48 protein-coding genes and 1 tRNA gene (2 of these 49 only partly in view) are annotated in these 57,671 nt (G+C 35.0%); 17 read left to right on the forward strand and 32 right to left on the reverse strand.

Annotated elements, in window-relative coordinates:
- The 11 genes from tssA to tssB form a co-directional block, all read right to left on the reverse strand.
- On the reverse strand, positions 1-117 hold the 5' end (the start) of the coding sequence (tssA, locus tag ACKJXD_RS01240; RefSeq protein ID WP_220215412.1) for a type VI secretion system protein TssA. Its footprint begins 1,500 nt before the window's first position; only the first 117 of its 1,617 coding nucleotides appear in the window; the start codon lies at positions 115-117; its stop codon lies off the left edge, out of view.
- Between the two features lie 36 nt (positions 118-153).
- Positions 154-3,489 carry an ImcF-related family protein gene (locus ACKJXD_RS01245; RefSeq protein WP_294825797.1) on the reverse strand — a complete coding sequence of 1,112 codons (3,336 nt, stop codon included), beginning with the start codon at positions 3,487-3,489 and terminating at the stop codon, positions 154-156.
- A 15-nt stretch (positions 3,490-3,504) separates the two neighbouring features.
- The gene (locus ACKJXD_RS01250) at positions 3,505-4,626 is read right to left on the reverse strand and encodes a hypothetical protein (protein ID WP_220215414.1); all 1,122 of its coding nucleotides are present in this window, start codon (positions 4,624-4,626) and stop codon (positions 3,505-3,507) included.
- Between the two features lie 4 nt (positions 4,627-4,630).
- Positions 4,631-4,897: a PAAR domain-containing protein gene (locus ACKJXD_RS01255; protein WP_220215415.1), complete on the reverse strand. Its 267-nt coding sequence runs from the start codon at positions 4,895-4,897 to the stop codon at positions 4,631-4,633.
- Between the two features lie 77 nt (positions 4,898-4,974).
- Entirely contained in the window at positions 4,975-7,761 is a 2,787-nt protein-coding gene (gene tssH / locus ACKJXD_RS01260; RefSeq protein WP_430875306.1) for a type VI secretion system ATPase TssH, read from the reverse strand.
- 72 nt (positions 7,762-7,833) lie between these two features.
- Positions 7,834-8,322, reverse strand: coding sequence for a type VI secretion system tube protein TssD (gene tssD, locus ACKJXD_RS01265; RefSeq protein WP_220215417.1), 489 nt, complete (start codon positions 8,320-8,322; stop codon positions 7,834-7,836).
- Between the two features lie 48 nt (positions 8,323-8,370).
- Entirely contained in the window at positions 8,371-10,116 is a 1,746-nt protein-coding gene (locus tag ACKJXD_RS01270; protein WP_294825803.1) for an OmpA family protein, read from the reverse strand.
- A gap of 12 nt (positions 10,117-10,128) precedes the next feature.
- Complete coding sequence (tssL, locus tag ACKJXD_RS01275) at positions 10,129-10,794, reverse strand: type VI secretion system protein TssL, short form (RefSeq protein ID WP_294825805.1); 666 nt, start codon at positions 10,792-10,794, stop codon at positions 10,129-10,131.
- 8 nt (positions 10,795-10,802) lie between these two features.
- Complete coding sequence (gene tssK / locus ACKJXD_RS01280) at positions 10,803-12,155, reverse strand: type VI secretion system baseplate subunit TssK (protein ID WP_220215420.1); 1,353 nt, start codon at positions 12,153-12,155, stop codon at positions 10,803-10,805.
- 48 nt (positions 12,156-12,203) lie between these two features.
- The gene (gene tssC / locus ACKJXD_RS01285) at positions 12,204-13,733 is read right to left on the reverse strand and encodes a type VI secretion system contractile sheath large subunit (RefSeq protein WP_220215421.1); all 1,530 of its coding nucleotides are present in this window, start codon (positions 13,731-13,733) and stop codon (positions 12,204-12,206) included.
- Between the two features lie 64 nt (positions 13,734-13,797).
- Positions 13,798-14,298 (reverse strand): type VI secretion system contractile sheath small subunit, encoded by a 501-nt coding sequence (gene tssB / locus ACKJXD_RS01290; RefSeq protein ID WP_220215422.1) that lies wholly within the window; start codon positions 14,296-14,298, stop codon positions 13,798-13,800.
- A 627-nt stretch (positions 14,299-14,925) separates the two neighbouring features.
- On the opposite strand from tssB, the gene ACKJXD_RS01295 reads away from it, so the two are divergent.
- From ACKJXD_RS01295 to ACKJXD_RS01310, 4 genes are read left to right on the forward strand one after another with little or no spacing between them, the layout of a single operon-like run.
- On the forward strand, positions 14,926-15,804 hold the full coding sequence (locus tag ACKJXD_RS01295) for a metal ABC transporter substrate-binding protein (protein ID WP_430875390.1): 879 nt from the start codon (positions 14,926-14,928) through the stop codon (positions 15,802-15,804).
- Positions 15,801-16,712, forward strand: a complete 912-nt coding sequence (locus ACKJXD_RS01300; RefSeq protein ID WP_430875307.1) for a manganese/iron ABC transporter ATP-binding protein — start codon at positions 15,801-15,803, stop codon at positions 16,710-16,712. Before ACKJXD_RS01295 ends, ACKJXD_RS01300 begins: the two co-directional genes overlap by 4 nt.
- Positions 16,693-17,562 carry a metal ABC transporter permease gene (locus ACKJXD_RS01305; RefSeq protein ID WP_430875391.1) on the forward strand — a complete coding sequence of 290 codons (870 nt, stop codon included), beginning with the start codon at positions 16,693-16,695 and terminating at the stop codon, positions 17,560-17,562. Before ACKJXD_RS01300 ends, ACKJXD_RS01305 begins: the two co-directional genes overlap by 20 nt.
- Positions 17,559-18,410 carry a metal ABC transporter permease gene (locus tag ACKJXD_RS01310; protein WP_430875308.1) on the forward strand — a complete coding sequence of 284 codons (852 nt, stop codon included), beginning with the start codon at positions 17,559-17,561 and terminating at the stop codon, positions 18,408-18,410. Before ACKJXD_RS01305 ends, ACKJXD_RS01310 begins: the two co-directional genes overlap by 4 nt.
- Before the next feature lie 55 nt (positions 18,411-18,465).
- On the opposite strand, the gene dnaB is transcribed toward ACKJXD_RS01310, so the two are convergent.
- The 3 genes from dnaB to ACKJXD_RS01325 are packed head-to-tail and all read right to left on the reverse strand — an operon-like array spanning position 18,466 to position 21,717.
- Positions 18,466-19,875: a replicative DNA helicase gene (dnaB, locus tag ACKJXD_RS01315; RefSeq protein ID WP_430875392.1), complete on the reverse strand. Its 1,410-nt coding sequence runs from the start codon at positions 19,873-19,875 to the stop codon at positions 18,466-18,468.
- A 59-nt stretch (positions 19,876-19,934) separates the two neighbouring features.
- Positions 19,935-20,726 carry a tRNA pseudouridine(38-40) synthase TruA gene (gene truA, locus ACKJXD_RS01320; protein ID WP_220215428.1) on the reverse strand — a complete coding sequence of 264 codons (792 nt, stop codon included), beginning with the start codon at positions 20,724-20,726 and terminating at the stop codon, positions 19,935-19,937.
- On the reverse strand, positions 20,713-21,717 hold the full coding sequence (locus ACKJXD_RS01325) for an aspartate-semialdehyde dehydrogenase (RefSeq protein ID WP_220215429.1): 1,005 nt from the start codon (positions 21,715-21,717) through the stop codon (positions 20,713-20,715). Before ACKJXD_RS01325 ends, truA begins: the two co-directional genes overlap by 14 nt.
- 176 nt (positions 21,718-21,893) lie before the next feature.
- On the opposite strand from ACKJXD_RS01325, the gene ACKJXD_RS01330 reads away from it, so the two are divergent.
- Complete coding sequence (locus tag ACKJXD_RS01330) at positions 21,894-22,943, forward strand: LacI family DNA-binding transcriptional regulator (RefSeq protein ID WP_430875309.1); 1,050 nt, start codon at positions 21,894-21,896, stop codon at positions 22,941-22,943.
- Between the two features lie 69 nt (positions 22,944-23,012).
- Here ACKJXD_RS01330 and truB read toward each other — a convergent pair whose 3' ends face one another.
- The 11 genes from truB to ACKJXD_RS01385 form a co-directional block, all read right to left on the reverse strand.
- Complete coding sequence (gene truB, locus ACKJXD_RS01335; RefSeq protein WP_430875393.1) at positions 23,013-23,930, reverse strand: tRNA pseudouridine(55) synthase TruB; 918 nt, start codon at positions 23,928-23,930, stop codon at positions 23,013-23,015.
- 71 nt (positions 23,931-24,001) lie between these two features.
- Positions 24,002-24,379, reverse strand: a complete 378-nt coding sequence (gene rbfA, locus ACKJXD_RS01340) for a 30S ribosome-binding factor RbfA (protein ID WP_430875310.1) — start codon at positions 24,377-24,379, stop codon at positions 24,002-24,004.
- A 69-nt stretch (positions 24,380-24,448) separates the two neighbouring features.
- The gene (infB, locus tag ACKJXD_RS01345) at positions 24,449-27,154 is read right to left on the reverse strand and encodes a translation initiation factor IF-2 (protein ID WP_430875311.1); all 2,706 of its coding nucleotides are present in this window, start codon (positions 27,152-27,154) and stop codon (positions 24,449-24,451) included.
- 17 nt (positions 27,155-27,171) lie between these two features.
- Complete coding sequence (gene nusA / locus ACKJXD_RS01350) at positions 27,172-28,647, reverse strand: transcription termination factor NusA (protein ID WP_220215434.1); 1,476 nt, start codon at positions 28,645-28,647, stop codon at positions 27,172-27,174.
- Positions 28,648-28,663: 16 nt separating this feature from the next.
- A complete protein-coding gene (gene rimP / locus ACKJXD_RS01355; protein WP_220215435.1) occupies positions 28,664-29,125 on the reverse strand; it encodes a ribosome maturation factor RimP in 462 nt (153 codons plus the stop codon).
- A gap of 192 nt (positions 29,126-29,317) precedes the next feature.
- Positions 29,318-29,394: transfer RNA gene (locus ACKJXD_RS01360), tRNA-Met, on the reverse strand.
- A 242-nt stretch (positions 29,395-29,636) separates the two neighbouring features.
- Entirely contained in the window at positions 29,637-30,446 is an 810-nt protein-coding gene (trpA, locus tag ACKJXD_RS01365; RefSeq protein ID WP_294825824.1) for a tryptophan synthase subunit alpha, read from the reverse strand.
- Positions 30,443-31,636 carry a tryptophan synthase subunit beta gene (gene trpB / locus ACKJXD_RS01370; RefSeq protein WP_255556761.1) on the reverse strand — a complete coding sequence of 398 codons (1,194 nt, stop codon included), beginning with the start codon at positions 31,634-31,636 and terminating at the stop codon, positions 30,443-30,445. Before trpB ends, trpA begins: the two co-directional genes overlap by 4 nt.
- 22 nt (positions 31,637-31,658) lie before the next feature.
- Positions 31,659-33,041 carry a bifunctional indole-3-glycerol-phosphate synthase TrpC/phosphoribosylanthranilate isomerase TrpF gene (trpCF, locus tag ACKJXD_RS01375; RefSeq protein WP_430875312.1) on the reverse strand — a complete coding sequence of 461 codons (1,383 nt, stop codon included), beginning with the start codon at positions 33,039-33,041 and terminating at the stop codon, positions 31,659-31,661.
- Positions 33,042-33,055: 14 nt separating this feature from the next.
- The gene (gene trpD / locus ACKJXD_RS01380; RefSeq protein ID WP_430875313.1) at positions 33,056-34,687 is read right to left on the reverse strand and encodes a bifunctional anthranilate synthase glutamate amidotransferase component TrpG/anthranilate phosphoribosyltransferase TrpD; all 1,632 of its coding nucleotides are present in this window, start codon (positions 34,685-34,687) and stop codon (positions 33,056-33,058) included.
- Positions 34,687-36,249, reverse strand: coding sequence for an anthranilate synthase component 1 (locus ACKJXD_RS01385; protein WP_430875314.1), 1,563 nt, complete (start codon positions 36,247-36,249; stop codon positions 34,687-34,689). Before ACKJXD_RS01385 ends, trpD begins: the two co-directional genes overlap by 1 nt.
- A gap of 379 nt (positions 36,250-36,628) precedes the next feature.
- On the opposite strand from ACKJXD_RS01385, the gene ACKJXD_RS01390 reads away from it, so the two are divergent.
- Positions 36,629-37,549, forward strand: coding sequence for an SPFH domain-containing protein (locus ACKJXD_RS01390; RefSeq protein WP_220215441.1), 921 nt, complete (start codon positions 36,629-36,631; stop codon positions 37,547-37,549).
- A 93-nt stretch (positions 37,550-37,642) separates the two neighbouring features.
- On the forward strand, positions 37,643-38,107 hold the full coding sequence (locus tag ACKJXD_RS01395) for an NfeD family protein (protein WP_220215442.1): 465 nt from the start codon (positions 37,643-37,645) through the stop codon (positions 38,105-38,107).
- A gap of 449 nt (positions 38,108-38,556) precedes the next feature.
- Here ACKJXD_RS01395 and ACKJXD_RS01400 read toward each other — a convergent pair whose 3' ends face one another.
- The 6 genes from ACKJXD_RS01400 to dapD all read right to left on the reverse strand — a co-directional run bounded on the left by ACKJXD_RS01400 (position 38,557) and on the right by dapD (position 47,406).
- Entirely contained in the window at positions 38,557-40,707 is a 2,151-nt protein-coding gene (locus tag ACKJXD_RS01400) for a carbon starvation CstA family protein (RefSeq protein ID WP_430875315.1), read from the reverse strand.
- Positions 40,708-41,044: 337 nt separating this feature from the next.
- Entirely contained in the window at positions 41,045-41,755 is a 711-nt protein-coding gene (gene btsR / locus ACKJXD_RS01405) for a two-component system response regulator BtsR (protein WP_220215443.1), read from the reverse strand.
- Entirely contained in the window at positions 41,749-43,449 is a 1,701-nt protein-coding gene (locus ACKJXD_RS01410; protein ID WP_220215444.1) for a sensor histidine kinase, read from the reverse strand. Before ACKJXD_RS01410 ends, btsR begins: the two co-directional genes overlap by 7 nt.
- 58 nt (positions 43,450-43,507) lie before the next feature.
- Positions 43,508-45,778, reverse strand: a complete 2,271-nt coding sequence (gene bglX / locus ACKJXD_RS01415; RefSeq protein WP_430875316.1) for a beta-glucosidase BglX — start codon at positions 45,776-45,778, stop codon at positions 43,508-43,510.
- A gap of 221 nt (positions 45,779-45,999) precedes the next feature.
- A complete protein-coding gene (locus tag ACKJXD_RS01420) occupies positions 46,000-46,491 on the reverse strand; it encodes a YajQ family cyclic di-GMP-binding protein (protein ID WP_220215446.1) in 492 nt (163 codons plus the stop codon).
- A gap of 90 nt (positions 46,492-46,581) precedes the next feature.
- Positions 46,582-47,406, reverse strand: a complete 825-nt coding sequence (gene dapD / locus ACKJXD_RS01425) for a 2,3,4,5-tetrahydropyridine-2,6-dicarboxylate N-succinyltransferase (RefSeq protein ID WP_220215447.1) — start codon at positions 47,404-47,406, stop codon at positions 46,582-46,584.
- Positions 47,407-47,625: 219 nt separating this feature from the next.
- Between dapD and ACKJXD_RS01430 the strand changes: the two genes are divergently transcribed.
- Genes ACKJXD_RS01430 through ACKJXD_RS01445 form a run of 4 tightly spaced genes read left to right on the forward strand, consistent with a single transcriptional unit; the run spans position 47,626 to position 49,390 of the window.
- On the forward strand, positions 47,626-48,102 hold the full coding sequence (locus ACKJXD_RS01430) for a hypothetical protein (protein ID WP_220215448.1): 477 nt from the start codon (positions 47,626-47,628) through the stop codon (positions 48,100-48,102).
- Complete coding sequence (locus ACKJXD_RS01435) at positions 48,096-48,659, forward strand: prepilin peptidase-dependent protein (protein WP_294825841.1); 564 nt, start codon at positions 48,096-48,098, stop codon at positions 48,657-48,659. Before ACKJXD_RS01430 ends, ACKJXD_RS01435 begins: the two co-directional genes overlap by 7 nt.
- A complete protein-coding gene (locus ACKJXD_RS01440; protein ID WP_430875317.1) occupies positions 48,643-49,074 on the forward strand; it encodes a DUF2509 family protein in 432 nt (143 codons plus the stop codon). Before ACKJXD_RS01435 ends, ACKJXD_RS01440 begins: the two co-directional genes overlap by 17 nt.
- Complete coding sequence (locus ACKJXD_RS01445; RefSeq protein WP_430875318.1) at positions 49,034-49,390, forward strand: prepilin-type N-terminal cleavage/methylation domain-containing protein; 357 nt, start codon at positions 49,034-49,036, stop codon at positions 49,388-49,390. The genes ACKJXD_RS01440 and ACKJXD_RS01445 overlap by 41 nt, the downstream gene beginning before the upstream one ends.
- Positions 49,391-49,404: 14 nt before the next feature.
- On the opposite strand, the gene ACKJXD_RS01450 is transcribed toward ACKJXD_RS01445, so the two are convergent.
- Positions 49,405-50,157 carry an alpha/beta fold hydrolase gene (locus ACKJXD_RS01450; protein WP_430875319.1) on the reverse strand — a complete coding sequence of 251 codons (753 nt, stop codon included), beginning with the start codon at positions 50,155-50,157 and terminating at the stop codon, positions 49,405-49,407.
- A gap of 139 nt (positions 50,158-50,296) precedes the next feature.
- On the opposite strand from ACKJXD_RS01450, the gene ACKJXD_RS01455 reads away from it, so the two are divergent.
- The 6 genes from ACKJXD_RS01455 to epmA form a co-directional block, all read left to right on the forward strand.
- Positions 50,297-52,240: an exoribonuclease II gene (locus ACKJXD_RS01455; protein WP_430875320.1), complete on the forward strand. Its 1,944-nt coding sequence runs from the start codon at positions 50,297-50,299 to the stop codon at positions 52,238-52,240.
- A 190-nt stretch (positions 52,241-52,430) separates the two neighbouring features.
- Positions 52,431-52,667, forward strand: a complete 237-nt coding sequence (locus ACKJXD_RS01460; protein WP_220215454.1) for a YecH family metal-binding protein — start codon at positions 52,431-52,433, stop codon at positions 52,665-52,667.
- A gap of 148 nt (positions 52,668-52,815) precedes the next feature.
- Entirely contained in the window at positions 52,816-53,487 is a 672-nt protein-coding gene (locus tag ACKJXD_RS01465) for a hypothetical protein (protein ID WP_430875321.1), read from the forward strand.
- A 12-nt stretch (positions 53,488-53,499) separates the two neighbouring features.
- Entirely contained in the window at positions 53,500-55,062 is a 1,563-nt protein-coding gene (locus ACKJXD_RS01470) for a glucan biosynthesis protein G (RefSeq protein ID WP_220215456.1), read from the forward strand.
- 10 nt (positions 55,063-55,072) lie between these two features.
- On the forward strand, positions 55,073-57,433 hold the full coding sequence (gene mdoH, locus ACKJXD_RS01475) for a glucans biosynthesis glucosyltransferase MdoH (RefSeq protein WP_220215457.1): 2,361 nt from the start codon (positions 55,073-55,075) through the stop codon (positions 57,431-57,433).
- 61 nt (positions 57,434-57,494) lie between these two features.
- A protein-coding gene (gene epmA, locus ACKJXD_RS01480) for an elongation factor P--(R)-beta-lysine ligase (RefSeq protein WP_430875322.1) crosses the window boundary here: on the forward strand, positions 57,495-57,671 show its 5' portion. 798 nt of this gene lie beyond the right edge of the window; only the first 177 of its 975 coding nucleotides appear in the window; it begins with the start codon at positions 57,495-57,497; its stop codon lies beyond the right edge, outside the window.

Below are 57,671 nucleotides of genomic sequence, written 5' to 3' on the forward strand. Positions count from 1 at the left end.
AGGTGAATCTGAACTGATTGGCAATAACCAATCAGCCCATTTTTGATTTAACTCTTCTATCTTGGACTCACTTGATTCTTGCGAGCCTAATATACGATTTAACAATTGGCTAAACATTAAATTTTTCCATTATCCGATTTTATTTTTCATTATTTATAATTCAAATACCGTCTGTGGTAAGCTAAAATTTCGTAATTTCAACAATGTTAACGGTCCACCACCTAATTGCGTCCGTAATATAAATCTTAGTTTACTCCCATCGGTAGTACTCCAAATCACTTCATAGCGAGATGAATCTAATGGTTTAACCGACGCTGATTCAAAAAGTCTTACCATAGCCCAATCTCCATTAAAATATTTGTAGAGCTTCAAGCCGGTTTCATCACTGCTCCAACTAAGCTGAGAATAGGGAGAATAGCCGTCACCAGGCCAAATAAATCGTTTCCACGTTGGCGCTTGATTATAATATTCTAGTTTTTGCCTGTTAATGACCAATTCTGTACGAACGATTTTATTACCACTTCTAGGCATAATATCAAAAGATAAAGACATATCACCTGAAGCAATTACTTCAGAACTTACATCACTAAACAAATTTAATGCTTCAAGAAAATTTGGCGAAAATTTCAAGCCTTGGGCATTGACAGTATTGACGACCCATCTACCCCCTTTTTTCTCCAAAACACCATTTAACTCACTCAATATAAATTTATCTATAATGCCTGTATCACTTCGTAAAAAACGAGCTAACTCAGCTAAAGATGCTTCATTATCACTATTTTTAAAAGGATAACGACCAGCAAAAGATTTTTCCCATTGATTGACAATATAATTTTGCCAAACTTCATTAAAGCTATCTGTTGCAGGTGCTAAAACAACTTGCCAAGACTGTTCCAACGGTTTTTTAAATAAACTTCGACCAAACCCAGCTAATTCATTACCTAAATTAGCGGCTATTAAATTCCCATAATCACGTGTTTCAGTTAAATCTACAGAAGTCCCTTTAAATACACTTTTAGCTAAAACTTGCATCATAGATTGTGGATTTGCACTGTTTGTGATGTTTTGTAATTTTAAACGAACTTGAGTAACTTTCGCTAAATAAGCCTGTAACGAAAGCCCATTAATATTGTCATTTTTAAGCAAGCTCACAATTGGTGAAAATGTGGCACTCAATGGCCCTGTAGCTTCACCTTTCTTAGTAGTAGGCACATTAGGCTTTTTATTACCCATCAATTCTTGGGCAGTACGGAATAAATTATCAGAAATACCATCTTTACTATATTCAATTTCAGTTTCATACTTAATAACATTAATCAAGGAAACCAGCGGTGAAAATCGATTATCAGCAAGTAGTGTTAATTGCTCAACCACATCTGAAATGTTATCGGACTGCTGCCATTGAATATTATTTAAAAAATAAACCCATGCAGCACTATACTCATTGAAATACCGGTCTGTAAGTTGTTTAGCCAATATTTCAGGTGATATTGAAGCTGTAAGATTATTTTTGCTACCATTACCCAATACCCAGTCAATTTGATCTTTACGCGATTTAGCCGCAGCGACAATCTCGTCTCTGATACTGCCTTCCCAAGCTTTACGTGTAAAAATCCCTGGCACTTCAACGTCATTATAGAAAAGAAAATGATTATCGGCACCATCAAGTAATTGGCTTAAACTTTGATTTGTATATTGTTGACTCGCTCGCTGTATTATTTCTTGATATAGCGTGTTTAAAGCATTTTGGATACCTATCTTGTTGATCAAAACTTTTCGAGCACTTTTAACTAAAAGCTTATCCTCATTCAAAGCCCAATCATGATGTGTATTAAGCATTTGCCCCCAAAAACGCACTAAATCAGGCATTAATCTTTGCCAATCACCTTCACTAATACCTTCTGGTGTCCGCCATTTTTTTGCTGCGAACTCACTCAGATATAATCCATCACTTTTATCTGGTTCACTAATCATCAAATATGCTTTTAGTACATCATAAGCAGAATCAACTAATTTAACTCGTTCTGGTGAATCATTTGGTAATTCAGTTAATAAAGTTAAATAATCTGTCATAAGATTATGAAATGGTGTGGCAATATTACGCGAATTAGTCGTTCTATAACTTAGCAATAATTTATTTAATAATGACTCATTATGATTTAAGCCAAATCGATAAAGTATCGGCGTTCCATGTTCTGTTCGATATAAAAGTTGCTCTATACGTTGTTGTAGCTCAGATTGAATTTCTAATCTTTCCGTATAACTCAATCTGATTGAATTATCTGCTTTTTTTGCCAGCTCAATACTTTCGTTTATCAGTGATGCGTTATTGAAATAGGAGGTTACTAATCCAACACCCATCATAGCTATTAAACCTATACTGGCTATACCCGATATTAATCCCCATTGAACGCCTATACTTCGACCAGATTGTTGGTTAGCATCGTCACTAATCGAAATCCAAGTTGGCGTCATTACAAGGTAGTTATTAAAAAACTCTTGTTCATCACTTGATGACTGCTGTGGAATAAAAAAAAGCCCTCGCACTTGAGGTGAATAAGGAAGTGCAATCAATGTGCTGATATAACGAACAATATCATCAATATTTCCATTAATTAAGTTTTGACTTAACTGAAGCAAAAAGTTATATAGGGAATTATTTTTTACTTGCTGAACACCACGTATACAGCACTCCTGAGAAAGTTGTTTGAGTGATAAAGCAACGGAATCCATTGATTGATTTTTCAATTCAGAAAAAAACACTCCCACACTTTGCTCTGTACGCCCTGTTTGAGACCATTCACTTTGTTGCGGAGCAACTAAATAAAGTGGTGCTGACCACTTTAATAATCTATCTCGTGATTTAAATTGTATTACAGCTTTATCAATAATCAATTGTTGTTGACGTGTGTTAGCCAAGTAATTTTCATTTACAACCCAGATAACAGCATCGAGCGGTTTTTGGGAAAAAGGGATAAACCGTGAAAATTGTTTTTTCAACATCAATAACCAGGAAGTATCGAGCTCTTCTTCAACATCTCCACCATAAATCATTAATGTTTTATCGTTTAATTGCCATTTTTCTTCTTGCAAACGTGGAAAAACTGATTCCACATCAGAGCGCGAACCTAAAACCAGGCATTTTCGAATTTTATAACGCCAAAAAGTATTGAAACGATTTTTACAATGTCTCTCAATATCAGAAAACTCACTAAAAACTTGTGGTGTTTTAGGTTTGTCTGATTCTTTAGGATTAAATGACTCTCGTTTAATGACATCTCTTATGGAACCTATCCGACTACTTCGAATAAGAGCAGGTGCTAATATTATACCGACAAGAATTAGCATTCCATAAAGCCATATTTCAAATTTTCTACCAGGGGTTTTGTAACCTAATCCTTCTCCAAAAAGGAATAAACCGATACCTAAGAATATGGCTCCAAATAATATAATGAAAATTAATCCTATCCGTTTCCATTTATTTGTCATTAAAACACCTTTTGCTTAAACTGCCGTTACTACAGAAAATAACCACTGATTTTGTTTTTTGGTAGCAATTAAGTTATTTTGGTTAGTTGTTTTAATCATTTCACAACCTATCGCCAATGCAAGCCAATATGAGAGATCAGCTTGATTCCCTGCAAATTTCTCTAATTTATATTGTTTTTCTGACGTGACATGTTGATTCACCAATTGCTTTGTTATCTCTGCTTCTTGTTCTACTTCTAAATTAACAAACCAAAGTTGATTAACCTGCTTTATCGCCGTTTGCATTTCGCTCATCTGTTTAATACCTACTGACAAATCCTCATCAATCATAGGCCTTAAAATTTTTGCTTCAGCATTTTTCATATCAATATTTTCAGATTCTGGGTGATTTAATAATAAAAATCCAGCTAAAAATGCTGTAGCTTTCGATTGAGTATTATTAATGATGATTAATTCTACCACAGATTCAGAATTATCTATCAAATCAGATATTAACTCTATATTAGACTTGTTTTCGGTAAAATGTGTTAATTTATAAGCATGAGAAATCCCAGAGTTTCGATAAGCTTTATCTAATACTTCATCGATATATTCATAGGATTCAAATGACGAATAAATAGTTATATTGATAGTAGTTTTACTTGATAATTTTGAAATTATCTCGCTCATGGATTTGAATATATCTTCGAGGTTATGGATTAATTCAAAATCACCATCAAATACTAAAGACTTATTTATTTGAGCCTCAAGATTTGATTCATTATTTAAAATCTCATGCGTTGTTATTTTATTGGGTAAAATATAAAAACTATTCATAACAACAGCGGATCGCATTGCCCAATTCTGCCAATTTTGCTCTACATTTTTATGTTCATGTTGCCAAATATCATATTTTTCTTGAGCTAGTCCATATAAATACAATCGAACACTTAATGCCCCACCACCTATTAAGGTAGGAAAAAATCCTACACCTAACCAATAGGTCCATTGAGTTGCATAATTATCATTTGGCCAAATTTTAGCAAGAAAAAAAGCAGTCACAATTGTGAATACTCCAAAAAAAATACTCCATCTTCCACGATTTAATTTTACTGGTGGATTTACAATATTGGTAATATTAGGTTTAGGCCAAGACATGATTTTATTCTATCTCCGCAGTTGTAATTGTCGCTATGACTTTACAGCCGCAAGCGCATAAACATTGATCCATAGCCATTAATCTTCCATCAGAAATACATTTTGATGCCGAGCCAATTATAGGATTTATGCCATGATACGGTACTGGACAACTAACCAAATCACCGACTAAAGCTACCGGTTTACCTTCTATAATTGTTGTAGATGACGCGGTTATAACCATACCACCATGTGTTGTTGGATCGCCTAGCCTTACCACATTTTTACCCATGATCTATTCCCCATTCCCTACTTATTATTATCGATTATTAAATGTAGGGTTAATTCATGATTAACCCTATTTTCGATTTACTCTTTGGATTTTTTAGATTCTTTTTTCTTGCTATTTTTTTCACTACCTTCCGGCTTACTTTTGGCTGTTTTCGCCTTTGATAATTTATTTTTGTTTTCTTCTGTTGCCCATTCCAACACAATACCCTCTGATTCGTCGAAATCAAGAATTAATGTTGGTATTTCACCATTGCTGACAGGATTTCTTTGCAATAACAGATTTGATACCACAGGTAAAATTTGTTGATTTAAAATACTGTCAATATTGCGGGCCCCGGTATCAGGTAATAAACAAGCTGAAACCAACGTATCATAAAGTTTTTCGCCCACATTAAACACAATTTTATAATGTTTTTGTAACCGTTTTGCAACTTTATTAAGCTTAATTTCAACAATTTTGCGTAATGCCTCACCACCAAGTGGTGTGTAAATGATAGTTTGAAAACGCGCAAGTAATGCAGGTTGAAAATGCTCACGAATAATAGGACGCAATAACTCTTGTTGAGTTACTACATCAGCATCTGGCATTTCTTCAAAAAGCGCCATCAATTCATCACTACCTAAATTAGAGGTCATTAAAATCAAGGTGTTACGGAAATCAATTTCACGACCTTCACCATCACGCATAAAACCACGGTCAAATACCTGATAAAATAGATTGATAACATCACGATGTGCTTTTTCAACTTCATCTAATAATACAACACTATATGGTCGTTTACGTACAGCTTCGGTTAATACCCCGCCTTGACCATAGCCAACATAACCCGGTGGAGATCCCTTTAACTGTGAAACGGTATGAGCTTCTTGATATTCTGACATGTTAATCGTCACAAGAGATTGCTCACCACCAAATAATGTATCCGCTAAAGCTAATGCGGTTTCTGTTTTACCCACACCTGATGTTCCGACTAGTAAAAATACAGCCATTGGTGCATCTTCTGAAGTCAATCCTGTTTTAGCTGCACGAATGCGTTTTGCAATTTCATGCAGGGCATTATCTTGACCAACGACTCGCTGACGTAGATCATCTTCTAAAGAAAGTAAATGACTTTGTTCATCTTTTAATAGACTTTCTAAAGGTACGCCTGTCCAGTCCGAAATAACAGAGGATACCGTGCGACTATCTACATCAAGTGAAAGTAATGGTGTATTACCTTGTAAATCTTTTAACTGTTGCTGAGTTTCATCCAATTCTTTAAGTAGTTTAGCATCAGCAGGTTCATCTACCTGTTTTTGGCGTAATTCAATCAAAGTTTCAATTAATGCTTTCTCTTTTTCAAACTGTGATTGTTTAATCGTTAATTGATTTTGTAATTGATTTAACTTTTCATCAATTTCTTTAATTCGATCGGTCGATAAATGCTTATCCAATACTAAATCTTCATCGATAGCTTTCTGCTCTATTTTCAATGCAGCTATGCTTGCTTCAAGTAAAGTTATCGATTCCGGAATTGTATCAAGTCCCATTCGCACGCGTGCCGATGCAGTATCCAATAAATCAACTGCTTTATCGGGTAATTGTCGACCACTAATATAGCGCCTTGACAGCGCAACAGCTGTTTTGACAGCTTCATCTAAAATGTGAACACCATGATGTTTTGAATAGCGAGATTTTAATCCTCGTAACATTAAACATGCTTTTTCATCATCGGGTTCATCAACTTTCACGATTTGAAAACGACGCTCTAAAGCGGCATCTTTTTCAAAATATTGTTTGTATTCTGACCATGTCGTTGCAGCAATTGTTCGTAATTCTCCTCGGGCTAATGCTGGTTTTAATAAATTCGCCGCATCTGCGCCTCCAGCAGAATTTCCTGCACCAATAATAGTATGTGCTTCATCAATAAAGAGGAGAATAGGTGTTGGTGATTGTTGGATGCCATCGATAACATTTTTTAAACGTTGTTCGAATTCTCCTTTTACACCTGCTCCAGCTTGAAGCAAGCCAAGATCCAATGATAATATACAAACATTTTCTAGGCTTTTTGGGACATTTCCTTCTGCGATACGAAGTGCTAATCCTTCAACCAAAGCTGTTTTTCCGACACCTGGTTCACCGACTAAGATTGGATTATTTTTTCTACGGCGAGATAAAATATCAATCATCTGTCTAATTTCAATATCACGACCAAAAACAGGATCTATTTTTCCAGCTTTAGCTTTTTCAGTAACGTTTTCTGTAAAACGATCCAATGCTGCCTGTAGGTGTTTTTGCGAAATTTTATTTTTATCAATCTTATTTTGTGAATCAGACTCGGATTCAGAACTGATATCTAAATGTTCGGATGCTCCCTCAGAATATTCCGAATTATAATTTGATTGGTTAGCAGGACTTTCATCTGATATTTCATCTAATTTTGCTCTCATTTTTTGTAATGAAATAGGAGAGACACTTAATAATTGCCAAGCATCCTGTGCTTTTAAACAATGCGGCATATCTTGTAATGCTTGCATAATATGTACGGAGCGTATCACATCTTCGTGATCTTCTAAGGACGCTTTTAACCAGGCTGATTGTAATACAGCAATCAACGCTGGCGATAAACTTGGTTTTGTATTCACAGTATGAGGCAATGCATCAAGATATTTAAGTAAACCAGTCCAGACTTTATCCATATCAAACTGATAATGTCTTGCAATAATAGTCATATCACCTGAACCTTGTTCTAGTAATTTTAATAACCAATGTTCAAGTGTAATCTCGGTATGTGCACGCGTTTGACATAACCCGGCAGCTGCCTCTAAGGATTTAGCACAAAACGAATTCAGTCTTCTTAATAAAACAGAGGGATCAGTAACCATCACTATTTCCTTTTATAAATTCCATCATAAATAAACACAACCCAAATTAATTGGGCTGTGTTTGCTTTCAAATTAACCTCTTGATTCTTCCCAACTATCAGTATGGGTATGGTTGCCATCAAGATAAGTCCAAGTAATTTTTTCGTAAGCAAGTTCAACACGTTCTAAATGATTGAATACTTCTTTTGAAGGATCTTTAATATTGTACATTTCACCTTGAACAGAAATAACTTTTACACCGAACAATTCAGTCTTAAAGTATGGTACTTCTTTACCATCATTACCAATTTTATACCAATCGATTTTGACAGTATTCAAAAGTTGACCTGAAGTAACGGCTCTATAAAGATAAGGTGATGAAACATCAACTTCTTTAACGATTTCTAGTGCATGGTGATTACGTGTACCTTTTAATTTACCTGTGTTACTGTCAGCAGGTATATGAATTTTATGATTAAATTCAAGCACTTCAATACTATCTTCACGCCCTTTAATGCTTACAGAACCCTTGATAGGTTTACCTTGCTCGTCGGTTAAATACAAATACGCTGGAATAGCCATTGTTTATCTCCTTTTTAGTTTAGTTTTGTTTTGTTTTGATTTGTTTTATTAATTTTCATTCACCAAAATACAATTTGATGTTTGAGGAACTAAATTTATTTCAACTCTCCGATTTTTTGCACGATTTTCGGGAGTACTGTTATCTACCAGAGGTTCTTTTGCCCCATGACCTTGTATAGCAAAACAAGCTTCAGGTATATCACTATTCTTCAAAATCCAGTCACGAACAGACATTGCACGATTAAACGATAAATGTAAATTTTTAGTATCGTCACCAACTGAATCAGTATGACCAGTTATAATAATTAGCCAGCCGGTTTGAGGGTTAGCCTTTATCTGTTTTCTAATTTCAATTAATGCATTAATTAACGTTTTTTCAGAACCCGCTTTCAGACTTGATTGTCCACTTTCAAATAATGCCATACTATCTAACCGAATTGGTGGAAGTGGTTTTGGTACAACAACTATAGGTTGTGGAGTAACAATTGGTTTAGAAACATAGTCTCGCATTGCATTATTTAATGGCTCGACTAGCTGTAAACCACGGTAAAGTCCCATACCAAGACGAATAGGCTCACCTTTAGTATAGTATTGGTTAAGCATTGTTTTATCATTTTGCAATATGTCTAACGCTATTTTTTTATTATCATAGTTATCCATTGGAATAGAATGATAATCATTAATATCATTCTGTATTTGCTCAATAAATTTAACATTATTCCAATAAGATGCCCCCATTCCCCCCATTACAAATAGCGATGTAATTATGATTAAACCCAATATCATCGTGATAATTGGAGAAAAAGGATAAGCAATCGGCATGAATTTAACTAGAGGATCGGGTGGCGTGATCCCTTCTTGTATATTATGTGTTTTTGGTAAAGATAAACTTGTCGCATCTTCCCATAGCTTTTGCACCAAATTGCCGTTTACCATAGTTTTATTAATAGGATAGATAGCAATTCCTGTTGGAATACATTTAGCAATTGGTTGCTTATTATCAGACAACGTTTTTAATATTACATCTTCAATCCACTCTTGGGTCTCTTGAAGGAAAGGACGAAGTCGTAATCTACGTTCTCTTTCATGATGAGGAATTTTGATATCATTAACCCAATTGTCTATAGGTGATAAAGAATGATCTAAAACATATAATTTGTGTTTTTCTGATTGAAACCAATGGACAGGCAATGGATTATTTTCATCATAAATTAGATCATTAAGTCCAACATGCGTTGAAACATAAACTGGCATTTGATATTTAGCTATTCGACAAGTATCTACCCAAGACTGGCGAAATGCTTGTAATTTAGCTATAAATAAACCTTTCTTTTCTTCAACTTCTGGATTTAAAGCAAGAAAAATCCCAACTCGTCCTAACATGTCCGGCCATTTTGCAACCAGTGAGTCATATACAATCGGCAAATGCGAAAACTCATCGACATATATCCATACTGCTTCAGAAGAAATAAGTATATTAGAGTCAGCAAGAGATAAATTTTCAGGGAAAAAATCTTTTGCAGCATTACCTGTGACTAACAAAATAGGCAAGCGATAACGTTGTCTTGCAGGTAATAACTCAAGTTTTTCGTCTAGAAATTGGACGTTTTTTGTTGATTTAACAACGACTTTTCTATAGCGTTGCATTTTCCACAGCAAACCAGTAGCTATAACTGTAGCTAATACAGCTCCTATTATTTTCCAACCAATTGTAATTTGTAAAAATACAAACAATAACAATAAGCTTAAAATGAGAGCATAAATAATTTGAATACGCTTAGGATAATCGCTCATGCTGAACCTTTTTTAACCAACAAGTTGTGTAACCAATTTATCGAGTTGATTATCTAAAACAAAATAAAGAATAAATATCGAAATAATTGATACTAAAGTACAAATTAACAAAATCGCCTTTCTGCCCCTAAAACGATTACTTTTTGTCTGTTGAATAATAGGGTAAGACTGTTCAGGTTCATATTCACGAAGGGCTTCACGTAATGCTAAAATAAGTTCTTCCCTCTCTTTTTGAGGCTTATCTAGATAATAACCTTGAAAACCTAATCCTAAAACTCTATCAAAACAGGCTAAAACAATTCCTTCTTTTCTATCAGCCTTTAAACGCGCTCGAATTTTTTCAAATAAATCGTATCCTGCATTGTGAGTATTAAAATAGATAACTTGCAATGGTGAACCTAGCCATTCGTCATAATCCTGATTTTTGGGATTATCACGATGACATAGCAATACAGCTTCATCCAACAAAGCACATAAAGCATAGCTAATATCATCAATAATGTCTTGGCTATACTGAGCGTTTAATAATTGTTCTCGTACATTTGAGACATGTTGTTTGCAAAGCTCATACAGTTTATGCCCAGAAGGTATATCTGCTTTTGCTTTTAATTGCACGACAACTAGAATTGGATCTCGTAATAATTCATCGATAATAATATTTTTCGATTCTAAACTCATAACTCGCCCTATGAACGCAATACAGCAAATAATTCTAATGTAATATCAGGCATTGCACGTGGTACATAAAATTCACAACACCGAGCAAGCAACATATTTTTTGCTGCACTATGAGAAAGATCGAGAGCAAAATATTGATTATCTAATCGCACAGGAACCGCTGCAGGCACATGACTTAATGCTTTAATCGGTATACCTGATAATGCTGAATGAATAATTTGTCTCACATCGTCAGGTGCACCAGCTTTACATAAGATTGGGAATCGTGATTGTAATTGATGACCAGGCATACTTGATTGTACCGAAAGATAAAAATCAGCATCTTCGGTAAGACGTGAATCATTCAATCGTCCTGTCCATAATGTATCTTTATCATGTACAAGATCTATTTTGATTACTCTTGATGGTAAGCTTTCTTCTAATAAATTACGAACTAATCCAAAAAGAGGAGGAAAAACATCATTGAGTTTTGTATGATCGTACGCAGGGATACCATCTACATCGTTGGTTAGCGAAAATGTCAATAAAGCACCGGTTAAAGATGTTAGTGTTTCATAAAGTCTTTCGGGATGAATTGAAGGATTATCACGAAGAAATTTAAGTTGCGGTTCAAATGTATTCAACGCATTTAAAAGCCAGAATAGAGAGACATCCGCGGTAGCAAATTCGGCTATTTGCTGATTACGTTCATGACGCATTCCAGTCAAATGCTGACGTTTAGCTTTCATTTGAAGGCATAGAAGCTCTAACTCTTTTACAAGGGTTCCACTTTGGGTAAATAAATTTACCATCGGTGGCAGATAATCAGGATCCAATACAAATCGCCCATTTAAATCGCGTTTCAAACGTGCAATAGGACAGGTTAAATAATCGCTATGATTCTCAAAATCAAATAAAAAAGTTAAAGCATAATATTCAACGGCCATTGTTTCAACATTTTTACCCAATAAATCAGGAACTTCTACCCATTCTTTTCTAAAACGTAATGGTCGTTCAATTGATTGATTGTCTTGTAAACAGTTTCCACCATTAGCTTGTAATAATGGTAAACCAACAAAGACCGTAACTTCATCAAGGTCCATAGGAATTTCATTATTGAGTATCCGTGCTTCAGGTAATCTATCTGCGACATTGGTATTAATTAAAACACCATCAGAAAACCGCATACTGATTGAATCGGCTTGTAGCCGATCAACCGTAAGAGCTTGAGTATCAATAACTAAGCTTTCAATTCCCCACGGATTAGCTATCGAAAAGGCAGCTAATTTTTGAGAAGAAAATTGATCCCATAACGCTTGTTGTTGAAACTGTTGAGGTGCCAAAAATACACCTTCGCTCCACAATGGACGAAAAATTTTCATCTGTTTAAACACTCCTATTTTTAGATATTAATCAACTAAAATTTAAGCTTATTCTTTAGCTTTAGGCATTTGTGATACCATTGATAAATTAATATCCATTCCCTCGATTTGGAAATGAGGAACTAAGAATGTTTTAACACGGAAAAAGCCTGGATTATCTTCAATATCTTCAACAATAATTTTTGCTTGTCTTAATGGATGAGACGCCTGAACCTGATCACTTGGATTCGTCATTTCAGTAACCAAATTTTTAACCCATTTATTAAGTTCAAGTTCTAACATTCGTCTATCTTTTGTTGCACCGATATTTTCGCGTTGAATCACTTTTAGATAATGAGCTATACGTGATAATAAGAAAATATAAGGTAAACGTGCATTAATACGGCTATTTGAAGTCGCCTCTTTAGTATCATAAAGAGCCGGTTTTTGTGCAGAATTTGCTGAGAAGAAGCAAGCATAATCCCGATTTTTATAGAACGAAAGAGGAATAAATCCTAAATTTGCAAATTCAAATTCACGTGTTTCCGGAATAAGGACTTCTGTTGGGATTTTCATTTGGTTACCGGTTCCTAAATCATAAAGATGAATAGGAAGGTCTTCAACAAGTCCTCCTGATTGAGGCCCACGAATTTGAACACACCAACCATTACGAACAAAACTTTGCGCCATATTAGCTGCAAAAGCATAAGAAGCATTAGCCCATAAATAATTGTTATGGTCTAATCCCTTCACATCTTCAATATAGTTGAAGCTGCGAACTGGGATTGTGTCAGGGCCATAAGGTAAACGAGCAAGCACTCTAGGTAAAGTTAATCCGATATAACGAGAATCCTCAGTTTCACGGAAGCTATTCCATTTAGTGAATTCAGCACGGTCAAAATAGTTGGCAATATCTTTAATTGCAGCCACTTCTTCCATTGTTTCTTTACCAAAGAATTTAGGGCCCACTGACGTAATGAAAGGCATATGAGCAGATGCAGCAACTTTAGATACATTTCTTAATAATGCAATATCTTGTGGGCTACGATCGAACTCGTAATTTGAAATAGTCACCCCAATTGGTTCACCACCCGGAGTATCATATTCTTGAATATAAGTATGACGATAAAAACCAGTTTGATTAATTTCTGGCGCATCTTCAAAATCTTGGCGAAGCTCTTCTTTTGAAACGTCTAGAAGATCAATCTTCACGTTACGACGAAAATCAGTACGATCTACAAGGAATTTTAATCCACGCCAAGTTGATTCTATCTCTTGGAACGTTTCATTGTGCATAATGGCATCAAGTTGACGGCTTATTTTTTGGTCAATTTGACTAATATGGTAATCTAATAAATGTTTATCTAATTTTTCGATTTTTTGTGATGAACCTTGAATCAATTGAAGTAAAATATTGATTGCCATAGTGACACGTTCATCTTGAGATGATTCAAATAGAACTTCATTGTCTTGGTATTTTTCAATTTCACTAGCTGTTTTGATAGGATTTAAATTTATTTTATCAAATAGCGATTCATAAACACTATTATTTTGTTCCAATACAGTTTTATTTTCATTGTTTTGTGATTGTACGTTCATTACTTTTTCTCTAAATTATTTTAATAACCTTATATCCATTTATAACGATATGATCTATTTGTTATTATTTATTGCTTTCAGAAACGATTGACTCTAATTCAGCGCGAAGTTCATCGGATAATTGCTCATCCTTCACAATTTTTTCAAGCTCACGGCGAAAAGTCGCATTATCTAACAAGTTCGATTTTAGATCTTTTAAAAGATTACGCATTGCAAGTAAAGAACGAAGTTCAGGTACTTTTTTTGCTACTTGCTCTGGTGTAAAATCGTTCATTGACTGAAAAGATAAATCTACACAGATTTCACTTCCATCATCAGCTAATTTGTTTGGCACTGTAATTTTTGCTTCTGGATTAAAGTTATTCAATACAGCATCAAAATTATTCTTATCAACCGATACTTTTTGCTTATCTGAAAGTGAACGCTTGTCTTTTCCTCGACCATAATCACCTACAGATAAAATTTTGAGTGGTAATTCAACCTTTTTACTAGCCCCGTTAGTGTGCAAATCTAAGCTAATATTTACACGTGCAGCAGGAACTTCTTTTTGATAACTGTTTGACATATTTTCTCCTATATTTCCTTTCAAGATTGAAATTCACTCAATCTTAAGTTGCTAATAAAGTACACGAATCAAGGATAAATTACAATCTTAAGTATTAAATTTATTTATTCAATTTTAATAATTTAGTTGAATAACCCAAATAGCAGAAAGTTTTTGACCGACTTTTGTAAATAATCACATGAGCATTTATTGAACAGCAATAATGGACTGTTATGTTATGCTTGAATAAATAAGAAAAAATTGAGTGCTAAAATGACCTATATAACAGCATCATCTATCGCTTAAATAGTTGTAAATTTATATAAATTAAATTGTTTTTTGATAAAATTTGTAAGCAAACTTAAGCAATAATCAGTATAAAATAGATATAAAAAAATTGACATCCCACTATTAAATGATAATAATTCTCATTAGCGTTAAAGTTTTACTCAACATTGTCTGATTGTTTTATCGCAGCACACTATATTTGAACTAATTTATAAAGATTTATGATGGAAAATTAGCTAAAAAAAGCAAATATCATAAAACCAATTTTCTTAATCAGATAGATACTGGTTATGCAATACACAAAAGGAGTCGTCAATGAAATTAAATGTTTTAAATAACCGCAAATCATTATTAAATTTAATATTAACATCTTTAATCATTTTTATTGGCATCACTGACTCAGCTATAGCATCAGAAAAAAAATTTAAAGTTGTGACAACATTTACTGTGATTCAAGATATTGCACAAAATGTAGCTGGAGATGCAGCAATTGTTGAATCAATAACTAAAGTGGGGGCGGAAATTCATGAGTACGATCCCACACCTAAAGATATTACTAGAGCACTTTCAGCTGATTTGATCTTATGGAATGGATTAAATTTAGAATTGTGGTTCAAAAGATTTTTTGAAGATATCAAAGATGTACCTGCGGTTGTGGTAACTGAGGGTATCGAACCGATGCCAATTCAAGAAGGAAGTTATAAAGGTAATCCGAATCCACACGCTTGGATGTCCCCAACACTTGCCTTGACTTATATTGAAAATATTCGTGCTGCTTTTGTCAAATATGATCCTAAAAATGCGGATATATATAATAAAAATGCAGCAAGCTATATAGCAAAAATTAAAGCCTTAGATGCTCCACTAAGAGAACGTTTAGCTAAAATTCCAGAATCACAACGTTGGTTAGTCACCAGTGAAGGGGCTTTTAGTTATTTGGCAAGAGATTATAATCTTAAAGAAGCGTATTTGTGGCCAATTAATGCTGAGCAACAAGGCACACCTAAACAAGTTAAAAATCTGATTGATACTGTGCGTAAAAATAACATTCCGGTTGTTTTTAGTGAAAGTACTATTTCGGATAAACCAGCTAAACAAGTAAGTAAAGAGACGGGCGCTAAGTATGGCGGTGTGTTATATGTGGACTCATTGTCAACTAAAGATGGCCCTGTTCCAAGCTATATCGATTTATTAAAAGTTACCGTTGAAACAATCGTTGAGGGGTTTGAAAAACCATGAGTCAAATTTGTTTAGACATTAATGATATAACCGTAACTTATAATAACGGTCATACAGCCATACATAATGCAAGCTTTATTTTAGGTGAAGGAACAATATGTGCGCTTGTTGGAGTCAACGGTAGTGGTAAATCTACCTTATTCAAAAGCATTATGGGAATGGTAAAACCTACCAAAGGTAAGGTTTTATTCAATAATATGCCTATCAAACAAGCATTGAAGAAAAATATTATTGCTTATGTACCACAAACAGAAGAAGTTGATTGGGATTTTCCTGTGTTAGTCTCTGATGTGGTGATGATGGGACGTTATGGGCATATGTCTTTTTTACGTATACCAAGTAAAGAGGATAAAAAACAAGTTGATATTGCGCTACAGCGTGTCGATATGCTTGAGTACAAAAATCGACAAATCGGTGAGCTTTCTGGAGGTCAAAAAAAGCGAGTATTTTTAGCCCGAGCTTTAGCACAACAAGGAAAAGTCCTTCTTTTAGACGAACCTTTTACTGGAGTCGATGTAAAAACAGAAAATGCAATTATTGATCTTCTTAAATCACTTCGTGAAGATGGGCATCTTATCTTGGTTTCAACACATAACTTAGGAAGTGTACCTGATTTTTGTGATCAAGTAGTGCTTATCAACCAAACTGTTTTAGCTTTTGGTCCTACAGAAACTACTTTTACGCCACAAAATCTAATGAAGACTTTTGGCGGAGCACTTCGATATTTGAGCTTATCGGGTGAACAACTGCATGAAGACGAGGACCCACGCAAAGTATCCATTTTAACCGATGATGAAAGAGCAGCTATATTTTACGGTGAGAGTGGTGATGATGCCCTTCATCAAAATTTACTGGTTGATCATCATACCTGTAACCAAAAGGACAGCAATAATGGAAATCTTACTTGAGCCCTTCGCTTACAACTTTATGTTTAAAGCTATTTGGGTTAGTAGCATTGTTGGTGCTGCATGTGCTTTTTTATCTGCTTTTTTGATGTTAAAAGGTTGGTCATTAATGGGGGATGCGCTATCACATTCTGTTGTACCTGGAGTGGCAGGTGCTTATGCTCTTGGGCTTCCCTACTCTATCGGCGCTTTTTTTACCGGTTTACTTGCTGCACTATCAATTACTTTAGTTCGTGCCATTACTCGATTAAAAGAAGATGCAATAATTGGTTTTATTTTTTCCACATTTTTTGCTATTGGATTATTAATCATTTCATTAAATCCAACATCAGTTAATGCTCAAACAATTATATTTGGTAATATACTGGGAATTGATGATAGTGATATGTGGCAAGTTCAAATAATTATATTAGTTTCTTTTACTTTACTCTTTTTTTTCTGGAAAGATTTATTGGTTGTTTTTTTTGATGAAACCCATGCCAGATCAATTGGCTTAAAACCACTTCAATTAAAAATCCTATTTTTTACTATTTTAAGCGCGTGTACTGTTGCTGCATTACAAACAGTAGGAGCCATTTTAGTTATTGCGATGGTTGTTACTCCGGGTGCAACCGCCTATTTATTAACAAATCGATTTTCTCATTTACTGATTATTGCTGTAATAATTGGTACATTAACTAGTGCTATTGGCGCTTGGTTTAGTTACTTTCTTAATGGCGAAACAGGTGGTGTGATAGTCACTTTGCAAACTTTAATTTTTATTATGGTTTTTCTGTTTGCTCCTCAGCAAGGCTTAGTTGCTAATCGTCTTAGAGTCAGAAAAAATCGATTAATAGGGAGAACACAATCATGATGGCTTTATGGGATTATATTTGCTACCCATTTACGTTACCTCATATGCAAAGAGCTATAATAGCTGCGCTGGCTACCGGTATTGTCTGTGCATTACTTTCTTGCTTTTTAGTATTAAAAGGTTGGTCATTAATGGGGGATGCAATTTCACATGCAGTTTTACCGGGTATTGTAATAGCTTTTTTGATGGGAATTCCTATTATCATTGGTGCATTCGTTTCGGGATTGCTTTGTTCAATTACAACAGGCTATATCAAAGAGAATAGTCGCATTAAAGAAGATACCGTAATGGGTATTGTATTTTCAGGAATGTTTGCTTTTGGTTTAGTTCTATTTTCCAAAGTTGATACATCACAACATTTAAATCATATATTATTCGGTAGTGTATTAGGTACCAGCTATAATGAATTAAAACAAATTTTATTAATCGCTATCATTGTTTCATTAATTCTAATAATTAAACGGCGGGATCTGATGTTATATTGTTTTGATCCTATACAAGCTAAAGTGGTGGGATTACCAGTCAAACTTTTACATTACGGATTGTTAAGTATTCTAGCATTAACTATCGTTGGATCACTTAAAGCTGCTGGTGTTATTTTAGTTATCGCTATGCTAATTGCACCGGGTATTACTGCTTTTTTATTATGCAAACGCTTTGAATGGATGTTAGTTATTGCTGTTATTGTTTCCGCTTTTTCTACGGTTTTAGGAACATTTATTAGTTATTATCTTGATGCTTCCACCAGTGCCTGCATCGTCATTTTACAAGCCATTATTTTTATATTAGCTCAAATTTATCGATTCACAGAAAACAGAATCGCAATGAAAATGAAATTATCGCAATAGTGTAATTGTCAAATTGAAACAATTACACTATAACTTTTTAAAATTAATAAACAGATTATTCATCATCCATATATTTACTGGAATCAGCATAATTATCGAAGCGTGAAAATTGACCTTGGAATTTTAATCTAACTTTACCTATTGGGCCATTACGCTGTTTACCTAAAATAATTTCAGCAATGCCTTTATGTTCAGACGCTTCGTTATATACTTCATCACGATATATAAACATAATTACGTCGGCATCTTGTTCAATGGAGCCAGATTCACGTAAATCCGAGTTAACCGGTCGTTTATCAGCTCGCTGTTCTAGACTACGATTAAGCTGTGATAGCGCAACAACGGGGATTTGTAATTCTTTAGCTAACGCCTTCAATGAACGTGAAATTTCAGCAATTTCTAAGGTTCTGTTTTCAGACATATTAGGGACACGCATCAACTGTAAATAATCGACCATAATCATGCTCAAACCTTTATGTTCACGATATATGCGTCGCGCTCTTGATCGCAACTCCATTGGCGTTAAGCCTGATGAATCATCAATATATATATTTTTCTTTTCAAGTAGTAACCCCATCGTACTTGAAATACGAGCCCAATCATCATCTTTTAATTGCCCTGTTCTAATCCGTGTTTGATCTACACGAGACAAAGAGGCAAGCATCCGCATCATAATTTGCTCTGAAGGCATCTCTAAGCTAAATATCAATACTGGCTTTTCTTGCATCATTGCGGCATTTTCACACAGGTTCATAGCGAAAGTTGTTTTTCCCATAGATGGACGTGCAGCAATAATGATAAGATCGGAGCGTTGTAATCCAGCCGTTTTTTTATCTAAATCAAGAAAACCGGTAGAAACACCTGTCACGCCATCATGTGGACGCTGGAAAAGCTCCTCAATTTTTGCAACGGTTGCTTCTAATACTTCAGTTATGCTTTTAGGGCCTTCTCCTTGTTTAGTTCGACTCTCCGCTATCTGAAATATTTTACTCTCAGCTAAATCTAAAATTTCAGTACTATCTCGCCCTTCTGTAGAATAACAGTTATCCGCAATTTCATTTGATGCGCTAATTAGTTCACGTAAAATCGCTTGCTGACGAATGATATCACTATATGCCACGACATTAATCGCACTTGGGGTGTTTTTGGATAATTCAGCTAAATAAGCAAATCCCCCTACGTCGGCAAGCAGATCTTTACTTTCTAAACTTTCTGAAAGTGTTATTAAATCTATAGGTGTTCCTTTACCGACTAAAATATGCATCTCAGCAAAAATGAGCTGATGATGGCGTGAATAAAAATCACGCTCAGTTATCATTTCAGCAACAACATCCCAACGCTGATTATCAAGCATTAAACTACCGAGCACTGCTTGCTCAGCCTCTATTGAATGGGGTGGTAACTTCAAACTATGTAGTTTGGAGTTTTTCACATTTTGATTATTACCTTCTTTATTGGTAATGATTTCATCAGTATTCATTAGATTCATCTTTGTTAATTTAATTCGTATTTAAACCTTTTTATTTAGCCTAAAAATAAGGGACCTAATCTAAGATTTGGTATTTGATATTCTACTGGATAATCCACTTGAACTAAATATAAACCATCAGGTTTTGCTGTTGCTGCCGCTTGCGTTCTATCTTTCATATGCAAAAGCTCATCAATCCATTCAGGTTTTTTATTACCACAACCAACTTCAATTAAACTTCCAACAATATTACGTACCATATGATGGACAAAAGCATTAGCTTTAATATCGACAATCACATATTCGCCTTGTCTGGTCACATTAATATGATGAATGTTTCGCCAAGGGGTTAATGATTGGCACTGTGCAGCCCGAAATGATGAAAAATCATTTTCACCTAATAAATATTGAGCTGCCTGATGCATTAAAGCTTCATCCAAGGGTAAATAATAATGTGATACCCCATTGGCTAAAATAGCAGGTCGATAACGATGATTATAAATAATATAACGATAACGTCGAGCTGTTGCACTAAATCTTGCATGAAAGCTTTCTGAAACAGATTGAGACCATCTTACTGCTATATTTGCAGGTAAATGAGAGTTAACGCCCATTGTCCAAGCACTCTGAGATCGCTCAACTTTAGTTTCGAAATGAATAACTTGCCCGGTTGCATGAACGCCGGCATCTGTTCGACCGGCACAGAAAATGGCTATCGGCTCATCTGCGATGATTGATAAGGCGTTCTCTAACCTTTCTTGGATCGAATCAACCGATGATTGACGTTGCCAGCCAAAATAGCCACTTCCATCATATTCAATTCCTAAAGCAACTTTAGAGATAGTCATTGATGAGGATCTCTAGTGTCTCTACTAACATTAATCCACCTAAATATCGGATATTATCAGCAACAGACCAGAATTGAATTTGTTCATAATGACCATAACTGTGTCTTAAATTAGATAGTTTAATTGTCAAATTAGTCTCTGATTCTGTATTAACTTCGGTAACTGGAGTGGGTAGATCATCTTCTTGAACTTCTACGCCAAACTCACTAAAACGCCCTACATCTAATTCAATAGGTAAACTGCTAGACACATTCACAGATTGAGCTAAGCCATAAAATACTGGAACAATTATCGATTCAGTAGAGATAGGTAATTGATAATTGTTTATAACCTTACGAATTTGATTTATCTGTGATTTTTCACCAAATGTCACATCATCAAGTTCATGCGATATGGGCAACAAATTAAACGCAAGTTGTTTATCGAATAATGCATTTTCAACAGGCATTCCATTTAATAAGCGTGCACTCTGACCGGCTAATTCATCCACTCCAGGCTTCCCATACAGAGAAGAAGGAATAAAACTCGTCATATGTAAATTAGTCAGTAACGCAATGTCTGTCAATGAAGCTACACAACGCAATAACTGTGCAACTGGGGCAGTTGCAACTGCAATAATATTCTCATTACGATATTCAGTTAATACATTATTATTTACTTGTGGAACGATGAGTGGAATATGATCCTGATCGGCAAAATAACCACTAGCATCAATCACTATACAACCAGACTGTGCAGCAAGTTGTGCATATTTTTCGCTAATTTTTGCACCTGCTACAAAAAAAGCAAAATGGCATTGACTCCAATCCATTTTTGAAGATTCAATTACAGTTAAATTTTTACCGGCAAAACGAACTATTTCACCTTCACTATTATCACTACCTACCAGATAAAGATGTTCAATTTCAATCGTTCGATGTTGCAATAAATCAACTAGTGCAGAACCAACCTGCCCAGTTGCACCCACAATGGCAATATTCCATGCTGACATATATAAACCCAATCAGATAAAAGTTAATGATGATTATATCACTTTATTAATAAAAGTAGCCGAAAAAGAGAGTGATTATTTTTGGAAGATAGATCGATAAATCTATTTTTGTTGAGTTACAAAATCATTGATAAGCATTAGAGTAATTCATAGATAACTTTTTTGACACTATTAACATGAAGAAAATAACATTAACGACCATTGCAAAACAAGCTAATGTATCAATTGCTACGGTTTCCAGAGTCTTAAATACACCAAATTTAACTTCTCCTGAAACTCAATCTCGTGTTTATCAAACTATTGAAAAATTGAACATTGATACTTCTACATATCTTAAACCCATTCATACAATCCCCGAAAATAAAAAAATATTAATTATCGATAATCAGTTTTTCTCTAGGAGTTTAATTAATTTAGGGGTAGAAAACAGGTTAAAACAAAATGGCTATAAATTTTTCTATTTACGTTTCCCTTATGATGATAAAAATGATATTCATCATTTAATCAGATATGTTACACAAAACCTTTTCGATGGCATTATTATCATCAATGATGCCGCTTATTTAAGTAAGCTTGTGCAGTATAAAACGACATTACCGCCAATGATATTAGTTAACCATTTTTCACTTGATTTTACATGTTTCTATTTCGATCATTTAACAATAGCCTTTAATATTACTCAATATTTAGTTCATCAGTCACATAAAAAAATCGCAGTTATTTTAAATGATAGCAATAAAATCAGTTCGTCACTCTTTTTACAAGGTTACCAGCAAGCTCTGCTAAGAGCTAATATTGAATTTGATCCTAATTATCTTATTCATCATTGCTTTAGTTACGAACAGGGTCGTTCAGCAATTAAAAAATTAATTGAAAGCAATAAACCACCTACCGCTATAATTTGTACTGATAATATTCATTTAAATTATACGGATGAACAATTTTATGAACTGAAAGATTTTCAACAACCTTTTGCTCCGGTTATGGGGATATTAGATCAAGTGAATGAAAGTAAAAAACAATTAACTACTCCTTTCACTATCACTTATATTAATCATTCCAAAGATCGTCTATATAATGAGTTGGATAAACTTAGTCGAATTTATAAACCTTTATATAAGATGGGACAGGAAGCAGCCAGTTTACTCTGTGACATTCTTAAACATAATTGTCCTTCATCATTGCAATATCATCTTGTAGAAACCGAATCCATTTTTATTAATTAATGCTAGTTGAAATATAATATTGAATAACTTTGATAATATTACAGCACCAATTTTTATGCCCGCTTAATTTTATAATGATATCAAACGCTTAGGAGATAATTTATTGTTTGTTTGAATGCCAGCTCCGATAAATCGTTGATCTTGATAAATTCTCACCAAATTTTCTTTAGTTGAAACATTAACCTCATTAATGGTTGAATCTATTTCAATCGTCCGACCTAACAAAATATTTTTGCCTTGTTGCTCAGAAAGTATTACTTTTGGATATTCATTCATTGGGCTATCAACTGGCATTAGTAACTCATCTTTATCGGCTAGGTTTTGTAAAGCATCTAATGTGACCATTTTTTTGATTGGATAATTAGAAACCTGCAATCGTCTTAAATATATGACATGTGCTCCACACCCCAGTAATTCTCCCAAATCATCAATAATCGTTCGAATATAAGTTCCTTTAGAGCAATGTATTTCCAATGTTAATTCATGATTAGTAACATCGAACTGAATGAATTGATTTTCATAAACGGTAATGGGTCTCGCTTCTCGTTCAATGACAATGCCTTGACGGGCATATTCATATAGTGGTTTACCTTGGTGCTTTAATGCCGAAAACATGGTTGGCACTTGTAAAATATCCCCACGAAAATGCGTTAATGCTTCATCAATTTGTGATTGAGTAATATTGACTGGTTTAGAACAGATGATTTGACCATCTGCATCTGAAGTATCTGTTCGCTCACCTAGCTTAGCAATGACTTGATAACGTTTATCTGAATCTAACAAATATTGAGAAAACTTGGTCGCTTCACCAAAACAAATAGGTAACATGCCGGTGGCTAAAGGATCAAGAGCGCCTGTGTGCCCCGCTTTTTTCGCATTAAAAAGCCGTTTAACTTTTTGTAATGCATCATTGGATGTCATGCCTTGTGGCTTATCTAACAATAAAACGCCGTGAAGATCACGGCGAGTTTTTTTTATATTCATGATGTCAACTTTGTACTAACGTGTAATGTAATTGTAACCAACTTCTTTTTTTGAAGTTTTATTGCCCAATAAAATTAATCTTTATGACGTTCGTTATCCTGTTTGATAACATCAGAGACCAAACTAGACATTTGCATCCCTTTAACCAATGATTCATCATAAAGGAACTTAATTTCTGGAATAATGCGTAATCGCATAGCTTTGCCAATTAAAGTACGAATGTATCCTTTCGCATCATTGAGTACGGTTAGACCCTGCTCAATAACTTGTGGATCATCGTCGTTTAAAAATGTCACAAATACTTTAGCGTAAGATAGATCACGTGAAATATCTACCCCCGAAACAGTAACCATGCCTAGACGTGGATCTTTGATTTCTCGTTGTAATATGATTGCAATTTCTTTTTGCAATTCATGTCCAACTCGAGATGAGCGATTAAATGCTTTTGCCATATCTATTTTCCTTAAAATATGAATAAGCAAGGTATAAACCTTGCTTATAATATGGTTGTATTATCAATCTTAGATTGTACGCTTGATTTCGATAGTTTCAAAGACTTCGATTGAATCCCCAACACGAACATCATTATAGTTACGTACACCAATACCACATTCCATTCCGTTACGAACTTCATTAACGTCATCTTTAAAGCGACGTAGTGATTCAAGTTCGCCTTCATAGATAACAACGTTATCACGTAAAACACGGATTGGATTATGACGTTTAACCACACCTTCTGTGACCATACAACCAGCGATTGCACCAAATTTAGGCGATTTAAAGACATCGCGAACTTCCGCAAGACCAATAATTTCTTGCTTATATTCTGGTGCTAACATACCACTCATGGCTTGTTTCACTTCATCTATTAGATCATAAATAACTGAGTAATAGCGAAGGTCTAAATTTTCTGATTCAATCACTTTTCGTGCAGAGGCATCGGCACGTACGTTAAAGCCTAAAATAATAGCATTCGATGCTGCCGCAAGGGATGCATCCGTTTCGGTAATTCCGCCAACACCCGAACCAATAATTTTAACTTTAACTTCATCGGTTGAAAGTTTAAGTAATGAGTCAGAAATCGCTTCAACCGAACCTTGAACGTCGGCTTTTAGCACGATATTAAGTTCAGATACATCACCTTCAGTCATGTTAGTAAACATGTTTTCAAGTTTCGCTTTTTGCTGACGAGCAAGTTTAACATCACGGAATTTGCCTTGACGATATAATGCCACTTCACGTGCTTTCTTTTCATCACGTACAACAGTTGCTTCATCACCAGCAGAAGGTACGCCCGATAGACCAAGTATCTCAACAGGAATTGATGGACCCGCTTCGGTCACTTCTTTACCTAATTCGTTGCGCATTGCACGAATACGACCATATTCAAATCCACATAAAACGATATCACCTTTGCGTAAGGTACCTGATTGAACAAGTACTGTTGCAACCGATCCACGACCTTTATCAAGGAATGATTCGATAACCACACCACTAGCCATACCGGTTTCATATGCGGTGAGTTCAAGCACTTCAGCTTGTAACAAAATGGCTTCAAGTAGTTGATCTATACCTGTTCCTGCTTTAGCTGACACATGAACAAATTGAGTGTCTCCGCCCCAATCTTCTGACATGACACCATATTGTGCAAGTTCACCTTTTACACGTTCTGGATCGGCTTCAGGTTTATCGATTTTGTTTACTGCAACAACCATGGGTACATTTGCAGCTTTAGCATGCTGGATTGCTTCGATAGTTTGAGGCATGACGCCATCATCTGCTGCCACGACAAGAACAACAATATCTGTCGCTCTTGCACCACGAGCACGCATTGAAGTAAATGCTGCATGTCCCGGTGTATCTAAGAAAGTGATCTCACCATTAGCCGTTTTAACATGATATGCACCGATATGCTGAGTAATACCACCAGCTTCGCCAGAAGCAACTTTTGCTTTACGAATATAGTCAAGCAATGAAGTTTTACCATGGTCTACATGTCCCATGATGGTCACAACTGGAGCACGTGATACTTTTTCAGCACCCGTATCGCGATCACTCATTAATGACTCTTCTAGTTCATTTTCACGGCGTAGAACAACTTTATGTCCCATCTCTTCAGCAACTAATTGTGCTGTTTCTTGGTCAATCACCTGATTAATGGTTGCCATAGCACCCATTTTCATCATCGTTTTGATAACTTCTGAACCTTTAACTGCCATTTTGTTAGCAAGTTCAGCAACGGTAATGGTTTCACCGATAACGACATCTCGGTTAACGGCTTGAACAGGTTTATTAAAACTTTGTTGTAAGGTACTTTTACCTTTCTTTTTATGGCTACTGCGCGTTACTGCTCGTGCTTCTTCGCGTTCTGCTTTACCTTCAGATAATTTACTGCTTTTTTTCTGCTTGGTTTGTTTAGCATTACGTCCGCGTCCTCGCCCACCTTCAACTTCACGATCAGTATCATCTTCAGCAGCTCTTGCATATTTAGATGTCGTAACATGATAATCTTCATCATCAGAGTTATCAGTGTCATCGACATCATTATATTGTTCAGCTAATTTTCGAGCTTCTTCCGCCATACGCTTAGCTTCGGCTTCCAGTTTTCGACGATTTTCTTCTTCAGCTTTTCGTTTTATTTCATTAGCTTCAGCTTCTAAACGTGCTTTTTCTTCTTGGGCTTTTTTCACTTTAGGATCTACAGTTGGCTCTTGCACCGCTTTGGTAACTGGTTTATTTTGTTCATCTTGTTTAGATTTTTCTTCTTGGGCGCGTTTTTTAGCTTCAGCTTCTGCAAGTTTCTTAGATTCTTGCTCTGCTTTCAATCTCTCTTTTTCTTGCGCTTCTTTTTGAGCTTTCAGTTCAGCTTCCTTCTGTGCTTTCTGCTCAGCTTCTTGTTTTGCCTTTAATTCAGCCTCAAGTCGCGCTTTCTCTAATTCAGCAGGATCTTGTTTAACAATAGTGCGTTTTTTTCGCACTTCTACTTTAATTTCTTTGCTTTTGCCACCACCACTCGATACATTCAAAGTAGAATGAGTTTTACGTTGTAATGTTAATTTTGTTGGCCCTTGCTGAGGATTCAAGTGAGCAAGCAAAGCTTCTTTTTCCTTTTGGGTCACAGTATCAGATGCACTTTTTTTAATTCCTGCATCGGCAAACTGTTGCAAAAGTGTTTGCACTGGAGTTTTTATCTCTTGAGCCAGTGTTTCGATTGATACTTTGGTCATGTGTTACTTTCCCTCAATTATTCATTTGCAAACCAACAAATATTACGTGCAGCCATAATAAAATCGCCAGCTTGATTACTTGTTAACCCTTCTATTCCCACAAGATCATCAGTACCTTGTTCAGCAAGATCTTCTAACGTTATTACGTCATGCTGAGCTAATTGATAGGCTAACTCTTGTGTCATACCTGGCAAATCTAAGAGATCTTGAGCAGGTCTTTTATCACCACTATTCGCTAATGCTATCGTGGTTAATGCATCTTTAGCTCGGTTTCTTAATGCTTCGACGAGTTCCTCATCAAGTTCTTCGATTTCTAGCAATTCATCAACCGGTACATAAGCAAGTTCTTCTAAAGAAGTAAAACCTTCTTCAACTAAAAGTTTTGCCAATTCTTCATCAATATCCAAATGTTTAATCAAATTATTGATTGCCGCAAATGATTCTGCATGATGTTTTTCTTGCAAATCTTCGGTACTCATCACATTTAACGTCCAGCCTGTAAGTTGTGATGCTAAACGAATATTTTGACCGTTACGACCAATAGCCTGTGGTAAGGTATCTGCATTGACAGCAACATCCATTGTATGTTTATCTTCATCAACGACAATGGAAACAACATCAGCAGGCGCCATGGCATTAATCACATATTGCGCAGGATTATCATCCCATAAAACGATATCGATACGTTCACCACCAAATTCATTGGATACAGCCTGAACACGAGCACCACGCATACCCACACAAGCACCAACTGGGTCTATACGCCGGTCATTGCTACTAACCGCTATTTTAGCTCGAGAACCTGGATCACGTGCAACCCCTTTGATATCAATCATTTCTTCACCGATTTCCGGTACCTCAATACGGAATAGCTCTTCCATCATTTGTGGATTTGAACGACTAATACAAAGTTGAGCTGGTTTATTATCTTGTTCAACTAGATACAAGATACCACGAACACGATCACCTATGCGGAAGTTTTCACGCGGTAGCATGTCATGACGTGTCATCATCGCATCAGCATTATTACCTAAATCAAGAATCACGCTTTCACGAGTTGTTTTTTTAACAATACCAGTAACAATATCACCAATTCGATTTCTGAACATGTCTATAATCATGGCACGTTCAGCTTCACGAACTTTTTGTACAATAACTTGTTTCGCGGTTTGTGTGGTAATACGATCGAAAGCAACCGATTCAATCTGTTCTTGAACATAGTCACCAACTTTTACAGAAGGATCTTCGTATTGTGCAGCTTCTAAAGTCATTTCTTTCGTTGGCTGAGTGACTTCGTTCACAACAAGCCAACGGCGGAAGGTGTCATAGTCACCTGTTTTGTGATCAATTTTTACAACAACATCAATATCAACTGTATGCTTCTTTTTAGTTGCTGTCGCTAATGCGGTCTCTAAAGCTTCAAAAATTTTGTCTCGCGTTAATGCTTTTTCGTTTGATACTGCTTCAACCACAGCTAAAATTTCTTTATTCATCCTTTACACCCGTACTCTATTTAAGGTTAAAATTAGGTACAATGTTTGCTTTTTGTATATTACTAAAAGCAAATACCTCATCATTATTATCGACTGTTAATGTAATCATCTCATTATTGATGGATTTTATATGTCCTTTCCATTTACGACGATTAGCAACAGGAATGCGTAAACTCATCGTGATTTCTTCACCAATAAAACGTTGATAATGTTCAAGCGTGAATAAAGGTCTGTCCATACCTGGTGATGAAACTTCAAGATTATAAGCATCTTTGATAGGATCTTCGACATCAAGTACTGCACTAATTTGTCGACTAACATCAGCACAATCATCAACAGTAATACCCTTTTCACTATCAATATAAACTCGTAACACTGGATACCGACCACGAATATATTCAATACCGACTAATTCAAAACCAAGCGCATTCACTGGCTCTTGAATAATTTCAGTCAATTGCTGTTCAATATTAGCCAAACAAACCTCCACTGCAGAAAATAAAAAAGGGCATAAAGCCCAACATTCCTTTTAAACTTACGCTTAAATTAATACACGAAAAAAAACCTCGACATGCGAGGCTACATTTAAAACTAACTATAATGAAGCCACTTGATTCGAACTTTCATGCAATAATAACAGGATAAATTGATTTATGAATGAAAATTTAAGTGGTTGCGGGGGCTGGATTTGAACCAACGACCTTCGGGTTATGAGCCCGACGAGCTACCAAGCTGCTCCACCCCGCGATAGATGGTTGATGAGTATACTTGATTTTGAATAAAATGCAACTGAAAATAATGCTTTTTTGACACTTTTACTTGAAGTTATTGAAATAACTCAGTTAGTCATTTTATCTTAGCTAATAATAATTTTTTCATTATTATATCGAAAAAAACATTATTTTATTTTCTGATGAAATCCAAAGGAATTCCGCTGAATTCTCAGCGGAAAAACTGTTTTTGTCATTTAATTTAACTCACTATTTTTATTAACTATGTTGAGTTGCATTTTTCATGTTTTTGACAAAAGTACTTAATTCACTCAACATGTTATTGGGATTATCTAGATTTTTCTCAATTATTTTTACTGTTGCTGATCCAGCAATAGCACCTGCTGCACCGAATTTAATAACTTCATTAACTTGACAAGGTTCAGAAATACCAAATCCTTGAATAGCAGGAGGCGCACCAAATTCAATAAGCTTTTTCAATAAATGGGTAAGGGGTTTATTGGCACGATTTTCCGTCCCTGTCACACCAGAGCGAGATACTAAATAAGTATACGCTTTACCATATTTAGCAATATTTTTAATCACTTCATCATCGGCATTTGGTGGACAAATAAATATTGGAGCAATGCCGTGTTTTTCCGCTGAGCCTATAAACTCTTGTGCATACTCAACAGGTAAATCTGCAATCAACACTGAATCTACGCCTGCTTTAGCGCACTTGGCATAGAAGTTATCAATACCATTTTTAAATACTAAGTTAGCATAGATGAGTAATCCAATAGGGATATTGGCATTATGATTTCTGATGTTGGTTAAAATATCGAAGCATTTATCTACGGTGATACCACCTTGAAATGCCCGAATATTGGCGTTTTGAATAGTTGGACCATCTGCCATGGGATCCGAAAATGGAATGCCTAGCTCCAATGCATCAGCACCCGCATCAATTAATGTTTGAATTATTTGTAATGAGAGCTCTGGATTGGGATCACCAACGGGAACAAAAGGAACAAATGCACCTCGTTTTTCTTGCTTTAACTTATCAAACAGTTTTTGATAACGGCTCATTCGACTTCTCCTTTTGCTTTTAAAATATCATAAACAGTAAAGATATCTTTATCCCCACGACCTGATAAATTGACGATTAATAACTGTTCTTTATTTGGGTTTTCCTTGATCATCTTGATAGCATAAGCTAAGGCATGCGATGACTCTAATGCTGGGATAATGCCTTCACTACGTGATAGAGCCTTAAAGGCGGCTAATGCTTCGTCATCAGTAATCGACACATAATCAGCCCGTCCGATACTGTCTAAATAAGCGTGTTGAGGCCCCACCGACGGAAAATCCAAACCCGCAGATATCGAGTAAGATTCTTCAATTTGTCCTTCATCGGTTTGCATCATTGGCGATTTCATCCCAAAATAAATGCCCAGTTTACCATGTTTTAATGATGCGCCATGCTCGCCACTTTCAATACCATGACCACCCGGTTCAACACCAATTAATCTAACCGATTTATCTTCAATAAAATTGGCAAACATCCCGATAGCATTTGACCCACCACCAACACAAGCAATGACAGCATCAGGCAAACGCCCTTCTTTTTCTAAAATTTGCTGTTTTGCTTCACGGCTGATCATTTGTTGAAACTCTCGGACAATGGTTGGAAAAGGATGCGGTCCAGCAGCAGTACCTAACATATAATGTGCTTTTTCATAACTACCAGACCAGTCTCGTAATGCTTCATTACAAGCATCTTTTAATGTTGCAGAGCCTGTTTCAACAGGAATAACTGTTGCACCCATTAAACGCATTCTAAAGACATTAGGTGCTTGGCGCTTAACATCTTTTGCCCCCATATAAATACGACATTTTAAGCCTAAAAGTGCACATGCTAAAGCCGATGCAACGCCATGCTGCCCTGCACCTGTTTCGGCAATGATTTCCGTTTTGCCCATTCTTTTGGCTAATAAAGCTTGCCCTAATACCTGATTTGTTTTGTGTGCCCCACCATGCACAAGATCTTCTCGTTTTAAATAAAGTTTAGTTTTCGTACCCGCCGTTAAATTTTTACATAATGTGAGTGCTGTAGGTCGACCTGCATAGTTGACTAACAAATCGTTAAACTCTTTTTGGAAACTGGGATCGTTGATCGCAGAGATGAAAGCATCCTCAAGTTGCTCAAGTACAGGCATTAATATTTGAGGGACGTATTGCCCGCCAAATTCACCAAAATAAGGATTTAATTTAGACATAACCATTCCTTTTTAAAATTAATTAAATTTGTTCAAATACGGCTTTAATTTTCTGTTTATCTTTAATACCTGCAGACATTTCCACGCCAGAATTAATATCTACGCCGATAACCTCAGTGGCTAATGCTGATTTGATATTTTGTGGATTAATACCACCCGCTAAAATCACATTATTTAAATTTTGCCCTTTTAATAATGACCAATCAAAATGTTGTCCAGTTCCCCCAGCTCCATGATCAAAAATATAGCGACTGATTAGCGGATGGTGATGTTCTGGGATGACATCGCTAATACTTAGCGCTTTCCAGATTTGACAGGATTGAGGCAGCTGTTGACGTAAGGTTTGTAAATAGTCTTCATCTTCATCGCCATGTAATTGAACGGCATAAAGTGATAATTGCTTGGCAATTTGACTCACTTGTTCGATATTTTCATTTTTAAAAACACCGACCCAATTAAGTGGAGCTACAGCAATAAGAGACCGCGCTTTTATTGGTGAAATATAGCGTGGTGATTGGGGAACAAAAATTAATCCCCCATAAACAGCGCCAGCCTGGTAAGCTGCAACAGCATCTTCTGTTCGCGTCAAACCACATACTTTATTTTCACCTAGCATAACTTTTCGAATCGCTAACGCTAAGTTAGATTCAGACATTAATGCACTTCCAATTAAAAAACCATTGGCAAATTGACTGAGTTCTTTCACCTGATTATGAGTGTATATACCTGATTCACTGATAATGATGCGATCAGTCGGAATTGTTTTAGACAAATTCTTGACCCGATTTAAATCGACACTCAAATCACGTAAATTACGATTATTAATACCGATGACTTTAGCACCAAGTTCAATGGCTCGTTCGACTTCTTTTTCAGTACTCGCTTCAGTTAGTACACCCATATTAAGTTGATGAGCAATCTGACTTAAATGACGATATTCATCATCGGTGACAACAGATAGCATTAATAAAATAGCATCTGCTTGATAATAACGCGCTAAATAGATTTGGTATTCGTCAATAATAAAATCTTTACAAAGAACGGGTTGTGTCACCTCGTTGCGAACAATTGGCAAAAATTCAAAACGACCTTGAAAGTATTTTTCATCAGTCAGTACAGAAATAGCCGAAGCATAATCTTTATAGACTTTAGCAATACTCGCTGGATCAAAATCGTTACGGATTAAGCCTTTTGAAGGCGATGCTTTTTTACACTCTAAAATAAACACCGTTTTAGGCTGATTTAAGGCCTGATAAAAATCACGATCACTTGGTTTAATTTCTGATTTAAATGTGTCTAGTGGTTTTTGTTTTTTTTGTTCGATTAGCCATTGCTTTTTATCATCAATGATCTGTTTTAAAACAGTCGCCATTTCAACATTTTCGGTTAATGTATTTATAACCATGTTACTCTCCATTTTTACCTTGCTGCTAATTGTTGTAACAACGTATATGCTTTGCCACTATGCATCATATCAATTGCTTGCTGCGCATTTTGTTTTAAATCTGACTGACCAAACAGGCTCATTAACATGGCGACATTAGCTGCAATGGCTGCTTCATGCGCCGGTTTACCATGCCCTTGTAAAATGGCAATTAACATATCACGATTCATCTCAGGTGTACCACCTTCAATATCTTTTAAGGTATACTGTTTTAACCCAAAATCTTGTGGCATCAAAGTAAAATAGCGAATTGCGCCATTTCGAACTTCAGCCACTTGGGTTTCACCATGAATAGCGACTTCATCCATTCCAGAGCCATGAACAACATAAGCATGAGTATAACCGAGCATTTTTAACGTTTCTGCAATCGGTTTAATTAAATCGGGATGATAAACCCCTAATAAAATACGTTTAGGTCTGGACGGGTTTATCAACGGCCCAAGCACATTGAAAATAGTCCTTGTTTTTAACTGCTGACGTACGGGCGCAGCATGACGAAAACCTGAATGATATTGTTGCGCAAATAAAAAACATACTCCCAGTTCATCTAATGCTTTACGAGATGCTTCCGCAGGCATATTTAATTTTATTCCTAGTGCCGATAATACATCGGACGATCCCGATTTACTTGATACACCACGATTACCATGCTTAGCCACTTTATAGCCTAGTGCTGCTGCAACAAAAGCACTTGCTGTGGAGATATTAATACTATTGGTACCATCGCCACCTGTTCCCACGATATCGGTAAATTCATAATCGGGAATATCAAAACTATCCGCATTTTCAAGCAAGGCTTGAGCAGCACCGGCAATTTCATCGGGTCTTTCACCCCTTACTTTCATGCTAATCACCGCAGTTGCTAAAACGGTTGGTTCAATTTTGCCTTGAATAATAAGATTAAATAGAATTTTACTCTCATCTTGGGTTAATGTTTGTCCTAAATACAATTTATTGATAATGGGTTGAATGTTGTATTCTTGTTTATCAATAATGGCCTCAGGTTTTGATTGTGACTTTGGTTGTGGTGGATTGAGTGCCCACTCAATCGTTTGTTCTAACAATTTTACACCTTGAGTAGTTAAAATCGATTCGGGGTGAAATTGAAAGCCATAAACCCGATCATGATCATTGCGCACTGCCATCACAATATTATTACAAAGAGCATTAATGGTGAGTGTATTTGGAATATTTTCGCCTTTTAATGAATGGTATCGAGCAACAGGTAGTGGATTGGGTAATCCTCTAAACATAGCTTGTTCATCGTGTTCAATAAGCGATGCTTTACCATGTAAAATATCACCTGCTGGTACAATGCTTCCCCCATAGGACTCGACAATCGCTTGATGACCAAGACAGATACCGATAATTGGCAATTGACCTTTCAAACGTTTAAGTAGTTCTGGCATGCATCCTGCTTCACTTGGCGTACCGGGGCCCGGTGATAACATTAAAATAGGGTTTTGCATTTGAGATAATTTTTCAATAATGACGTCGGCAGGAATCGTATTACGATAAACAGTGACACAATGTTTGCTATTGCGTAGCTGATCAACTAAGTTATAAGTAAATGAATCAACATTATCAATAAATAAAATATTAGCCATTAAAATACACCTTCTACATTATGTGCTGCCATAATCGCACGAACAACGGCACGAGCTTTATTACGTGACTCATCAGACTCAAATTGTGGTTCTGAATCTAACACTACACCCCCACCTGCTTGAACGGTTGCAATTCCTTCTTCCACGTAGGCACTACGAATGACTATGCAAGTATCCAAATCACCATTGGCGGTAAAATACCCCACTGCTCCACCGTAGCTACCTCGTTTTACTTTTTCTGATTCGGCGATTAATTGCATGGCTCGAACTTTTGGAGCGCCCGTTAACGTTCCCATATTCATTGTTGCTTGATAAGCATGTAAGGCATCCAAATCATGTCGTAATTGCCCTACCACTCTCGAAACCAAATGCATAACAAAAGAGTAACGATCAACCTTTAATAATTCTTTAGTATAGCGAGTACCAGGTTGACATATACGCGCTAAATCATTACGGGCTAAGTCAACTAACATTAGATGTTCTGCTAACTCTTTCTTATCGGTGCGCATCTCAAGTTCTAATCGACTGTCTAAATCATAATCAATTTCACCATTCGCCGTTAATCCTCGAGGGCGAGTACCAGCAATCGGGTAGATTTCAACTTGATTTGTCGCTTTAATATATTTAAGTGCACTTTCAGGCGATGCTCCAAACAAGACAAAATCACGATCTTGCATATAAAACATATATGGACTTGGATTATTATTTTTTAGCACTTGATAAGCCGATAATGGGGCTGGACAAGGTAACGTAAAACGTCTGGAAGGCACTGCCTGAAAAATTTCGCCTTGTTGGATAGCATCTTGCATTTTTTTAACAACCGTGTTGAAATCGTCATCACTTTTATTACACGTAACATCAATGCTTGCCAGTGATTGGGTTTGAATTGGTTTCATCGGCTTGCTTAATGTCGCTTCTAATTCAGCTAAACGATGAGTTAAGCGAGATATTTCAATCTGATCTGATGTAAAAGCGGTCGCCTTCAAAATTGACACATGAGCTTGATGATTGATTTCTAATAGCGTTTCCGCTAAATAGAAACAAAAATCTTGGCAACGTTGTTCTGTTGGTAAAATAGGTAAGTTCTCAAATCCTGCCACCAAGTCATAACAAAATAACCCACCAACAAATATGACATCCGAACTACTTTTTTCAGGAATATTTACTATCTTAAGTAATGTTCTTAACGCATCAAAAATCGATAGCGACTTTAAGCGAGAATCCTCATCTTGCAGGCTATCAATCGTTGGAAAACTCAAGGTTAATTTTTGGGAATGATTGAATGTCTTAATTACATCTTCATTAAAAGCATCGTGTAATAACGGTAACAACTTTTCACCATTAGTAGTTAAGGCTTCAAAAGTCACTTGAGAATTTATTGCCGAGATACGTAATGCACTATCAACAATCATGACACTTTTAATACCTTGCTTATTATCGATTTCAGCCGATTCGAGCAATAACGTTGCGGGACGATTTTCGCATAATTGATTAAAAACCAGAGTCGGATCACGATGATAACTAATCGTCTTGATTATCTGGGTTAAGGTTGGCTTATTCATTGTTGACTCTCTATTTTTTAAATTTTTATTATGGATTTATTATTTCATCTATCAGAAACTAAAAAACCCGCATCTGGCGGGTTTATGAAAGAACAAAAATATCCTCATATTACCCGCAAAAAGTCATACGCCACCAATTAAAGTTAGTGAGCGAACGAGTAATTTTGCGTAAATATTGTTCTTTCATCATTTATCAAATTTAAGTAGATTTTGTACTATTAAACTAGTTCATTGATGTATTGTCAATAGATTAATTTTAATTCAATACTGATAACTTTTTCAAAGTTGATTTGTTCATAATAATTACTAGTCAAACTAAGAAATTAACTTTAAAATAGACCAGAAATTTAATCATTTTATTTATAAGGAATTTTTGGATATGCCTATTTTTTACATCGTTATTGGTGTTATTGTGTTACTTGCTTTAGTCACGGTATTAAAAGCGATAACTATTGTTCCGCAAGGTTTTCAATATACTATTGAGCGTTTTGGTAAATATACCCATACTCTTGAACCAGGATTAAATATTATTATTCCGTTTATGGATGGTGTAGGCCGAAAAATTAATATGATGGAACAAGTTCTTGATATTCCTTCACAAGAAGTTATTTCAAAAGATAATGCGAATGTGCAAATTGATGCGGTTTGTTTTATCCAAGTACAAGATGCAGCAAGAGCCGCTTATCAAGTCAATCAATTAGAACGTGCGGTGATTAACTTAATGATGACCAATATCCGTACCGTACTTGGTAGTATGGAACTTGATGAAATGTTATCACAACGTGATCATATTAACTCTAAATTATTAAGTATTGTTGATGATGCAACCAATCCTTGGGGAATTAAAATTACCCGTATTGAAATTCGAGATGTTCGTCCACCAGCAGAATTGATTGCAGCGATGAATGCCCAAATGAAAGCTGAACGTAATAAACGTGCTGAAATTCTTGAAGCAGAAGGTATTCGTCAAGCAGCAATTTTACGTTCAGAAGGTGAAAAACAATCTGAAATTCTTAAAGCTGAAGGTGAAAGACAAGCCGCATTCTTACAAGCTGAAGCACGTGAACGTGCAGCTGAAGCCGAAGCAAGAGCAACTCAAATGGTTTCTGAAGCTATTGCCGCCGGTAATATCAATGCAATTAATTATTTTGTTGCGCAAAAATATACCGAAGCGCTTCAAGAAATTGGTTCTGCTAAAAATAGCAAAGTGATTATGATGCCGTTAGATGCTTCAAATCTAATGGGTAGTATTGGCGGTATTGCTGAATTAATCAAAGAATCAAAAACTAATTCAAAATAATTTGTTTAATATTAATGCCTCTATTTTAGCTATAATGATTAATGCTAATTTAGAGGCATTGTTCTAATATTTATTTAGATGGAAGGAAAAACGATGGCTGATAATTTTACAGTTATTTATTACTATCCTCATTGGATCTTTATCGCACTCGGCGGTATTTTGCTTATAGCTGAGTTACTCGGTACTGGAGGATATTTGCTTTGGAGTGGAATTGCAGCCATTTCTGTAGGACTCATTGCTTGGTTCATACCTTTTTTATCCTGGCCAATTTTATGGATATTATTTTCAATTTTAACGCTGGTCTCTGCTTACCTTTGGTATGTATGGCTTAAAAGCAAGGGAAAACATCTTTCAAAAAAAGGCGAGCTCAATCAACCCCAACACGATCTTATTGGTATCAAAACAGTCGTCACAGATGCAATTGTTAATGGTTCTGGTCGAGTTAAAATAAAGGATGGTACATGGTCAGCAAGATGTAACAAAGATTTGTCTGTAGGTCAATCGGTTGTTGTTACTTCTGTCGATGGAATAATTTTAAATGTTGAACCTGTTATTTAATAATATTTAGTGTAAGAAAATAGAATTCTTCAATGGAATGTGACAATAAAATGCACCAAAATTTATGCAATCTTTATTGTGTAACAAAGCAGTATCATTAATTCGATACTATTAATCTTAAGATTCATTTATCCTATTAGCCAATAATGATTATTGGCTAATTTTTTAGTTAATAAACCTTTATTATTTGTCATAACAATCAAGATAAATTGTTCACCTTCGTTTTACTTATTAATGTGGCTTGCTTTTAAATTGAAAATTACATATAGAGAGTTATGCCGACAACGCTAAATTTCTTAATTTAACACGTTTTATTTAGGATATTGGAAACATTTTTTTCATTGCAAAAATAGAAAAGCTCAACAATGTCAGATTGTTGAGCTTTAACTAAAATAATTGGAGTTTACTGTCAGGAGGCAATATCACTATGACATCCCGATTCAGACCAATTAATGTGACATTGATGTTTTAACACCACCTTCTGGTATAGGAACATAAGCTGTTTCTTTATCTGTTCTTTGTTTATTGTTGCGAACTTTAAGCGCAGTTTTAATACCAAAGAAGATAATCGTGTATACCACAAGTAAGAATAATATACTTAATCCTGCATTCGTATAATTATTAATAATAATATGATGCATATTGTCAACTTGTTGAGCCGTTAACGTATTACCACCTTCAGCAATTTGACGTTTATATTCTTTAGCTAAATAGAAGAAACCTTCTAATTGCGGATTATCGCTAAATAATTTCAAACCTAATGCCCAAGTTGTACAGATTAGTAACCAAATAGCTGGAATGACAGTAACCCAAATGTATTGTGCTCGTTTCATTTTAATCAATACCACGGTTGCTAAAATTAGCGCGACAGCAGCTAGCATTTGATTGGATATTCCGAATAATGGCCATAAGCTCTTCACACCGCCTAATGGGTCAACAACGCCTTGATAGAGCAGATATCCCCATAATCCCACACATCCCAGCGTACCAATGAAGCCAGCAACAAGTGAGTCCGTTTTTTTCAAGAACGGTACAAAATTACCTAATAAATCTTGTAACATAAATCGACCTGAGCGAGTTCCTGCATCAAGCGCCGTTAAAATAAATAAAGCTTCAAACAAAATACCGAAGTGGTACCAAAAGCCCATATTCTCACCCGGTAAGATTTGGTTAAAGACATAAGCAATACCTACGGCTAATGTTGGTGCTCCACCGGCACGATTCAAGACAGACGGTTCACCAATATCTTTCGCTGTTTGTAAAATTTGTTCTGGCGAAATCACAAAGCCCCAAGAACTAACCGTTGCAGCCGCATGAATCGTCACATCTTTTAACTGTGCCATTATCATTGGTGCATCATCAGTCCCCAATTTGTGCAAATCAGGCATTGTAATCCCTAATCCTGCAGGTGGAGTATTCATAGCAAAATAGAGACCAGGTTCGATAATTGAAGCTGCGACTAATGCCATTATGGCAACAAACGATTCCATCAACATTGCACCATATCCAATGAAGCGCGCATCATTTTCATTAGCCAGTAATTTTGGCGTAGTACCAGATGAAATGAGCGCATGGAATCCAGAAACCGCACCACAAGCTATTGTAATGAATAAAAATGGAAATAATGAACCTTTCCAAACTGGGCCGGTACCATCAACATATTGAGTTACATCAGGCATTTTTAAGTCAGGATTTAAAATGACTATCCCAATTGCTAAACCAACAATAACCCCAATTTTTAAGAAAGTTGCTAGATAATCACGTGGTGCCAATATTAGCCATACGGGTAACATCGCAGAAATTAAAGCATAGCCAACCAGCACATAGGTAATAGTTGTTGCTTTGAAGGTCAACGCCGGTCCCCAATAAGGATCGTGAGCAATAACGCCCCCAAACCAAATAGATAATATGAGCAATACAATACCGATGACTGATATTTCAAGAACTCGTCCTGGTCTCAAAAATCGCATATAGATTCCCATAAACAAAGCTATTGGCACGGTTGAACAAACCGTGAAAACACCCCAAGGACTTTCTGCTAAAGCTTTAACAACAATTAAAGCTAATACCGCTAAAATAATTAGCATGATCAAGAAACAACCAAACAAGGCAATAGCACCAGGAATTGGCCCCATCTCGCTTTTAATCATTTCACCTAAAGAAGAACCATTACGGCGAGATGATAAGAAAAGCACCATAAAATCCTGTACTGCACCGGCAAAGACAACACCAGCAAGTAACCAAAGTGTTCCTGGTAAATAACCGACTTGAGCGGCCAAAACAGGCCCCACTAATGGACCCGCACCAGCAATTGCAGCAAAATGGTGACCAAACAAAACATATTTATTGGTTGGAACATAATTCAAACCATCATTGTTTATCACTGCCGGAGTTGCTCGAGTCGGGTCTAATTTCATCACTTTGTTGGCGATATAAAGACTATAATATCGATAAGCAACCAAATAAACCGATACCGCAGCAGCAATAATCCATAACGCACTGATATGTTCACCTCGTCGTAGTGCAATAACAGCTAAACAACATGCACCAACAAAAGCGAGAATGACCCAAGGAATATGCTTTAATATTTTATTATTCATAATGATTCTCTTTATGGGTTTTAAGATTAAAGAATATTATACTTAAGACCTTTACAGTCCAGTTTTGCTTGCTATTTCGATAAATACAAATAATATAAACTTGTTAATAAATTAAACTTTTAAAAACAAGTATTCACCATCATTTTCAGCTATTCCTGATATCTTGTTATGGTTTTAAGTATAAGTTTCGACACTTTACTTTTACTTTCGAGGCTATGATAAATTTTTACTAAAACGAATAATACAACCAATTGAGTTATAGGTTCAATGGCAATAATGAGTGGTCTAAAACCGTCGTTAAACGGTCATTTATTTTTACAAAAAATACAATTGGCACTTATAGTCCTAATAATTCTTTGAGAGATTTAAGATAACGGCGGCTTACAGGAACAGAGACATCATTTATTAAAATAATATTTACACCCGTTGACTCATTAAACCGAATCTCTTTCAATTTTTTTAAATTTACCAGATACTGTCTGTGACAACGAATTAGTGGTGTTTTATCTTCTAAAGTTTTTAATGTTAATTCCGTAAAGTATTCCACATTATTCTGATTAAATACATAAATTCCGCTTACTTTCGAAGAGACATAAAATACATCATTCAAATTAAGTAGATAAATGCGATTATGACCAATACAGGGAATATATTTTAAATTCTGTTCAATTTGATTAATTGGATTCGATAAGCAGCGATGATGTAAACGACTAAGCGTTTTACTCAACCTTTGTTTATCTACTGGTTTTAATAAATAATCAAAAGCTTGTTCTTCAAAAGCTTTGACGGCAAATTCGCTATAGGCTGTTAAAAAAACAATACTTGGCATGGTATCAGGATCAAGCATAGATAACATCTCAAACCCATTAATCTTAGGCATTTGAATATCCAAAAAAACCACATCGGGTTCTAAGCGATGAATTTCGCGGATTGCTTCCATTGCATTACTACACTCTGCAACGACATTTATTTCAGAATCATTTTCAAGTAAGCAACGTAGATTTTCACGCGCAAGAAGTTCATCATCAACGATAATTACATTTAACATTCAATATTTGCATCCTCTTGCAATGGCAATGACAAGGTAACTTTTGTATATTCATCTGGTTGGCACTGAATCTTTATACCATACTTTTCACCATAACGAATATGAATTCTTTTATCGACCAAATTTAGCCCTAACCCTTTGACATCTTTTTTGTCTTCACAATAATTACCAGCATTATCGATAACGACTAAAATTAGCGAAAAGTTATGTGTATAAGCCGTTATCGTTACTTTTCCACTACTGATTAATTGTGATGTTCCATGTTTAATAGCATTTTCAACAATTGGTTGTAATGTAAAGGCAGGTAATTGTGCATGTTCTAAATCAGGTGGAATATTAATTTCAATAGAGAGTTGATCCATAAAACGCATTTTTTCAATTTGTAAATAAGCGTTGACATGCTCAATCTCATCTTTAAGGGTAACGATTTCATTTGTTCTTTTAAGATTTTTTCGAAAGAATGTAGATAAATTTTGTACCAGTTGAGAAGCTTGATCTTTATCTCGTCGAATAACTGCCAGAAGCGTGTTTAATGCATTAAACAAAAAGTGAGGATTTACTTGAGCATGTAATAGTTTAATTTCTGTTTTGGATAATAATTGTTTGTAATGCTCATTTTGACCAGCCAATATTTGCGCTGACAATAAACTGGCTATTCCTTCACCAAGTGTTCGATTGATTGAACTAAATAAGGTATTTTTTGCTTCATATAATTTAATTGTACCCACTACCGTATTATTTTCTCCACGCAGTGGTATAACAAGGGTAGATCCTAAACGGCAAGATTTATTGATTGAACATTGATAAGGTAAATGAGCACCATCAAGGTATTGAACCTCATTTTTTTCAATTGCTTCTAATGTATTATGGGAAGTGATAGGAGTCCCTGGTAAATGATGATCATCACCAATACCAATAAAAGCTAATATCTTTTCACGATCGGTGATAGAAACCGCACCTATATCCAATTCTTTGTAAATAATTTCGGCAACCTTGGTACTATTTTCTTGATTAAAACCGTCTCGCAATAAACCTTCTGTACTGACTGCAATTTGTAAAGCTTTAGCGGAAAAAGCTGAAGTATAGCGTTCAAAAATCGCTCGTCTATCCAACAGAATTCGCATAAACATCGCCGAACCGATGCTATTTGCCACAATCATAGGGGCAGCTATACTTTGAACAGCATGTAAAACTGTTTCGAAAGGTCGTGAAATTAACAACACTAAAATCATTTCAAGAGACTCAACTAATAGTCCTAAAACGCCAACTAAAAGAGGATTATAAATGAGATCTACACGACCTTTTTTCATTAATACATAATGAAGAAATCCACTAATTAAACCAATTAAAATGGTGGATAACATACAACTTTCAGCAGTTATTCCACCTAATGTATAGCGATGAATCCCTCCAGTCACCCCGACTAAAAATCCGACCATAGGGCCACCAAGAAGCCCTCCTAAAATCGCACCAATAGCACGGGTATTTGCTATAGTATCTTCAATATGAAGTCCAAAATAGCTACCCATAATACAAAACAGAGAGAAGATAAAATAACACACTAATTTATGCGGCAAATGTACAGTGACTTGCATAAGAGGAATAACAATAGGCGTTTTACTTAGTAAATATGCAATCACTAAATAAACACACATTTGTTGTAAAAGTTGTAGAATCAAATCAAATTCAAGCATAAATCAAATCGCTAAAACAATTCACACATAATAAAGGGCGATGGATTGATAAAGTAGTTTAATTGTCAAGTAATGTAAAAGTTTGGACATTTTTTGTCGTTGAATCAAAACCAACAAACACGTTAAACTTACCTGGTTCAGCGACAAATTGCATTTTATCATTCCAAAACTTCAACATTTCAGGCGTTATGACAAATTTCACTTCTGCTTTTTCATGTGATTTTAACGTTACTTTTTCAAAACCCTTTAATTCTTTTACTGGTCTACTTACCGAAGCGGTAATATCTTGTAGATATAGTTGCACAATTTGCGTTCCTTCTCTATCTCCCGTATTCTCAACAATAGCAGTGACAGTTAAGTTACCATCTTGTTTCATTTCATTTGTCGATAACACAAAATTTATCGAAAAATCAGTATAATTTAAGCCATATCCGAAAGGAAATAATGGCTCATTTGGGCTATCAAAATAGGATGTGGTATATTTACCCATGTTTATCGTTCCTCTCGGACGCCCTGTATTTAAATGGCTATAATAAACTGGTATTTGACCAACATTTCTTGGAAATGACATAGGTAGTTTTCCTGATGGGTTGTAATCACCGAATAAAACATCAGCTATTGCATTTCCACCTTCGGTTCCTAAAAACCACGTTTCAAGCATTGCATCTGCCTGTTGGAACTCATCAACTAATGTTAAAGGACGTCCATTCATTAATGCAATAACAAGCGGTTTACCCGTTGCTTTTAATGCAGTAAGCAACCTTTTTTGGCTAGCAGCGAGCGATAAATCTGTTCGTCTTGAAGATTCATGTGCCATTCCTTGAGCTTCACCAACAAATGCGACAATAACATCTGCATTTTTAGCTGATTCAATTGCTTCATCAAGCATCACATTAACCGGTCTTGAATCAAATTTTGTTGCAACATCATACAGATTTAAAAAATTAAACAATTCAGGGTCATCAGAAAGATTTGCCCCAAATGCATAACTGATGGCTTTTGGATCGTTGACGGCAAGTTTAATTCCTTCTAAAGGAGTCACCGCTAAATTGGCTCGACCAGCCGCCGACCAACTACCCAAGATATCCCGTTTTGAATCTGCAAGAGGCCCAATTACAGCTATTTTTTGATTTTTAGATAAAGGTAAAAGATTGTGCTCATTTTTTAATAGAACGATACTACGACGAGCAACATCTCTCGCATCTTCTCGATGCAAACGATTGTCAGCAAACATGGTTTCAATATCTAAATTTGGATCTAAATTACGATGAGCGTTTTTAAACAATCCCATATCATATTTGAGTTCCAAAACATGACGACAAGCATTGTTAATTTCATCTTCACTCAGCAAGCCTTGTTCGACAAGTTCAGGAATGAACTGGAGAAAAAACTCGTCATTCATACTCACATCAATACCAGCTTTGATTGCGACTCGAACAGCATCTTTGGCATCGCTGGCAACACCATGATTAATGAGTTCCCGAATTGCACCATGGTCGCTAATAACAACCCCATTAAAATGCCATTGATTACGCAAAACATCAGTCAAAAGCCAATGATTAGCTGTTGCAGGAATACCATTAACACTAGCCAGAGAAACCATAATTGCTCGGCTTCCTGCGTCTATGGCGCCTTTATAAGGAACTAAATATTCTTGAAACATTTTACGCTCACTCATATCGGTACTGTTGTATTCTCGACCGCCTTCTACTGCACCATAAAGTGCAAAATGTTTGACCGTTGTTACCAATGATTTTGTGTCTGTTAAGGACTGTTTTTGCATCTGTTCAACGAATATGCGTCCAGCTTCTGAAGTCAGATAAGGATCTTCACCAAATCCTTCTGACACTCTACCCCATCTAGGATCTCGACTAAGATCAACCATTGGAGCCCAAGTAATATTCAAGCCATCCGATGTAGCCTCATCAGCTGAGACTTGTGCCACTTTAGCGATTGCCTCTCGATCCCAAGTTGATGCTATGCCTAAATTAATCGGGAAAATGGTGCGATGACCATGTATTATATCAAATCCTAATAATAAGGGGATTTTATGCGGTGATTTTAACGCACGATCCTGCATGTTTGATAAGTCAGGCTCGACGATAGTATTGAAAATTCCACCTATTTCGCCTGCCTCAATTTGGTCTAATACCTTATCTAAACTTAATTCGCCTCCCACACTAATTAAACGTAGTTGACCAACTTTCTGTTTAATCGTCATTTTTGATAATAATTCATCAATAAAAACTTTTTTAGACTCACTACTATTAATAGCAAGAATAAAATTAGAGAAAAGAGATAAAGTTAAAAATAAGATTATTTTTTTCATTGTTTTGTTATCAATTTTTTTCATTGTAAAGAATTTTATAAAGATAGAATAACGTAATAACAAAAAAAAATCTCAATCTTTACTAAATTTGTATTAGTGATATATTTTTTGACGTTTATAAGGAAGAATTAGATTAATGTATTGTAATGAATAATTTGAAATTAGCGATAACCTGAGCATTTAATTTAACTTGCCGACATTATCGGCAAGTTGACAGACCATTAATCCCTAAAATTGGTAAATTGAAAAGGTTGACCTAGTTCACCATTTTTAACCAAAGCCATCGTTGATTGTAAATCGTCTCGTGATTTTCCGGTAACACGAACTTGGTCACCCTGAACTTGAGCTTGAACTTTGATTTTACTGTCTTTGATAAGTTTCACAATTTTTTTGGCTAACTCTTTATCGATACCTTGTTTTAGCTTTACAGTGATACTATAAAGTTTGCCACTATGCTCCATTTCTTCAGGAATGTCCAAAGCCCCTCCGTCTATTCCACGCTTAGTAAGCTTATCACGTAGAATATCCAGCAATTGCTGTACTTGAAATTCAGATTGACTGGTCGCTTTTATTGTTTCATTTTTTTCATCCAATTCGAATGAAGCTTCAACATTTTTAAAATCCCAACGAGTCGTTAATTCACGCGTTGCATTATCTACACCATTTTTTACTTCTGGCATTTGAATTTCTGACACAATATCAAAAGAAGGCATAAATTCTCCTCTTCAAATGTTTATAACTTAATTAGATTGATACGCTGCCACTAACAAAAGTTAGCGGCAGATTAGAAGTGATTAATTGAATTAATCTATAGTACGAAGTAATTCGTTGATACCAACTTTACCAAGCGTTTTAGCATCAACTTTTTTAACAATAACAGCACAATAAAGGCTATATTTACCATCTTTAGTCGGTAAGTTACCTGATACAACAACTGAACCAGCAGGCACTCGACCATAATAAACTTCGCCTGTAGCACGATCATAAATTTTGGTACTTTGTCCAATAAATACACCCATTGAAATAACAGAACCTTCTTCAACAATCACGCCTTCTACAATTTCGCTGCGAGCACCGATAAAGCAGTTATCTTCAATAATGGTCGGATTTGCTTGCAATGGTTCTAACACGCCACCTATTCCAACACCACCTGACAAATGAACATTTTTACCAATTTGAGCACATGAACCAACAGTTACCCAAGTATCAACCATCGTGCCTTCATCAACATACGCACCGATATTCACATAAGATGGCATTAATACAGTATTACGAGCAACATATGCCCCTTTACGTGCTATTGCCGATGGAACAACACGAAAACCTTCTTGCGCAAATCTGGTTTCATCATAATCAGCGAATTTTAATGGAACTTTATCATAATAATTTGTCGGACCGCCATTGATAAGTTTATTTTCATTAATACGAAACGAGAGCAATACCGCTTTTTTTAACCATTGATGTGTTACCCACTCACCATTAATTTTTTCAGCAACACGCATTTTACCGCTATCTAATAAATGAATACATTGATTGATAGCATCTCGTGTAAGGGTATCGACATTCGATGGTGTAATTTCAGCGCGACGCTCAAATGCAGCGTCAATAATAGTTTGTAAATGTTGCATCTCTTGTTTCCTTTAACTTTGAAGTCCGTAAACAAATTAAAATAGGCAAACAGTATATTATAATAAATGGCACTTTTTAAGCGGTTTGTCATATTATCTTAATATCCTTTGTAAAAAACAGATTAAATTTGTGCACTACTGCTCATTAAACTAAATAAAAACGACGCTTGATGATTTGATTTATAAAATCAATATTATTTATTGTTTATTTGATAAATTATGCAGGCTTCTGGTTATTCATTATTAGAAATATTAGTTATCATTTGCATCGGTGCCATTTTAGTTTCAATTGGAATACCACATTGGAAAACACTACAACTGCGTGAAGAACTGGTATCCACCACTAAGCAATTAGCCTATTTTCTAAACGAGGTTCAAATTAAGGCAAATACCTATAACGATACTTATCATTTTTATCTTTTTTCATCCCCATGGTGCTTAGTTGCGAGTAAACAAGAAGATTCATCTTCTTGTTTAGAAGAAGAACTAAAATTTATAAAACCTGAAAATTCAGTTGAAATAAGTGGGTTAACAGATAAAAAAACCATTTCATTTTGGGGGCGACGAAATATGGCACAAACCGGCTCTTTGATACTTCGCAATCAAATAGGTGAAACAAAAGTTTTAATTTCCTTTCGAGGTAGAATTCGCTTTTGCTACGAAACAGGCTATTTATCAGGTTTGCCACCATGTTGAAAAATCAGGGGTTTTCACTGCTTGAAATGATAATCAGTATGCTAATATTAAATCTAATTATTACGGGTACCTCTATGTTTTATAAACAATTACATGCAACTAACATGAATTATTATTTAAACACTCATCTGGAACAAAATATTGAGCAAGCTATTTCAGGATTATTTAAAGACATCAAACGAGCGGGATTTATCGCTAACTCACCATCCAAAATTAATCAAAAATCAATTGAAATTAATGATAACAATAACTGTATCATTATCCGTTATGATAGCGAAATTCGTCATGATTGGATTAACGATCCACAACACCTAAATAATTCAGATATATTTAGTTATCGTTATTACCAAAATAATCTTGAATACAAAACTGGGGCAATGAATTGCCATGGTACAAATTGGCAGAAAATATTCGATCCAAATGATATAAAAGTAACAAAATTTGTCATAAAACAAAATAACAATACTATCGAAATGACTTTAGCTGCAGAATTAAAAAAACATCATCATATTAGTCATCAGATATTTAAAATCATTAGAAATGAAAATAGATTATAAAACGCCTAATCAATTCGGATTTAGTGCTATTGTTTTAGTGATGATTTTAATGATAATTGGCTTAACGCTATTAACCGATTTTAATTCTTTGGTTACCTCATGGCAAAAAACTATCCTAATAGAAAAAGACCATTATCAACAATTTAATACCGCAAGATCCTCTTTACACTGGGCGAAAACGCAAAAATGGGATGTGCCTACTGCGAATTGGCAATGCAAAGAAGAGGTTAATTTACACTTAAAGACTTGCATTAAAAAATCGAAATTAAAAATAGGTAATTTTACTTTAGTTCGAGGTGAAGCAGATAAACTTTATTTATATGAGTTAGCTTCATTTAATAACAATAAATTAATTATCGATAAAGGAAATTGGCTTGATTACTGCCCAGAAAAAAAACACAGTGATTGTGAATAATAAACATACCAATGGTTTTAGTATTATTGAGGTGATGATTGCATCATTGATATTTTCACTATTTCTAATTGGGTTTATGAATATTCAAAAAAAACTATTGGATAAACATCATTATTTAAAAAATAAATTACAAGCGGATCAAATTGCTTTTCAGCTACTTGATAGCTATCCTTTTGTCCCTCAGCATATTATTCCAAAAGGTTGGGAATACAGTGTACAAAGACAAACTTATAATAATCAATGTACACTTGTAAAAGTGATTATCAATACATCCCAAAATAATAAAAGTCAACAACAAAGACTGTTTTGCAATTAAATAATCGCACTCAGTTAATTCATTATAAAATCATGCAAAATTTCTAAAACTTGTTCTGTTTTCTCAGCATGAACATTATGACCAGCCCCTGCAACAGTGACTATTTTTGCATTAGGAAATTGTGCCATAATGGTATTCACATATTCATCTGTTATGTATGTTGAATTTTCGCCTCGTATAAAAAGTATGGGTTTTTTACAAGGTTCACCATTGTTATGCCAATCACATAGATCGGAATATTGTTTAACGATAATTCTAGAATTAAATAACCAGTGTCCGTCTTTGAATGATTTTAATAAAAAATAGCTCGTGGCTAAATCAATGCCTTGTTGTTTCATAATATCCATAATGTGTTTTTTATCAGTCACCTGTTGCAAATCACATTGTTTTAACGCTTCGATTACATTGAGATTGGGGGACTTAACATATTTAACTGGTGCAATATCAATAACCACAACTTTTTCGATAACATCCGGGATTATTTGCATTAATTGCATAGCAACTTTCCCTCCCATTGAATGGCCAACAACAATCAAATTTTTTAATTGTAAATGCTGACATAGTGTCGCCACATCTTCTGCCATAACCTCATAATTCATCTCATTTGACCATGGTGAAAGCCCATGATTACGCAGATCAACTTGAACCGTTTGAAAATTTAAAACGAACTCTTTAGCAAGCATATTTAAATTATCCAAACTGCCAAACATACCGTGCAAAAATAAAATGGGTTGCCCATTACCTTGGATTTTATAGTTTAATTTCATTATTTCTCTCAGTTAATTAATTTTTTTATAAAAAATTCCATGCTAAACATGGCTAGCAATTAGTAATTAATTCAGTAACAACAAAAGATATAAGTATGTTAGAATTTAATACTATTTTTTTCATTATATATTAAGTCATATGTTTCAAAATAACCCACTACTCGCACAATTAAAACAAGAACTTCATCAACAAACACCTCGAATTGAAGGTACTATTCGAGCACACGAAAAAGGATTCGGTTTTCTGGATGTTGATGTTAAAACTAGTTATTTTATACCAATGGCTAAAATGAAAACTGTTTGTCATGGCGACAAAGTTTCAGGAATCGTTGTCAAAAATAATGACAAAGAATCTTTTGAGCCTGAAATATTGATTGAAAGTGCTTTAGAAAAATTTATTGGTCGAATTGGATTCCAAGAACGTTCAATGGTTATTTATCCTGAAAATATGCCGAGCAATTTCGCTATACCCTGCAAAATAAGTAATCATATCCAACAAAAATTAAAGGAAAACGACTGGGTGGTTGCAACGCTTACTACACATCCTTTAAAAGAAGGTCGTCAAAAGAACTTTTTTGCTCATGTCACCGATTTTATTATTGAAGATGATTCTATTTTTAAATTATGGTTCAAGACTCTAGCTCGTTATAATTTAGAAAGAGTAGCACCCACAGCAGACAATTTATCAATCAACGCAAAAGAGCTTGAAAATCGTCAAGATTTAACAGATGTCTGCTTTTTTACTATAGATAGTCAAGATACTCAAGATATGGATGATGCCATTGCTATATCTCAAGATGAAAACGGTAATTATGATTTAAAAGTAGCCATTGCCGATCCCACTGCATTTATATCACAAGACAGTACCACCGATAAAATTGCAAAAGAGAGAAGTTTTACGACTTATTTGCCAGATTTTAATATACCAATGTTACCTAAAGAGTTAGCTGATGATTTATGCTCTTTAAAAGCAAATATGAAACGCCCAGCCTTAGTATGTCAGATAAAACTGGATCAATCTGGAAATATCTTGCAGGACAATATTTCCTTTACTACTGCTTGGATTGAATCTAAAGCAAAACTTTCTTATCACAATGTTTCGGACTTTTTAGAAAATAATGAAAAATTATCATCGGATGTGCCATCTTTATCAGGACAACTTAAGCTATTAGCCGATCTAGCTAATATTCGCTTTAATTGGCGACAAAAGAATGCGCTTGTTTTTAAAGATATAAGCGACTATCGTTTTCAACTTGATGAAAATCGGCAAGTAAAAGGTATAATCAAAGAGCCACGCCGTATTGCAAATCAAATTGTTGAAGAAGCAATGGTTATTGCAAATCAAGCATTAACCATGTTATTACAAGATAAAATTGGATTTGGTATCTTTAATATTCATACCGGATTTGATACCAAATATATCGATCAGATTGTAAAAACACTCGCTGACCATGGTATTGCAGATTTCAATAAAGAATACCTAACCAGCTTTGAAGGATATAAAACACTTCGACGATTAATTGATAATAATCCTTTTTTAACAACTCGATTACGTAAATATCAAACCCCCGCTGATTTTTCGATTGAAGCACAGCCTCATTTTGGTATGGGATTCAATGCTTATGCAACTTGGACATCACCAATCCGTAAATATGGAGATATTGTTAATCATCGTTTAATTAAAGCTTATCTGCGTAATGAAGAATTGATTTCACCTGATAAAGAACAACTTAAAAACATGAATGAAAGGCGAAAAATGTTAAGATTTGCTGAACGTGATATGGCTGAAAATCTTTATGCTCAATACTTATCAAATAAAGTAGGAGAAACATTTAATGCTGAAATTGTCGATATAAATCGGGGCGGTGCACGCGTTAGACTTACCGACATCGGTGCTTTTGCTTTTCTACCTTTGTCGATGTTACATCCTGTTAAAGAAGAGATTATATCGCTACCAGAAGAAGGACTTATCAAAATTAACGATACAATACGTTATCAACTCGCTGATAATATATCTGTGTCAATTTATCAAATCAAGACCGAAAATCAATCAATTATTGCAAAGATAACAAACAACGAATAATCAATAAGTAATAAATATGATGTCAAAATTGCTACACAACTTGTTTTTACTTAAAACTGCTGTTTTTTAGAAATTTGACATCGTATATTGACGATAATTTAACGATTTAACTCTTTTTTTTCTATATAAGATCTGTTATCTTTTTGGAATTACTATCAAAAAGAGTGATAAATTGTATTAAGAGGAAGTTATGTTATCAATTCATGGGCACGAAGTTCTACACATGATGGAAGGAAATAATTACACAGAATCATCTTTACTGGAAGCTATTGAACAACGATTTGGCAAAGATGCAAAATTTCATACCTGCTCAAAGACTGATATGGATGCGAAACAGCTGATTTCTTTTTTAAAAACTAAAGGAAAATTTTTACCTATAACAAATAGAGAATTTACAGTAAATAGAGAAAAAATCTGTCATCATTAATTCTTTAAAATTGTGCGAAATTTCATTTCACTTTTTTACAAAAAAATTATCGTGTGTTTAAAAAAATATGAGTATATAATTTTTGCGCTAACATTAGTTAACCTGCCCATAAATTACAACTCAAGAATATAATCATGGAATTTTATATATGAAAATAAGTAATATTTTGACATGCGCCATTGTTTCTATTCTTGTTTCAAGTTGCGCCTTAAACTTTTTTCCATCGCTTCAAAGTGATAAACAAATTAGTAAAACAGAAGAACTAAATCTTTTAAAAAAACAGTCAGAGAAAAATAATACTTTTGTTGTTAATGCCAAAAACCAATTAGCCCAACTTATAGGAAACAAAAATTTCGACAATTATATTATTAAAAATGGCATTCTAAACTGTAAAAATAATGAAAATCAATCATTTTGCGTATTAAATTTTTATCTCAATGAATATTATAAACTGAAATATGATTTACAATTAAAGAAAATAACAGAACAAAACCAAGTTGAACGTGAAATTGAACTTAATAAAATAAAAGCTACTGATAGCAATATTAAAAATTATTGTCAGCTTAGTGCCGATTTTATGTCAGCAATTTATACACAAGATACGGCTAAAATTTCCAGTTATTATCAACCACTTTTTAAAATGTCTGAAGCAGATTTAACCCATTTGTATGGCAAAATCAATAAAGATAATTATTCACACTTTTTGATTGAGCAAAACCCAACTATTCTTTTTGAAATGAAGAGCGATTATGTTGAAAAATGCTTAACTGATCCTAAAAATAATATTATTAATTATCTCAACATTTTTAGACAAAACTAATGTGAGCGTTATATGAACAATTTATTGCCTTTAAATCAATCTAGTAAGATTTTTACCTGCAAAATATTGGGTATTCTTACTGCCTCGTTGATTAGTTTTTCTTCGTGGGCATTTTCATTCGATGACGTGATAAAAAAAGCTGAAGATTTATCACATAAAGCTTACGAACAACCATCGAAAAATTTACCAAAAGAGTTATCATCACTTCAATTTGCCGATTATCAAAAAATTGCTTTTAATCATCAGAAGGCCTATTGGGGAAATCAAAAAACACGCTTTAAACTTGAGTTCTATCATGAAGGTATGTATTTTGATACACCAGTTAAAATAAATGAAATTGTGAACAATCAAGTCGAAGAAATTAAGTATGATCCTAGTTATTTCGATCTTAGCCAACTTCATTTAGATAAACTTGATACCAAACATCTTGGTTTTGCCGGATTCAAAGTTCATTATCCAATCAACTCACCGACTAAAACTGATGATGAAATATTTACCGCACTTGGAGGTAGTTATTTCAGAGCCGTAGGTAAGAACCAAATATATGGTTTGTCTGCAAGAGGGCTTGCGCTCGACACAGGAGAAATTACCGGTGAAGAATTTCCTCGTTTTAAAGAGTTTTGGCTTGAAAGACCAGAACCAAACCAAAAGCATTTAGTCATTTATGCATTACTCGACTCACCTAGTGTAACTGGAGCATATAAAATCACGTTAATACCAAGTGTAGATACAACTGTGACAGTGGAAGCTAAAGTTTTTTTTCGATCATCTGTTAAAAAACTTGGTGTAGCACCTTTAACCAGTATGTTTTTGTATGGACCAAATCAGCCTTCACCAATATTAAACTATCGTCCAGCTATGCATGATTCAAATGGATTATCTATTTTAGCCAACAATAATGAATGGATATGGCGACCATTAAATAATCCTAAACGACTATCTTTTTCTTCTTATAGCCTAGAAAGCCCGAAATCTTTTGGTTTAATTCAGCGAGACAAAGGCTTTGATGATTTCCAAGATCTTGATGATCACTATGAAAAACGTCCTAGTGTTTGGGTTGAAATTTTAGGGGATTGGCAAAAAGGTCGAGTTGAACTCGTTGAAATTCCTACCGCTGATGAAACCAATGATAACATTGTCACTTTCTGGGTACCTAAAAAGCACTATGACGCAGGTGATATTCTTGATATAAAATATCGCTTACATTATTCTCTCAATGAACTTCAACGTTATCCAAGTAATATAGCCAGAGCAATTAGCACTCGTTTATCCTTAGGTGACATTAAACAAGCTAATTTGATTCGTAAACTTGATGGTTCTAATGCTTATGTCATTGACTTTGCAGGGCCACAATTGTCCAATCAAGATCCGGTTAAAGTAATTTCAAGTATTAACAATGGTTCAATCGTCAGTACTGAATCACAATACAACTCTTTCACCAAAGGTTGGCGTGTAATTGTACGATTTAATGTTGAAGATAGTAAAAAACCAACTGACATTCGTATTCAATTAGCTTCTGAAAAAACCAACGAGATTTTATCTGAAACTTGGAGCGGTCAATATCCTGCACAATAAAGATAATCAAATGAAAAAAAATTACTTTTCTAATACTTCTGACACCGAGAATTGGTGTCAGATAGCAAAAAACAGTGAAATGCCATCTAATGATGCCGCATTTTTAAAATATCGCTTAAACAAAATCAGTGATACTGAAACGTTCATTGATGATAGGCAGCAACTCCCTACTTACCCTAAACTTGAACGTGTTCCGGTTCAACCTCAGCTTTGGAATAAACCTTATAAAGCAAAATTAAAACCTAAAACAAGTTTAATTGCTCTTTTCCGCCGCTTGGTCATGTTTTTTCTTATTGTCATTCAAACCTATGTAGGCACAAGCTATCTATCTTCACTATTACCTTATCAAAGTTGGCAAAAAATCAACTTTATGGCTAATTGGGAATTAAACCCTGAATTAGCAATTTATAGCGTAATTCCCTATATCATCCAAGGATTTATTATTGCGTTATTTGCCATACTGTTTTTGTGGATTTCTATTGGTTTTTGGACCAGTATAATGGGACTAATTTTAGCTATCATAGGAAAAGATCGTTATACGATCCCAATCCCTAGCGATCCTGCGTCTCATATTGACAACACTCATCGAACAGCACTTGTTATGCCAATTTGTAATGAAGATGTTGCACGTGTATTTGCTGGATTAGAGGCGACTTATCAATCATTAGTTGAAACGGGTCACGCTAAACATTGTGATTTTTATATTCTAAGTGATACCAACGATCCGGATCTTTATATTAATGAGCTTAAAGCATGGACTGATTTTAATGCCCAAAAAGAAGATAATGGTTGTAATATTTTTTATCGTCATCGCAAACGCCGTGTAAAACGTAAAAGTGGTAATATTGATGATTTTTGTCGTCGTTGGGGACATTTATATGAGTATATGATGATTCTCGATGCAGACAGCATTATGACCGGTGATTGTATTTTAAAAATGATCGCCATGATGGAGATGACGCCAAACGCAGGTATTTTACAATCACCACCAAAGTCAGTCAGAATGAAAACCCTATATGGACGAATTCAACAATTCGCCAATCAAATTTATAGCGACATATTCTGTTCAGGAACCCACTTTTGGCAATTAAATGAAGCCCAATATTGGGGACATAATGCAATGATTCGTTTAAAACCTTTTATTGAACACTGTATTTTATCCCCACTACAAAAACGTAAAGGTCCACTTCATATATTGTCACATGATCTCGTTGAAGCTTCATTAATGCGACGAGCAGGTTATGGCGTTTGGATAGCTTATAATTTACATGGAAGTTTTGAAGAGCTTCCTGGCAATATGATCGAAGATCTAAAACGAGATAACCGTTGGTGTATGGGGAACTTAATCAACTTAAGATTAATCTTCAAAAGTGGAATTACACTAACCCATCGAGTCATGTTTGCCACCAGTGGTATGGCTTACATTTCATCTCTATTATGGTTAGTATTTTTAATCTTTTCTACCCTACTTTTATTGGTGTTTAATTTCTCTGAACCCCAATATTTTTATCAATCTAATCAATTTTATCCCACTTGGCCTAAATGGGATGAACAGTTAGCAATAAGACTATTATCGACGACATTAATATTATTATTTGCACCAAAATTCTTTAGCTACGGCATTATTCTTGTCAGAACAAGAGCTAAGGATGTTGGTGGTATTTTTAAATTAACGTTGTCTATCATTATAGAAATGATTTGGTCAATGATTTTAGCGCCAATTCGTATGATATTTCACAGTAAATTTGTAGTTAAAGCTTGGTTAGGTAGCAAAATTCAATGGAAATCACCTTCAAGAAATGATGATTCTCTCACTTGGGGTGAATCATTCTACTTTTGCTGGCCATTGTCATTATTAGGAATTGTTTGGTTAGGTGTAATCATTTGGCTTAATCCTCAATTTACCTATTGGTATATAGCCATTTTAATACCATTAACAATTTCTCCGTTAGTAATTAGAATTTCCGGACTTTCAAGTATTGGTATGAAAGCAAAAAAAGCCGGATTATTTTTAACACCAGAAGAAACACATCCAGCTAGAGTTGTAGAACTAACAGGAGAGTATTTAGTCAAAACAGAAGCAGCGTCTGTTGAACACGGTTTTATCATGGCATTAATTGATCCTGTTTATAATGCACTTGCTTGCGCATTATCGACTTCTCGTCATTTAAAGAATGATAAAAATCAGCTTCTGCGAGATGAACTGATTAAACACTATGAAAATACTGATCTTGAAAAAATTACTAAAGAACAACAACTAGCAATTTTAGAAGACCCATTCATTCTTTCTGCTTTACATTGCCATGTATGGCAACAACAAGAAAGATACGACAATTTGTTCCTAATATGGCAAAATGAACGTCAATATTAATAAATAGGGCTTAAGCCCTATTTTCCTTTTTTTGTAAATAACCAAACTTCATGGATTTTTTATGACTTGGCAACCTTCTGCATCTATCAATAATCTTCTTAAACGAGCAAAAATTGTGTCTCAAGTAAGACAATTCTTTGCTGACCGTTGTATTTTAGAAGTCGAAACTCCAACCTTAAGTCAATATGCCGTCACTGATGTACATTTGAGTTCATTTGATAGCATGTTTTTCAAACCT

The sequence above is a fragment of the Gilliamella sp. G0441 genome (genome assembly GCF_050589305.1).
GTDB lineage: Bacteria > Pseudomonadota > Gammaproteobacteria > Enterobacterales > Orbaceae > Gilliamella.

Coding starts and splice junctions, on each gene's coding strand:
- ACKJXD_RS01300 (WP_430875307.1), top strand. CDS start 15,801: ATGAGTCAAATTTGTTTAGACATTAATGATATAACCGTAACTTATAAT.
- tssC (WP_220215421.1), bottom strand. CDS start 13,733: ATGAACGTACAATCACAAAACAATGAAAATAAAACTGTATTGGAACAA.
- bglX (WP_430875316.1), bottom strand. CDS start 45,778: ATGAAAAAAATAATCTTATTTTTAACTTTATCTCTTTTCTCTAATTTT.
- ACKJXD_RS01255 (WP_220215415.1), bottom strand. CDS start 4,897: ATGGGTAAAAATGTGGTAAGGCTAGGCGATCCAACAACACATGGTGGT.
- dapD (WP_220215447.1), bottom strand. CDS start 47,406: ATGCAACATTTACAAACTATTATTGACGCTGCATTTGAGCGTCGCGCT.
- ACKJXD_RS01270 (WP_294825803.1), bottom strand. CDS start 10,116: ATGAGCGATTATCCTAAGCGTATTCAAATTATTTATGCTCTCATTTTA.
- tssL (WP_294825805.1), bottom strand. CDS start 10,794: ATGAGTTTAGAATCGAAAAATATTATTATCGATGAATTATTACGAGAT.
- ACKJXD_RS01400 (WP_430875315.1), bottom strand. CDS start 40,707: ATGAATAATAAAATATTAAAGCATATTCCTTGGGTCATTCTCGCTTTT.
- trpCF (WP_430875312.1), bottom strand. CDS start 33,041: ATGGTTATAAATACATTAACCGAAAATGTTGAAATGGCGACTGTTTTA.
- tssD (WP_220215417.1), bottom strand. CDS start 8,322: ATGGCTATTCCAGCGTATTTGTATTTAACCGACGAGCAAGGTAAACCT.
- truA (WP_220215428.1), bottom strand. CDS start 20,726: ATGACTATCTCTAAAGTTGCTTTAGGAATTGAATATGATGGAAGTGGC.
- btsR (WP_220215443.1), bottom strand. CDS start 41,755: ATGTTAAATGTAATTATCGTTGATGATGAACTTCTTGCGCGTGAAAAT.
- ACKJXD_RS01470 (WP_220215456.1), top strand. CDS start 53,500: ATGAACAATTTATTGCCTTTAAATCAATCTAGTAAGATTTTTACCTGC.
- ACKJXD_RS01410 (WP_220215444.1), bottom strand. CDS start 43,449: ATGCTTGAATTTGATTTGATTCTACAACTTTTACAACAAATGTGTGTT.
- ACKJXD_RS01430 (WP_220215448.1), top strand. CDS start 47,626: ATGCAGGCTTCTGGTTATTCATTATTAGAAATATTAGTTATCATTTGC.
- tssK (WP_220215420.1), bottom strand. CDS start 12,155: ATGAAAATTTTTCGTCCATTGTGGAGCGAAGGTGTATTTTTGGCACCT.
- tssB (WP_220215422.1), bottom strand. CDS start 14,298: ATGTCAAACAGTTATCAAAAAGAAGTTCCTGCTGCACGTGTAAATATT.
- ACKJXD_RS01465 (WP_430875321.1), top strand. CDS start 52,816: ATGAAAATAAGTAATATTTTGACATGCGCCATTGTTTCTATTCTTGTT.
- infB (WP_430875311.1), bottom strand. CDS start 27,154: ATGACCAAAGTATCAATCGAAACACTGGCTCAAGAGATAAAAACTCCA.
- mdoH (WP_220215457.1), top strand. CDS start 55,073: ATGAAAAAAAATTACTTTTCTAATACTTCTGACACCGAGAATTGGTGT.
- ACKJXD_RS01455 (WP_430875320.1), top strand. CDS start 50,297: ATGTTTCAAAATAACCCACTACTCGCACAATTAAAACAAGAACTTCAT.
- ACKJXD_RS01310 (WP_430875308.1), top strand. CDS start 17,559: ATGATGGCTTTATGGGATTATATTTGCTACCCATTTACGTTACCTCAT.
- tssH (WP_430875306.1), bottom strand. CDS start 7,761: ATGGTTACTGATCCCTCTGTTTTATTAAGAAGACTGAATTCGTTTTGT.
- ACKJXD_RS01390 (WP_220215441.1), top strand. CDS start 36,629: ATGCCTATTTTTTACATCGTTATTGGTGTTATTGTGTTACTTGCTTTA.
- trpA (WP_294825824.1), bottom strand. CDS start 30,446: ATGAGCCGTTATCAAAAACTGTTTGATAAGTTAAAGCAAGAAAAACGA.
- ACKJXD_RS01385 (WP_430875314.1), bottom strand. CDS start 36,249: ATGAATAAGCCAACCTTAACCCAGATAATCAAGACGATTAGTTATCAT.
- ACKJXD_RS01325 (WP_220215429.1), bottom strand. CDS start 21,717: ATGTCAGCATGGAATATTGCCATTGTGGGTGCAACTGGGCAGGTTGGT.
- nusA (WP_220215434.1), bottom strand. CDS start 28,647: ATGAATAAAGAAATTTTAGCTGTGGTTGAAGCAGTATCAAACGAAAAA.
- trpB (WP_255556761.1), bottom strand. CDS start 31,636: ATGTCTAAATTAAATCCTTATTTTGGTGAATTTGGCGGGCAATACGTC.
- ACKJXD_RS01395 (WP_220215442.1), top strand. CDS start 37,643: ATGGCTGATAATTTTACAGTTATTTATTACTATCCTCATTGGATCTTT.
- ACKJXD_RS01460 (WP_220215454.1), top strand. CDS start 52,431: ATGTTATCAATTCATGGGCACGAAGTTCTACACATGATGGAAGGAAAT.
- ACKJXD_RS01435 (WP_294825841.1), top strand. CDS start 48,096: ATGTTGAAAAATCAGGGGTTTTCACTGCTTGAAATGATAATCAGTATG.
- ACKJXD_RS01245 (WP_294825797.1), bottom strand. CDS start 3,489: ATGACAAATAAATGGAAACGGATAGGATTAATTTTCATTATATTATTT.
- ACKJXD_RS01330 (WP_430875309.1), top strand. CDS start 21,894: ATGAAGAAAATAACATTAACGACCATTGCAAAACAAGCTAATGTATCA.
- ACKJXD_RS01440 (WP_430875317.1), top strand. CDS start 48,643: ATGAAAATAGATTATAAAACGCCTAATCAATTCGGATTTAGTGCTATT.
- ACKJXD_RS01420 (WP_220215446.1), bottom strand. CDS start 46,491: ATGCCTTCTTTTGATATTGTGTCAGAAATTCAAATGCCAGAAGTAAAA.
- ACKJXD_RS01450 (WP_430875319.1), bottom strand. CDS start 50,157: ATGAAATTAAACTATAAAATCCAAGGTAATGGGCAACCCATTTTATTT.
- ACKJXD_RS01250 (WP_220215414.1), bottom strand. CDS start 4,626: ATGTCTTGGCCTAAACCTAATATTACCAATATTGTAAATCCACCAGTA.
- trpD (WP_430875313.1), bottom strand. CDS start 34,687: ATGGCTAATATTTTATTTATTGATAATGTTGATTCATTTACTTATAAC.
- rbfA (WP_430875310.1), bottom strand. CDS start 24,379: ATGGCAAAAGCATTTAATCGCTCATCTCGAGTTGGACATGAATTGCAA.